Below are 55,962 nucleotides of genomic sequence, written 5' to 3'. Positions count from 1 at the left end.
CCGCCGCAGGAGGCCGTGCTCTATGTGATCGCGCAGATCGCGGGTGGCATCGCCGGCACCATGGCTGCGCATCTGATGTTCGCCCTACCCGTCATCGACTTCTCGATGAAGATGCGTACCGGCGGCGCCCAATGGTTCGCCGAGTTCGTCGCGGCCTTCGGCCTGGTCGCGACCATCCTGGCAGGAATCCGCTTCCAACGCACGGCGGTGCCGTGGCTCGTCGGCCTCTACATCACGGCGGCGTACTGGTTCACCGCCTCGACCTCGTTCGCCAATCCGGCGGTCGCAATCGCGCGTTCGCTGACAAACACGTTCGCGGGAATCCGTCCCGTGGACCTGCCGGGCTTCATTGTCGCCGAACTCTGCGGCGCCTTCGTAGGCATGCTGTTGATGAATTGGCTGCTCGGTAGACCCGAAGTGCGGGGCCCGGTCAAAATTGCGGAGACATCTCGATGAGCGTCACGATCTATCACAATCCAGACTGCGGCACCTCGCGCAACACGCTCGCCATGATCCGCCAGAGCGGCGTCGAACCGACCATCATCGAATATCTTAAGGCGCCTCCCTCGCGTGAACGACTCAAGGAATTGGTAGCCGCCATGAACATCCCGGTCCGCGCCCTGCTGCGCGAGAGGGGTACCCCCTACAAGGAGCTTGGCCTCGACGATCCCAAGTGGACTGACGAACAGCTCATCGACCAAATGCTGGCACATCCGATACTGATCAACCGGCCCATCGTCGTCACGCCGAAAGGCGTCAGACTCTGCCGCCCCTCGGAAGCGGTACTCGACCTCCTGCCGAATCCTCACATCGGACGCTTCGTCAAGGAGGACGGCGAGGTCATTGAGAGCTGATCTAAGGGCGCAATCACAAATCGAACTCGATCGGTGCATTTTGATCGATGTCCGCTATCCCCCGATAGCGATCGAATTCCGCGTCGTAGCTAAATGTCGCGATGGACCAAGAGTTGACATTGCAATCCGCCTCCCATGTTATAAAGTTACATTCGGGACATCCGGGCCTGAGCGCTCCCGGTGAGTGTTGGGCATGAACTGGTTTCGAGAACATCTCAAGCTCGGCTCGCGGTTGGCGCTGTTGGCGCTCCTCCTCCAGTTAGCGCTGTCGTTTGGACATTTCCATGCCTTCGCGGTGCAGGCGGCGCCTGTGCCCCAAGCATCGCCGACCAAAGCCGCCGCGGTTGGCGAGCAACCCGTTCTTGCGCAAGACATGGCCGCGGGGACCGTTGGGAAGCAGCAACCTTCTGATCACGATCGCGACCACCCGACCGGTGCCTGCACCATCTGTGCCGTCATGTCGCTCGCGAGCAGCGCGCTATTTACGGCGACGCCGATACTCTTGCTGCCGCAGCCCAGCGGACTCCTGCATTTTGCGACCGACGCCCGAATTCTCCATCTGCAATCAGCGCACTCAGCATTTCAGTCCCGCGCGCCTCCCTTCTGCTGACATCGATTGATGTGCCTACTGCCGTCGCCGCGCCACACGAAGCGACAGCGGAGGATAGATCGAAATCGAGCCGTCGCTTCGGTCGACGACAGCAGGATCGGGATAATGGGTTCTAATCGCACACGAGCACTCCATATCGGCGGGGCGACCTGGCTACTGCTCGGCGCCGCGACGACACCGGCGCTGCCACAGGAGAAGCCGGCAACCGAACTGCCGGCGGTCACGGTGACGGCGCCCAGTCCCATCGTCCGGAGGCACACGGTGCCCGTACGCACGACCACGCGCGTCGCGCGCGGGGGAACCGCGCGGACTCGCGAACGTGTTACGGAGCAGGCACCTGCCGCACCGGTGCCCGCCGCGCCTCAGCAGGGCGTGCTGCCGGTCGTGACCGACCAGTTCGCCACCGTCACGGTCGTGCCGAGTGAGGAACTGCGCCGCGAGGGCACCGCCACGCTTGGCGACCTCCTGTTCTCAAAACCCGGTATTACCGGTTCGAGCTTCGCCCCCGGCGCCTCCAGCCGGCCGATCATCCGCGGGCTCGACGTCAATCGCGTCGGCATTATCGAGAACGGCACCGGCGGCGGCGGCGCTTCCGATCTCGGCGAAGATCATTTTGTGCCGATCGATCCCCTGGCGACCAACCAGGTCGAGGTGGTGCGCGGTCCGGCCGCGCTGCGCTACGGATCGACCTCGATCGGCGGCGTGGTCAGCGCGACCAACAACCGCATTCCCGATGCACTCCCAGTGTGCCCCGCGGCGCCGTTCCAGAACTACGGCTTGCCGACCAAGGCGCCGCTGGCGGATGCAACATCGGCGCCTTGCGTGACGGCGGAGACGCGAACCGCAGTGAGCTCCGTCGATCGCGGCACCGAAGGCGCCATTCTGCTCGATGCCGGCGTCGGCAATTTTGCCGTGCACGCCGACGCTTTCGGCCGCAGGTCGAGCGACTACAACATCCCAAGCTACCCCTATCTGTTCGTCCCGGGCCAGCCGTTCAACGGACGTCAGCCGAACTCGGCAGCGCAGGCGGATGGCGCATCAATTGGCGGCTCCTACATCTTCCATGGCGGCTTCATCGGCGCGGCGATCACGCAGAATGATTCGCTCTACCGCATACCCGGCGTGGACGGCGCCGATCACCAGACCCGCATCGATGCGCACCAGACCAAGTTCAGTTCCAAGGGGGAGTACCGTCCCGATGCCGCGGCGATCGAGGCGGTGCGCTTCTGGTTCGGCGCAGTCGACTACAGGCACAACGAGATCGGTCTTGCCGACCCCACCGATCCCTTCTCGCTCGGGGTGCGGCAAACGTTCACCAACCGCGAACAGGAAGGCCGACTCGAAGTGCAGTTGATGCCGTTCAACGCGCGCTTTGCGGCGGTTACGACGGCATTCGGCTTGCAGGCCGGTCATCAGGAACTGACCGCCCCAAGCCCGGACGATCCAACCAGTCCGCTCAACGGATTGTGGGATCCCAACAAGAACAACAGGGTCGCCGGCTACGTCTTCAACGAGCTCAAATTCAGCGAAGCCACCAAGGCGCAGATTGCCGGGCGCATCGAACACGTGGATCTTTCCGGCACTACGCCGGCCTTTATTCCCATTGTGTTTGACGTGGCCACCGATCCTGCCAGCATCGGTCCGGCAACACCGCAGAATCTACATTTCACGCCGAAGAGCGCCAGCATCGGCCTGATCCAGAATCTGCCATGGGATCTGGTAGCGAGCGTCACCGCCCAATATGTCGAACGCGCGCCGAAGCCGGCCGAGCTGTTCTCGCGCGGTCCGCACGACGCCACCGCCACGTTCGATATCGGTAATCCTAATCTCGGCATCGAAACTGCGAAATCGATCGAGGTCGGGCTGCGGCGGGCGACCGGACCGCTGCGGTTTGAACTCACCGGCTACTACACCAGGTTCGACGGCTTCATATTCCGCCGCCTGACGGGCAATACGTGCGACGAGAGTGCGTGTCAGCTGGGCCCGGGCCTCGAACTGAATCAGGCATTCTACTCGCAGCGCGACGCCGTATTTCGCGGCGGTGAATTCCAGAGCCAGCTCGATGTCGGCGAGTTCAAGGGCGGCATCTGGGGTATCGAGAACCAGTTCGACGTCGTCCGCGCTACCTTCACCGATGGCAGCAACGTGCCGCGGATTCCGCCGGTGCGCGTCGGCGGCGGCTTCTACTGGCGCGATGCCAACTGGCTGATGCGCGTCAACCTGCTGCACGCCTTCGCGCAGAACGATATCGCCCCGATCGCGGAGACGCCGACGCCGGGCTACAATCTGCTGAAGGCCGAGGTCAGCTACAAGACCAAACTCGATCCGAGCTGGTTCGGCGCCCGCGAGATGACCGTCGGCCTCGTCGGCAACAATCTCCTGAACGAGAACATCCGCAACTCCGTGTCCTACACCAAGGACCAGGTCCTGATGCCGGGTCTCGGCGTGCGCGCCTTCGCAAACCTGAAGTTTTGAGTCGAAAGGCCGAAAGGAGAACTGCCGCTGACAGAAGAGGCCGCAAGATGAGTGGCAGAAGTGGTGCAGTAGTGGCCGGTGGCTCGCACGATATGGGCGCCGACACCATGCCCCGGAGTGCTCTGGAACTTGCGAAATCCGGCTGGCTCGTCGAGGTTCACTTGATCTCAGAAGGTGAGCCTGATCCCAGATTCTTTGTAGTTGGAACACATGAGGCCGGTGACGCGGAAGAAGCGATCCTGCGCTATCCGGGCATCATTCGAGAAGACAAAAGGACCGCGCGGCGACGCCTTTCTGACAAGGAGATCGCATGCCTCAGACTGAGACCGGACGGCGTGAGGCCCTATATTCTGGAATCCGAGTTGTGAATGATCGTCGCAAGCACTGCCGGGATCGAACGTTGCCAAGTCCGGCTCAATAAGTCCGGCGCCGACAGCGAATGCTGAGTAGAAATCCGCTGCAGCATCCCCCACGACCCCGCGATGACGCCAAGGGCGATTGGCGATCAGTCGTCGCGGCCGTAGTAGCTCTTCATGAGCCGGTAATGCCCACCTGTAGAGATGTATTCCTGCCTGAGGCAACTGGTGCCTCTGCAAAACTGCGCCTGCTCATCACAATGCAGGTGCTCGAAATGCAGTCTGATCAGCCGTGATTTGTCGAGATAGGTTGCAAAGTATTGAGCGGCCCTCGCCGCATTTCCGCACATTCGGGTGACGGCTCTCCGCACATCGAGCGGCAAACGATCAATACGTTCCGAATTCCAGGGATCTTCGTGCCCTCCCAGACTGCCGCGCGCGAATGTAGGTGATTGATTGGCAAGTAAGAGCAGCAGAATTCCGGCCGCGATTGGCGAAGCTCGTATGTCACGTATCCACATGCCAGCACCCCATCCAAAGTGGAAGATTTGGCAAATGCAGTCGCGAGCAAAGATTATCAGGAATGGCGAGCGCCAGCACTAGTGACGTACATGTGCGGCGCATTGATTTGATGAGCGTCATTGGTCATCCGCGTCAGCTCTGGGTCATTCGCGACTGGGGCGAACCAACAGCAAATCCGGCCGTATCCGCTATGCCCAGAAAGCGGAAGTAGATTCAGAAGGTTAGCGGCTCCACGGAGCGCCGTAGGGCCATAGATGTGATTCAAGCCCCGAAGCGGCAGCCACGAATCGTGCGCTATGAACTCAGCGACTATGAATAGACCGCGGTCAAACTGATGTTGCCGAACAAGCGATGTAACATTCGGCGTGTAAATGATCGTCGCGTGAGCGACCATGGGCTCTGCCTGGAGCGTTATCCAACAACGTCGACCGTGATCAGTCGGGCCTGGAGCAGATGTCGGCGTTCGCTAGAACGCTGGCTATGGCCCGACCTTGGTGGTCGGGGCCGTCAGCCTCAGGCCGTGTAGTCGAGCGACTTGAAGCTAAGATGCTTCACGCCCTCGGGCGCATCCGCGAGCTTACGGATGTTCGCCCACGTCTGCTTGTAGTTTGGGATGATGAATTCGTTCACGCCGGGTGAGACGACGTTCCCTTGCACGCCGTTTGCTTGCGCGAAGACCATGAATGTCTGTTTTGGCTTCGCTGTCGGCGTCGGGTAGACCATGGCCTGGGTCGAGCCGTTGTCGTTGTAGATCTCGACGAGATCACCCTGCTTGAGCCGCAGCTCGTCCATGTCTTGCGGGTTCATCTGGAGGTACGGATACGGCGACCGATCCGTGACGAACTCGTTGTCCTGGTCGAGATAGGAGCTCTGCCAGGTGATGTTGGCGCGGCCGTTGTTGATCAGGAACGGGAATTTCTTCATCTCGTCTTCTTTGCCGGGCGCCTGCAGGCCGCGCCACTGCGTCTCCATAAATTTGGCCTTGCCGTCCTTGCTGTTGAACTTGCCGTCGGCATAGAGCCGCTTGGTGCCGAGGATCCGCTCGGCGCCTCCCGACGCCGGCGACACCGCCGCTGATGTTGCGGCCCCCTTTTTCTGGACAGGCTCTTTTCCGCGGGCTCCCTCGATGGCCGGTCCCTTCAAGACCTCTCCCGTCGTTGTGCCAGTCGACGTGCCGGCGGCGATAGGGCCGGTGGTCTCAAGCCCGACCGCGGGCTCCTGGAAGCCGTTCGTCCCCATGACGCGCAACCGGGCATAGGTGACGAACTCGCCGCCCTTCTCATGCTGGTGATAGCCGTCCATGAAGGCATCTTCCTCGGTCTTCCAGTCGAAGCCCTTGAAGCGGTCGGCAACCTCGGGCTTGCCCTGTTCGCGCAGCACCCGCTCCATGTGATTGGCGATGCGCGCGGCGATCAAGCAATCCGCCATCGCCTGCCCCGGCGGATCCATGTACTTCTCGGTGAGGCGCATGCGGCGTTCGCCGTTCATCGAGGTGAGGTTCGCCTCCCCCGAGGTCGCGGCGGGCAGCCAAACATGGCAGGCCTCGCCGATCTTGGTCGGCACGATGTCGACGTCGACCGCAAACAGACCTCCTTTCTTGATGGCGTCAGCGATCGCGCTGATCATCGCGGGGCGGTCGCCATAGGGCGCCGTCATCATGGCGTCCTTCACCATGTCGGTGCGCTTCTTGTACGCCTGCTTGAACTTGAATGCGTTCAGCGTGGTCTTGTAGTGGTCGCATCCCCAGATGTGATGGACACCGCCCTTGCCTTCGATCAGGAGCTGGTCGACGTAGGCGGCGGGCCGTCCCACATGCGCATCCGACGGCCGTGAGTAGCCTTCCTGGTGTCCGCCCATGCGGACGCAACCTCCGCCGGGCCGACCAATATTCCCTGTTGCGAGTGCGACGTTCACCAGGGCGCCGTTGGTGCGATAGTTGTCGTTGCCCCAGATCAGGCCCTTTTCGTAGGCGAACATCGCTCGGCGACGAGCATTGCCCGCCTTTGGCTGCGCGATCCATTCGGCGGATTTGCGAATCTGATCGGCCGTAAGACCCGTGATCTTCGCTGCGTCCTCCAGGCTGATCTTGTTGGCTGCCTTCATCTGATCGAAATTGGTCGTCGAGGCGTCAACGAACGCCTTGTCGTCCCATCCGTTGTCCGCAATGTGCGTCATCCACGCATTGAACAACGCGAGATCCGTGCCCGGATTGATGGCCAGATGCATGACGTTGTCTTTGCCAGCTTCGACCTCGCAGGCGTTGACCGTCACCGTTCGACGCGGGTCGACAATGATGACCTTGGCGCGCTCCACCGGTTCGGAGCCGAACTCGGCCTTCTTCTTGTCGAGCGACGTTCCGCGCAGGTTCGGGACCCAATGATTCAGGAAGTAGTTGGTCTGGGTCTCGAGCGCGTTGGTGCCCACAGCAACAAGCGTGTCGGCCAGCTCGGCATCTTCGTAGCAATTGTTGAGCTCGCCCACGCCCATGTCGCGGGTGGCATGGACTTCCGAGTTGTACGCCGGCCGGTTGTGAATCCGGATGTTCTTCACCTTCATGGCGCCGAAGTAGAGCTTGCCGGTGCCCCAGGTGTTCTCATAACCGCCGCCGGCGCCGCCATGGTCGAAGGCCGAGACGAACACGCCATCTTCGCCCATGTCGTTCATCACCGCGACCGTCACTTGTGCGACAAGGTCGAGCGCATCGTCCCAGCTCGTCGGCTGCATCTGCCCATAGCGCCAGACCATGGGGTCCGTAAGGCGCTGCAGTTGCGTATTGCGCTGCTGCGAGTAGCTCATCTCCGCCATACGGGCGCCGCGGACCGAGCCCAGGCCCGAATTCACAACGCAGTCCTTGTCTGGCTTGATGACGATGTGCACGTCCTGCCCGTTCTGGCGAACTATGTTGTACATCGACGGCGAATACCAGGCCGCGGTCTCCGCACCCTGCTGCTTGCTCAGATCCACGCCGAACTTGTTCTGATTGGGCGCCGTGCCGCCCTGTGTACTGGCGGACCAAGTGTAGGCCTTGTAGCCGCATCCAACGATACAATAGTGGCAGGTTACGTTGTATTCCTTGGCGTCCGCGGGGATGATCGGGAGCCGGTCGATTTGACGCTTGTAGGCCATGATCGTTCCTCCCCTAGAGCACGTTGGAAAGGCGGCCGTAGAGCAATTCGTCCACGCCTTCGGCGTAGATGTCACCCTTGTCGTCGACACGGAGCACGTACTGGGGGAGATTTTGCGTCGCCTGGCCCCAGATCTGCTGGCCGCCCGCCTCGCAGTCGAACCGCGAGTAATGGCCGGGACAGTTCATGGTTCGGTCACCAGCGCTGTAATTGAGGGTGAAGCCCTTGTGCGGGCAGATCGTCGTGAAGCCGACAATGTCGCCTTCGGCACCTACCCCGCCCGGCACTTGCCTGCCGAGCTTCAAGAGCACGCCGGGAGCGCTTGCGTCCGGATAGGAAACGTTCAACGGCTCGTTGGGCTTGAGATCCTTGACGTTGGCCAGACGGTTGACCGGATAGTCCACCCTCGCCGCTGCGGGCGCAGCCTGGGCGGAGGAAGGCGTTATTGAGCTGACGGCAACTCCAGCGGCGGCGAAACCCGCCCCGCTCATGAAACGACGGCGGCCGACGTCGACCATACGATCGCAGCGCGACATGGTGATGCTCCTCGGGTTCGCCAGTACGCCTACTGGCGTGTGTTTCCTCGAGATCGGACCGATACGCCTACCGGCCGGAGCGCTCGTTTCTGTCGCATGCCCGTCACATCGATGGGCTACGATGTGTCGAGACGTCTCGACATATTTAATAGTCGAAACGTGCTGGCTTGTCACCTGATCTGTGGGGTAAACATGACGCACCTCGATGACTCGCGCGGAGACTACGGGATGCGGAAATCGATGCTGGCCGTTGCCAGCCACGCCAGCACTCAGCCGGTACAGGGAGAGTTGTCTGAGCCCCACGCGATTTCGGCGCTTGCTGCACTTGCTCAGCCCACGCGATTGGCGATCTTCAGGCTGCTCATTAAGCACGAGCCGGTCGGCATCACCGCGGGCGTGATCGCCGACACCATTGGCGCGCCGCACAACACGCTTTCTACCCATCTGGCCATTTTGGTCCGGGCAGGCCTGCTCCGTAGCACCCGCGAGGGACGCACCATCATCTACCGTTCGAACGTCGAGGGAATGCGGGCGCTGATAGGGTTTCTGGTCAGCGAGTGCTGCGATGGTCATCCGGAGCTCTGCGACTTGGTCGCGGCCGACGCCGCGGCGTGTTGTGGACCGGCGTCGGCGAAGACGCGGCCGACGAAGAAGGCGGTCAAGCGCAAAGCCTGATCGCATGACATGGACGCTGTGGGGACTGGCGGTCCAGACGGTCGCGGGCTTCTTCGGCGCCCACGCCGCAGTGGGCGCGGCCCACGAACACCGGTTCGGCTTCATCGGACACAGCGTCACCGGCCTCGTCGGCGGCGCCCAGGTGCCGCGGCGGGAGCCATTCTCACCTTAGCGGTTGGTTTCTTCGGTGCTGCGCGTTTCGGTCATCCCAAGAAATGAGCATCCGACCTTTGGACTCGATGTGTCGGGCAAGAACAGTGATCTAATCCTACGATCGGAAACAGAGCGCGAAATCAGCGATTTAAGACAGGGGCGGGACGCGAGTTCCGCCCCTTGTCGTTTGACCGTCCGGTATTCAGATTTCGGCGTACAATCGAACGACTATTTACTGCCATGATGGGGGTTGGATCGTGGGTGCGTTGCGCACGGTTGACGCGTCCGGAATGCTCTTAGGGTATCGCAGGCTCCCCACTTCACGCGGCGGAGCCGAAAACATGACGCCTGCGGAATTCTGATTCCGGGGAAGGAGATCGGCTGTGTCGGACCAGGATGCGAAGTACTCGGATTTGGCGCAGATCGCCAAACGGAGTAGGGAGTTCAGCAAGGACTACGGGCGCAACCGCGGAGCCCTGTTGACGGCCTGGCTGGCTCATGTAGCGACCCGTGGTCAACCCGCTGTGCGGCCGGGGTGGCTTATTGCTCTGGCCGGCATCCTCGTCAGTCTGTGGAAGCTGTGGCCCGCTTAACGGGCGCGTACGTCGTCTTCAACGCCGTCGCAACGATCTCGTCTATGGACAGCTCGGTATCCGGAAAGAGGTAGAGCATGTGGACGCAGCCACGGCCGAGGGCCTTTCGGGCGAACTCGATTCCGAAGCCAGCGGTCACCTTGGCCCCAGCACTGTCGTTCGCATAGAGGTCGTTCTGCGCAGTTCGCGAAAACGCCATGGGAAGAGAGTGCGCCTGATTAGAAAGATACTTGTACATGCCGCGGGTAAGCTGGTCTCCCCACTCGAAGGTCAGCATGGCCTCATGCCGCCCCTCAATGTACATGTCATTGCCCTCCAGCAACTTTTTCCGCCGCTTCTCAGGTAACGTCTGAAAGAAGGTGTTCTCCGCCACCATCTTCGTCGCGTACTCCATCTGCTGGTCTTTCAGGTCCGTGTCGAACTTGAATGCAATGGACTTGAGGAAAGAGGTGCGGTTGACCAACTCGTGAAGGATGAATAGCCGCTTGCGGCAGTCCCATTCGTCAGCGGGAATATCCACGTCGCCGATATAGAGCATCACCGAGATGCACTCGATCAATGCCCGGCAAAGGATGGTTATGGATGCATGGTCTAGCCACTGCGCGTTGCCAAATCCGGTCGGAAGTGGGTTGAACGTGTTCTCGATGGTCTTCGACATCACGCAGGCCCGGACGAATAACCATGAGGCATAGCCGCGGATCTCATCCACATCCCGAACGCCGATGGCATTGCCCACTGTCGTCGCATGCTGGACGATTCCTCGGAACTTCGTACATTCGTCGCGGAAGAACTCGGTTTCTGCCGCGTAGTCTGGCTTCTTCTTCATTGGCGAGGATCGCGTCGAAGATGGGAGAGCGGTATCAATCGGCCCAAGTGGTGCTTTCGTCAATTTAGATCTCATTCCTTCTCCCTTCTTCTTGGAGCGAACTGCAGGTGATGTAATTCTCATCCGTTGACCGCGAAAAGTGAACGAACTGCGTGCCGGGCGTCTAGCATCAACGTACCTCTCCAGAACCTCGCCCTAGCTTCGAGGTCGCGGATGCCATCGCAAGCAAAGTACCCTGATCGTCGTGGAGCTGGCCTTATCTACCCAGCATGAGGGCGGCTTTTAAGGAAATCGAGCGGCGGTGGTCCGCGGCAAAAAAGGCTCGAGGAAAAATCTGAAATGGCATGCCCGTTGTGTCGCCAAAGAATTATGGCAGCGCCACAACGGTCAACTCCTGCAGCCTTGCGATAAGCCGGTCCTGGAATTTTGGATCGGTCGCTTGATCAGCCGGCTCCTGCTGCCGGAGGTGATGCCAGTAGCGCCCACTGACCAGCGCAGCAGGATCGTCGCTCACAGCCAGCCAGCTTTGCGTCTTCTGCCCAGTCTCGACATCCACCGGGGCACCCGCGCCGCCCATCTTCGTGCGTGCCCAGCCGGGATCGACCGCGTTGCTCAGGACCCGCGGCCAGCGTCGCGCCAGCGCGGATGCCAGCGCGACGACGTGCAGCTTGCTCTCGGCATAGGCCTTTGCCGAATCCCAAGACCTTTTCGTCCAGTCGAGATCATCAAGCGAGCCTTCCCCGCCGCGATGCAGCCCGCTACTGAGATAGACCAATCTAGCGGGGCGCTCGACCAGTGCCGTCAACATGTACGGCGCAAGGGTGTTGATCGCCAATGTGCTCGCATGGCCTTCCGGAGTAGAACAGCGGCTCCGCTGCGTGTAGACACCGGCGTTGTGGATGACCGCGTCCATGCGCCCGATCGCGTTGACTTGGTCCGCGATGCTCCTCGTCTCGGAGCCGCTCTGGAGGTCCCCGACCACAACTCCTTCAGAGCGCGACGCGAGCTCTCCGAGGGCTGCGGCGCGATCGGCCGAACGCGCGTGCAGCACCACTCGGTGTCCCTGATCGAGGAGCGAATGCGCCGCCGCCCGGCCGAGACCGTCCGTGCTGCCGGTGATGAATACGATCGCCATGCGCTGCTCCTCGGATGTTCCGGAATGCACTCTACAGCGGCTAGGCATCACGTCCGATAGTTTGAGGTGGATCCGATTTCGCGGCATGGGAGACGTACTCTCCGCCGACCAATCGCTTCGATAGGTCACGGAAGGCCGCGAGTTCCTCGGGCGTGCCGAAGGGGAAGCTTCTTTTAGTAGCTTGAGGACGCGTTGGTAGTCGTCATAATGAAACTGGCTCTGAGCAATGACGTTTACGACGTGGCGACCTCGCCCAGAATGTGGTAATCATCGTCGCGCGGCACCCCTCAAAAGTGCCACACAAAAACAGATCGCCGGACCGAAAAACACAATAGAATCAATGTAATATGGGATTGACGCCTCAGTTCAATCCTGTCCGGCAGCACCAGTGTTCCACACATGACAAGGCGTTCTCGCGGCGTGAAGTGCCCGAGTTTTGCTCTATTCCGTGCCCCTCTTCGGTGAAGAGGGCGCAGGGAAGGCCGGGTGCCGGCTGGCACCCATGGTCCGCTGCGCGAAGAATTTGCACACGCAAATGCGCAGGCGGAGAACAGGTGGGCCGGAAAACACCCGGCCTTCCCTGCGCGATGGTTTGACGGCTTATGCCTGCTCTCCCCGGAGCCGAGTTCCTTCTGGCCTCCGTCACCTCGCGAATTGACGATGCGTCGCGACCCGGTTGAGCCTCAAAGCACCTCCGCAAGGCTTGACCGTAGCAACGACGGTCAGGACCACATGGTTTTGCCGTACGCAGCGATCCGGCTTCGCCCATAAGGCTCCGCCGGACACGGGCGCCGTCCGTCCGCACGCAGCACGACCTCACGAGGTTCATCTCGCCCTGGCCCCACCTTCGCGTGCCCGACGCTGCCGCGTCCACCGCACCCCGGTCCACGTTTCCTTACGACGTACGATCGTCCCTCTCCCCGGACCGGGATGGCAGGGAGAATGCCGCAATTCCGAATTTCGGTAAAGTGGAATATTTTTGCGGTGGGGGATTGACGGGATTTTGCGGGAGGCGGGTGTGTTGCCCGACGGTGCAGGTCCTCTGGTCAGCAGGCTTCCGCTTTTGGCACTACGCCAGCGCACCGCCATTGCCACAGTGACTGCGGGACGTTGAGAACTTCATACGGCGCAATCCGGAGCACCCGGCGCGCATCGCGCGTTTATGTCCGCATCTGGTCCCCCCTAACCGACATTTGAACTGCGTCGCACTGTCCGTTTGCCTCCCAAATTCGTGGTGATAGTGTCACAGTCCGCGGTCTGTCCGGGAGGACACAATGGGATGGTTTGACCGGCTGTTTGGAAGGACGTTGGCGCCTGCGACCCCACTCCTTGCGAGATTTAGGCGGAAATCACGGGCAGCGACTGATCCTGATCTTCTGAAGATTGCCAAAGACCGAAAAGGGCATGTCTCGCGGAGAGCCGTGAGAGATGAATATAATCGGCTGCTTCTGGAGAAGTACGCGCACGATAAGTCGTGACGTCTAAAGCGCGATGAGATGAGTGCGTAGCCCGCATCGCAGATAGAGTTTCATCTCGCAGGGGTTTGCTCTTCGCCCACCTGCTGTGCGGCGAAGCGATCGTCGGCACGGCGTAGCCGTCGGCAGAGCTCGCGATTGATGTTCTGCAGGACGATCACATAGGCGTGGATATCGGCCTTGTAGCAAGCGTAGAGCTTTTGGGCGGTCAGCTCGTACAACACGGTCGGACTCTCCGCGACCACAGTGGCGGAGCGATTTTGCATTTCGATCAGCGTCATCTCGCCGAAGAAGTCGCCACGCTCCAGACTGGAAATCGGGATGACGCTCCCCTTATTCGTCCGTTTGCTCACCGAGAGCCGACCGGATTCGACGATGAACATCGAGCGTCCCGGCTCACCCTCCGCCACGACGGTTGCTCCGGAATCGAAGCGGCGCTCGACCAGCATCGAAATCAGGAGATCGAGACCTGGGTCCGGAAGACCGCCGAAGAACGGCGTCGCGAGCAGGAACGCCTTCAGATCGGGAGCGCTGACAGCCATCACGCGAGGATACGCTCCATCGCCATCAGCGGCAAGCAGAGCTCGTAGGATGAGCGGACGCGAAACCCATCAGCCGTTCGATGGCGAAACATGATGGGTGGTTTCGCAACTGCTCTATCCATCCTACGCGCTGCCACTACATGTGTTGCTTGCAGACGCGCATGATCGCGCAGCCCTCCTCACCGGTACCCTCACATGATCCCCCTCTCCATCCTCGACCTCGCGCCCATCCGCCAAGGTGGCGACGCAGCGCAGGCGTTTCGCAATTCGCTCGATCTCGCCCAGCATGCGGAGGCCTGGGGTTACAAGCGGTTCTGGCTGGCCGAGCATCACAACATGACGGGCATCGCGAGCGCGGCGACGTCGGTGGTGATCGCCCATGTCGCGGGCGGGACCAGGACGATCCGGGTCGGCTCCGGCGGGATCATGCTGCCGAACCATTCGCCGCTGGTCATCGCCGAGCAGTTCGGCACGCTGGAATCGCTTTATCCCGGGCGGATCGATCTCGGGCTCGGCCGCGCGCCGGGCACCGACCAGTTCACGGCGCGGGCGTTGCGGCGCGATCTCGCCACGGCTGCCGAGAATTTTCCGCACGACGTGCTGGAATTGCAGGCGCTGCTCGGCGATGTGCAGCCGAACCAGGCGATCCGCGCGGTGCCCGGCATGGGGACAAAGGTGCCGCTGTGGATCCTGGGATCGAGCACGTTTGGCGCGCAGCTTGCCGCGATGCTCGGCCTGCCGTTCGCGTTCGCCTCGCATTTCGCGCCGCAAATGATGATGCCGGCGCTGCGCGAATATCGCGCGCGCTTCGAGTCATCAGTGCAGCTCGACAAGCCCTATGCGATGATCGGCGTCAATGTGTTCGCCGCCGACAGCGATGCGGAGGCGCAGCGGATGTTCTCATCGCTGCAGCAGCAGTTCATCAATCTGCGCCGCGGCACGCCGGGGCCGCTGCCGCCACCGGTCGATGACATGGACGCGCTGTGGTCGCCGGCGGAGAAGGCCGGCGTCGGCCAGGCGCTGTCTTGCTCCGCGGTCGGCTCGCCTGCCGTGGTCGAAGAGAAGCTGAAGGCGCTGATCGCCGAGACCGGTGCGGACGAGCTGATGACCACCGGGCAGATCTACGACCACGCCGCACGGCTGCGCTCGTTCGAGATCGCGGCGGAGGTGCGGGATCGGCTGGCGGCCTCGCTCAATCGCTGAACCGGCGCGCCATCCTGGCTGACAAACAGGCGTGAGATTGCAGGCCCCGCAATGCTGTCCTAAACTCGGACATGGAAGGGTAGCGTAGCGCCGATCCCTCAAGGCCTGATCGTAGGATCGACGATGGATGTGATCCGCAGCCGCGCATTCGAGTTCATCGAGACGGTGCAAGAGCTTTCCGACACGGCGAGTGTCCTGGACGCCATGGGACACATGCTCGGCCAGTACGGCCCCGACCAGTTCTGTTGCGCCTATGTCGCCCCGCTCTCGACCGAAGCCCTGCGCGAGGCCGTTCTCGGTCATCGGCTGCCGCCCGGCTTTCTGGACATGTATTCCACCGAGCAGTTCGTCTGGGACGATCCGGCGCTGCGCCACTGCAAGACGACGCTGCGCCCGTTCCGATGGTTCAGGGAAGCGCCATTCGATCCGGTCCGCGAGCCGCGCGCCGTCGAACTGGTCCACCGCGCCCGCGACTTCGGGCTGCTCGACGGCGTGATGGTCCCGATCGCTTCACCTTCGAACCGCATCGGTCATGTGTTCTTCGGCGGCCGCGAAGTCGATCTGCCGGAGCGTGATTTGCCGGCCCTCCATCTCATGGCGCTTTATGCCTTCGACCGGGCGCTGGCACTGCGCGGCCAGCCCGAGGCACAGACACTCGCGCTGTCCCTGCGCGAGTGCGAGGTGCTGACACTGGCCGCGATCGGACGATCAACCGACGAGATCGCCGACGCGCTGACGATCACGCCGCGCACCGTGAAGGCCCACGTCAAGAGCTGCTGTAAGAAGCTCGGCGCGACCACCCGCACGCAGGCGGTGATGATCGCCATGCGCGACCGGATCATCTCGCCCTGATGCGTCGCGCTACGGCTTGTTGTTTGCGCGTGACCTTTTCGGAAAATCGCTTCGCGCTTTTCCGGATCATGCGCTAATCCGGAAACCCGAACAGCTTTGCCGGATTGTGGACGAGGATTTTTTCCAGCTCCGCCTGGTCGGGCGCGTAGCGGTACATCAGCTCGAGCAGATCGGCATCGTTCGGCGGCTGCTTCACCGAGACCGGGTGCGGCCAGTCGCTGGCCCAGACGCAGCGGTCGGAGGCGGCCTCGATATAGGCGCGCGCGATCGGGATCACGTCGTCGTAGGGAGCCCCAGTCTTCGAGGTCTTCTCGCCAAGTGACAGCATGACCCAGAAATTGCCCTTGCCGAGCAGCTCCAGCATCTTGCGCAAATTCGGATCGTCCTTGCCGGCTGCGGGATCGGGGCGCGCCATGTGGTCGATCAGCACGGGCACGTCGAGATTCTCGTATTTGGCGACGCTGGACATGATGCCATCCTTCTCGGGCTGGATCTTGACGTACCAGCCGAGCTCGCGGATGCGCGCAATCGCGCGGGCGAAATCGGTATCCGACAGCACGGCGCCGAGCTCCTGGCGGAAGCTGAAGCGCGCGCCGCGCACGCCGGCGTCGTGCAGCTTGGCCAGATAAGCATCGCTCGCCTCCGCGAACACCAGCGCGTTGGCGCAGCCGCGATAATTCGGACCCATCGCCGCGAGGCCGTCGAGCACGACGGCATGGTCCGCGCCGTAAGTCGTGGTCTGCACGATGATGCCGCGCTCGATGCCGAGCGCCTTGTGCATGCGCAGCGCCGCCTCCCAGGTCGCGGTCGGCATCCGATAGGCCGCACCGGGGCGCTCCGGATATTTGTCGATCGGCCCGAGCACGTGAAACTGACTGTCCACGGTCTTCGGTGGCGGCGCCTTCACCGGGCGGCGCGGATTGGGATCGAACGGCAGATAGGTCGGCATGCGCAAGACTCCTTCAGTCGATCACGGCGGTGAAGTCGCACTGCACCAGCGCGCCGCCGTCCATGTTGTCCATCGGCAGCGCGTGGCGCGCCGGGCGCGAATGCTCGTCCGGAAACATTTTCAGCCACTCGACATTGACGGGACCGCGCTGCGTGCGGTCCTTCAGCCACACCGTCATCTTGATGATGTCGTCCGTGGTGCCGCCGGCGGCCTCCACCGTCGCCTTCATGTGCGCGAACATGTTGGCGCATTGCGCATCGAGGCTCTCGGGCATGACGCCAGCCGCATCGCGGCCGAGGATGACACCCGACATCACGAGATTGCCGATGCGGCAGGCATTCGGAATCGGGTTGGCATGCTTGAAGCCGCCGATGTGGATGCTCTTGCGCCGCGATTGACCACTCATGATGCGCTCCCTGCTTGTTGTTGGTTCAGACGAACTGGCACGACACCGAGCCGAAGGTGCCGTAATCGGCATGGAAGGTGTCGCCGCGGCGGATGTCGACGGGACGCGTGAACGATCCCGCCAGCACCACCTCGCCGGCGGCGAGATGTTCGTCATGCGGCGCGAGGCGGTTGGCGAGCCAGGCGATGCCATTGGCGGGATGATTGAGCACGCCGGCCGCGAGCCCGGTCTCCTCGACCTCGCCGTTGCGGAACAGGAGCGCGCCGATCCAGCGCAGATCCGCATCGAGAGGGCGGAATGGCCGGCCGCCGAGCACCAGCGCCGCGTTGGCCGCATTGTCCGAGATCGTATCTATCACCTTGCGGGTCTTGCCGGTCTCGGGATCGACGCGGTGCATGCGCGTCTCCAGGATCTCGAGCGCTGGCGTCACATAGTCGGTGGCGTTGAGCACGTCGAAGATGGTGCAATCGGGCCCGCGCAGCGGGGCCTTCAGCACGAAGGCGAGCTCGACCTCGATGCGCGGCGCGTGGAAGCGGTCGAACGGAATCGGCGTGGCGTCGGCATAGAACATGTCGGCGAACAGCACTCCGTAATCGGGCTCATTGATGCCGACCGCGTTCTGCATCGCCTTCGAGGTCAGGCCGATCTTGTGGCCCTTGATGACGCGGCCGCGGCCGAGCTGGAGCTTGGTCCAGGCGCGCTGGACCGCGTAGGCATCCTCGATGCTGAAGTCCGGATATTCTTTCGTGAACATCGGGATCAGCGCCTTGGTGCGCTCGGCTTCATCGAGCCGCGCGGCGAGGCGTTCGATCGTCGCAGCATCCAGCATGATCTATTGCTCCGCGACGACGGTGTTGCGCAGCACGCCGATGCGGCTCGACTCGACCTCGACGACGTCGCCCACCTTCAGCCAGCGCGGCGGATCGAAGCGCGCGCCTGCGCCGGTCGGCGTGCCCGTCACGATCATGTCGCCAGGCTTCAATGTGGCAAAGGTCGAGAGATAGGAGATCAGGAAATCAAACGGGAACCTCAGCCGCTCGGTCGTGTCCTGCTGCCGCACCTCGCCGTTGACGCGCGTGATGATGTCGTGTGGCCCGCGCGGGTCGAGCTCGTCGGCGGTGACGATCCACGGGCCGATGCTGCCGGAACGGTCGAAATTCTTGCCTTGCGTGACGTTGAACTTGCCGTGGCGCAGCCAGTCGCGGATCGTGCCTTCATTGCATAGGGTCATGCCGAAGATGTGGCCCCAGGCCTTCTCGCGCGGGATGTGACGGCCGCCCTGCCCGATCACGATGACGAGCTCGCCTTCATAGTCGAGCTGGTCCGAAATCTTGGGCTTCTCGATCGGCTGGCCGGAGCCTGATATCGAGGTCATGCTGCGCACGAACAGGCTCGGATATTTGGGCAGGTCCGAATTGTCCTTGTATTCGGCGTTGCGCTCGGCGTAGTTGACGCCGATGCACCAGAGCTTTTCCGGCGCCAGCACCGGCGGAAGCAGGACCAGTTTTTCCAGCGCGTAGTCGGGCTGTTGCCCGGCGACCGCCTCCTGCGCATCGGCGAGCGCGTTGGCAGCGATCAGCGCCTTCACGTCGGAGAAATCACGGCCGATCCGCTTGGTCAGATCGACGACGCCGCCTTCGACGGCCGCACCGTAGCGCGGCTCTCCGTCCACGAGATAGCTTACGAGTCGCATCGTCGTTCTCCAATGATGTCGCGGGCGCGGCCGGAGCCAGCGCGCTCAGTCGGTCGATTTGGGCGTCTGGAAGACGGTGTTCAGTGTCACGATCTCGCCGAGCCGGGCGTAACGCGGGCCGCCGATGCGCGCGATCGGGTCGAGCGCCTTTGTCTCGACCTTGCCGTCCTTCACGAGGCCGTCGCGAATGTGGAACATGACGACCTCGCCGACGATGAGCCGGCTGCGGGCCTCGCCGAATTCCAGGCACTGTCGAAAGCGGCATTCCATTGCAACCGGCGCGGCGGCGAGCCGACGCACCTTGATGAGCTCGCAGGGCAGCGTTTCGAGCCCGAGATGCTCGACCTCGCTGATTTCAGGTGGATGCTCGATCGAGCTGTCGTGCACCGCGGACATCAGCGGGGTATCGGCGATGTGGATCACATATTCCTCGGTATCGAGGATGTTGTGCGCGGTGTCCTTGTAATCGGCACCCTTGCGGCCGACGCTGATGGCGAGCATCGGCGGCTTCTGCGAGACGAAGGTGAAGGCGCTGAACGGCGCGAGGTTGAGCACACCGGAGCGCGACAGGCTCGTCACCCAGGCGATCGGGCGCGGCACCACGATGCCGGTCATCAGGCGGTAGATGCGCTCGGCGCCGAGCTCGGTGGGATCGATTCGCATTGATCAATCCGCCCTGATGTTGGCCTTGCGCACCACCGGAATCCACTTGGCATCCTCGCGCGCGAGATAGGCCTTGAACTCATCAGGCGTCATCACTGTAGCTTCCCCGCCGAGCTTCTCGAACTTGTCGACCACGGCCGGATCCTTGAGGATCGCGACCAGCGTCTCGTGCAGCTTGTCGACGATGGGCGCCGGCGTGCCCGCAGGCGCGAACAGGCCGGTGAAGGTCTGGCCGTCAAAATCCTTGCAGCCGAGCTCGGCAAAGGTCGGGACGTCAGGCAGCGACTTCAGGCGGTGCGGGCTGGTGACGGCGAGCGCGCGGAACAGGCCGGCCTTGATGTGCTGGAGGCTGACCGTGAGCTGGTCGAACGCGAACTGCACTTGGCCGCCGAGCAGATCGTTGATCGCCGGCGCGTTGCCGCGATAGTGCGCGGTAACCCATTGCAGGCCGAGGTTGGACTGCATCAGCTCGCTGAGCAGATGGTTGGTGGTGCCAGGCCCCGGCGAGGCCATGGTCAGCTTGCCGGGCTCGCGCTTGGCGAGATCGATGAATTCCTTGAACGTCGTGGCCTGCACGGACGGATGCACCTCGAGCACCAGCGGCGTCATCGAAATGGTCGAGATCGGCAGGAAGTCCTTTTTCCAATTATAGGCCTCGCGCTTGTTGATCTCGGTCGCGAACAGCACCGGGCCATTGGCGCCGACGAACAGCGTGTAGCCGTCGGGCGCGGATTTCGCGAAGGCTTCGCCCGCGATCATGCCGCCGGCGCCGGCCTTGTTCTCGATGATGAAGGGCTGGCCGAGCTTTTCCTGGAGCTTGTCGGCGATGATGCGCGCCGCGCTGTCGACATTGCCGCCGGCCGGATAGGGCACGATCAGCTTGACGTTGCGCGCCGGCCATTCCTGGCTTGATGCGGGGCCTGCCAGCATCGCAACTGCAGCAGCGATGGCAATCCAGATTAATCTCATGTTAACCTCCCGGCGGCGCGTCCAATTCCACGTCGGATGCCGCGACGTTGCGCAAGGCAATTCGAAAGGCATCTCGATCGGAGCGAAATCTCCAGATGCGCGCTTGTCCTGTCGAGTGAATTGTGGCGTTCTTGTCCATATTATGGACAGGACCAGATTGGCCCGCAACGTCGGGGAACCGCGACAGGGCGCGCAGGCAATCCGGCGCGCGCTCGCAGTGCTGCGCATTCTGGCCGCAGGCCGCGAAGACGGTGTGCCATTGGCCGAGGTGATCCGTGCAACCGGGCTCACCCGCCCGACCGTGCATCGCATCGTCCACGTGCTGATCGAGGAAGGCATCGTCGAGCGACACGAGCGGACCGGCCGCTATGCGATCGGCAACCAGGTGCCGGAGCTGGCGCTCGCGCGGCCGCGGCCGTCACGGCTCTTGATCGCCGCCAATCCCTCGCTGCAACGCGCCTCCGCCGAGATCGGCGACACGCTGTTCCTGACGGTGCGCACCGGCAACGACACGCTGTGCGTCGATCGCAGGATCGGCGTCTATCCGATTCAGGTGCTGTCGATCGAGGTCGGCGCGCGCCGGCCGCTCGGCGTCTCCAGCGCCGGCGTCGCCATCCTCGCCGCCATGCCGGCGCAGGACGCGCGCAAAATCGTCGCGGCCAACGAGAAGAGGTTCGAGGCCTACCAGACCGACGTCGCAACCGTGATGGGCGAGATCACCGCGGCGCGGCGGCGCGGCTACTACATGCGGGAGATTGGCCTCGTACAGGGCACGAAATCGATCTCGACCTGGATCAAGAGCCCGGACGGACAGCCGGCTGCTGCGATGACGGTCTCCGCCGTGCGGACGAGGCTCGGTCCCCGTCGCGAGCAGGAGGTCGCGGAGATTCTGCTGCGCGAGACTGGGATCATCGAGCAGGCCATTCGCGGCTAAGGCGCGGGCGGCGCGACTTCGCCTCTCCCCGTAAGAACGGGGCGAGGGAGCGCACTGCCGTCGCGGCCGCGGCTCGCATCACGTGTCGTCGCTGCATGCAGGCAACCATCACTGTCAATGGGCTGACGCCGCGCTTCGTTTTGTGGCACAAGAGCCGCCTCCGCCGATCGACCAACGAGGCCACGCATGCCCGCGCCGAAACCGCCTGCCTTCGAGACCCTGAGCCTGCATGCGGGCCAGCATCCGGATCCCGTAACCGGCGCCCGCGCCGTGCCGATCTACCAGACCACGTCCTACGTGTTCCAGGATTCCGACCATGCCGCCGCGCTGTTCAACCTGGAGCGCGCCGGCCACATCTACACCCGCATCTCCAATCCGACCACCGGCGTGCTGGAGGAGCGGCTGGCGGCGCTCGAAGGCGGCGTCGGCGCGATCTGCACCGCCAGCGGCATGGCCGCGCTGCATCTGGCCATCGCGACGCTTTTGAACGCCGGCGACCACATCGTGGCGTCGAGCTCGCTCTATGGCGGCACCATCAACCTGCTGGCACACACGCTGCCACGCTTCGGCATCACCACCACCTTCGTCAAGCCGCGCGATCTCGACGCGTTCCGCGCTGCGATCAAGCCGAACACGAAGCTCGTGATCGGCGAGACCATCGGCAATCCCGGGCTGGAAGTGCTCGACATCCCTGAGGTCGCGGCGATCGCACATGATGCGAAAATTCCGCTGCTGATCGACAACACCTTCGCCACGCCCTATCTCAGCCGCCCGATCGAGCTCGGGGCCGACATCGTCATGCATTCGGCGACCAAGTGGATCGGCGGCCACGGCATCGCGATCGGCGGCGCCATCGTCGACGGCGGCCGCTTCGACTGGCGAGGCTCGGGCAAGTTCGGCGTGCTGACCGAGCCCTATGGCGGCTATCACGGCATCGTCTTCGACGAGCAGTTCGGCACCGCCGCCTTCATCATGCGCGCGCGCACCGAGGGCCTGCGCGATTTCGGCGCCTGCCTGTCTCCGACCAACGCGTTCCAGCTATTGCAGGGCGTGGAAACGCTCGGCGTGCGCATGGACCGGCATATGCAGAACACGCACCTCGTGCTGGATGCGCTGAAGGCCAGCAAGGCGGTCGACTGGGTGCTGCATCCCTCGCTGGAGGACCACCCGGACTATCAGCTTGCAAAGACGCTGCTGCCGCGCGGCGCCGGCTCCATCGTCTCCTTCGGCATCAAGGGCGGGCGGCCCGCCGGGCGCAAGTTCATCGAATCCCTGCGCCTGATCAGCCATCTCGCCAATGTCGGCGACGCCAAGACCTTGGTGATCCACCCCGCCTCGACCACGCATCAGCAGATGGACGCCGAACAGCTCAAGGCCGCCGGCATCGGCGAGGAGCTGGTGCGGATCTCGGTCGGCATCGAGACGGCAAGCGACATCATCGACGATCTCAATCAAGCGCTGCGCATTTCGCAAAAGGTCTGACGCCATGAAGCTCTCCGTCAACGGCACTGATGTGTTTGTCGCAACCGGCGGCCGCGACTTCGACAAGTCGCTGCCAGCGGTCGTCTTCATCCACGGCGCCGGCTTCGACCATTCGACCTGGGCGCTGCACACGCGCTGGTTCGCCCATCACGGCTTTTCAGTGCTGGCGCCTGACCTGCCCGGCCACGGCCGCTCGGCCGGGCCGTCGCTGTCGACCATCGCCGAGATGGCCGACTGGACGGCGGCGCTGCTGGATGCGGCAGGTGCCGCGAAGGCGCACCTGATCGGCCATTCCATGGGCTCGCTGATCTCGCTGGAGACGGCGGCGCGGCATCCGGACAAGGTCTCCGCGCTGAGCCTGATCGGCACCGCCGCGACCATGACGGTCGGCCCGGATCTGCTCAGGGCCGCCGAAGCCAACGACCAGGATGCCGTCGACATGGTCTCGATCTGGGGCCTCGGCTTCAAGGCCGAGCTCGGCGGCAGCCTGGCGCCGGGCCTTTGGATGCATGGCGGCGCACAGGCCGTGTTGAAGCATTGCGAGCCGGGCGTGCTGTTCAGGGATCTGTCGGCCTGCAATGCCTATGCGAATGCTCTTCAAGCCGCCGCGAGCGTGAAGGTGCCGACCACGCTCATTCTCGGCGAGCGGGACATGATGACTCCGGCTAAAGCCGGCAAGGCGCTGGCGGCGGCGATCCCGCAGGCGAAGACCGTCATCGTGCCGGGCGCAGGACACATGATCATGGCCGAGCGTCCAGATGAATTGCTGGCGGCGCTGAGGAACTGAAAAAGGATCAATCGGCGGCCTTGCGCGTTGCATCCCTGTGATTTCAAAGGGAACTCGACCCATGCCAAGACAGGAAATCATCCGCAAAGCCAAGCAGGACAAGCGCGCCGGCAAATCGGCAAGCACGCAGGCCGGCGAATTCGTCAAGGACGAAATCGACAAGATCAGGAAAGGCAAGCATGGCGCGCGGTCGACAAAGCAAGCCATCGCCATCGGCCTGTCCGAGGCGCGCCGCGCCGGCGTCGATCTGCCGCCGCCGCGCAAGGGGCGTACCAAGAAGTCGACGCGCCGCAGCGCCAAATATGCCTATGAGGCCGGTCAGGGCAAACGCACCCCGAAGCGCCGGCCGCGCGTATCGCGCGCCGTCGAGAACGTCCTGAAGAAGGAGCCGCGCTCCACAGCGTCGCGCAGCGCGCTGTCGAAGCAGGCCAAGCGCGCCGCGAGCGGGCGAACCGCGGCGTCGCGTTCGGCCGCTGCGCGGAAAGCGAGCCGCACCAAGGGCGCCAAGGCCCGCTCCGCTGCCGCCAAGAAGGCGGCACGCACCAGGACGCGCCGGCGCTGATCAGCTCAGACGCCGGCTCCGCTCGGAGAGCACCGCGTGGGCGGCGCGCTCGGCCTCGCGCGCCGAACGGAACTGACGGCCTTCGAGACTGTCGAACAGGCGCTCCGAGGAGAAGAAGCGGAAGCCACGCGCGTCTCTGGTGATGATCCCGGCGGCGCGGTCTTGGATCTCGATGATGTAGGCGTTCGACTGGGTTTGGGACATGACTGCTCGTTCGCCGAGTTTTCGGCGTTCCTGTCTTGAGATTTGCGGGATGCTGCTAAGAGTCGGTCAGCAACAACAACAGGCGCCGGTGGCCGCCGAGAAACAGCGACGCGTCATGCAAGCGTGCATGTCGCCTGGATTTCGCTGGTGATCGGTTCTCATATCGCAGCTTCGGCTCGAGGAGCAGTTTCGATGCTGCGAATATCGAGCGGTTGCCGCGATTGGTCAATGAAATGGCTATCCATATTTGATAGCGGCACGCCGGGGCGCTTCTCCCGCAGGAAGCGCTGGCAGGCGGATTCATCTCGCGATGAGTTCAACACCCGCGCGCGGCCGGCATGATACGCTCCCAGCAACCGCAAAGCAGACGATTTGGGAGATCCGGAGATGGCGGATGATCTGAAGGGGCGCACGGCGCTCGTCACCGGCGGCTCGCGCGGAATTGGCGCCGCCGTATGTCGCGCGTTAGCTGAAGCAGGCGCCGCGGTGGCGATCAACTGCCGCGAGCAGATCGGCCAGGCCGAGCAGCTCGCAGGTGAGATCGGCAAGCAGGGCGGCCGCGCGATCGTGATCGCCGCCGACGTCTCGCAGCGCGAGGCCGTAGCCGGAATGGTCGAGCGTGTCACTGGTGGGCTCGGGCCGATCGACATTCTCGTCAACAATGCCGGCATCGCCATCACGCGCGGCGTCGATGATCTCACCGAAGACGATTTCGACCGCACCATCCTGGTCAACCTGAAATCCGTCTTCCTGTGTACGCAGGCGGTGCTGCCGTCGATGCGCGCGAGGAAGTGGGGGCGCATCGTCAACATCTCCTCGGGCGCTGCGCGCGGTGCCGGCGCCATCGGGCCGCATTACAATGCATCCAAGGCCGGTCTGGAAGGCCTGACGCGAGGTTATGCGGCGCGCCTCGTGAAGGAAGGCATCACGGTCAATGCGGTGGCGCCGTCATTGATCGCGACCGACATGATGAGCGGCCAGCAACAGCTCGTCAGCCGCATTCCGCTCGGCCGCTTCGGCACCGCGGATGAGGTGGCGAAGGCGGTGATGCTGCTGGTCGACAACGCCTACATGACCGGGCAGACCATCGCGCTGAGCGGCGGCATGGCGTTTAATTAGGGGGCGCCCTCTTCACCTCGCCCCACTTGCGGGGAGAGGTCGGATTGCATCGAAGATGCAATCCGGGTGAGGGGGTACAGGTCTATCGACGATCTCATACGCGGAGAGAGCCCCTCACCCCGCCCTCTCCCCGCAAGAGCGGGGCGAGGGAGACGAGAGAGAACGGAGACTCACCACATCGTCGCGGCGGCGCGCGCGGGCCAGGCGCGATCGTATTCGTCGCCGCCGACCTTGTTCTCGCTCATCTCGGCCAGGATCTGGCCGGGCGTCGGCAGGGTTTTCGGATCGACGCGCTTGTCTGGATTCCAGAGATCGGAGCGGACGATGGCGCGGGCGCACTGGAAATAGATCTCGTCCACGCTCATCACCATGACGCTGCGCGGTGCCTTGCCTTCGACCTTGAACGAGGCCAGCAGCTCGGGATCAATCGAGAGATGGGCGCGGCCGTTGGCACGAACCGCATTGCCGGAGCCGGGAATCAGGAACATCAGCGACACCCTGGGATCGCGCACGATGTTGCGCAGGGAATCGATCCGGTTGTTGCCGCGGCGATCCGGCAGCATCAGCGTCTTGGGGTCATGGATGCGGACGAAGCCGGGCAGGTCGCCGCGCGGCGAGCAGTCGATACCCTCCGGTCCAATGGTGGCGAGCGCCGCGAACGGCGCCTTTTCGATGTAGATGCGATAGAGCGGCGTGACATGGTCGGCGACTTTGACGGTCGAGGCATCGTTGGTGACGCCATAGATGGCCTCCAGCTGTTCGACCGTTTCGATCACCGACATTCCACTCTCCTGGTTGCGCTGGTTATTCCTGCCAGCCTTCGTTCCTGATCACCCGCAGGAGCTGACGGCCATGATAATCCGCGCTGCCGGCGTTGAGGATGGTGACATCGGCCTGCGCCTGCGCATGATCGACGCTGCGCGACAGCCGTTCCGCGATGTTGCCGTCGCTATGTCGCGCCCGCGCGGCAAGCCGTTGCGCCAGCACGTCCGGCGGCGCCGTGATCGCGACCACCACGACATTTGCATAGGTTTGGCGCAACGCGCCGATCACGGTGCGCGAGACGTTGACGACGACCGTGCGTCCGGCACGGATATCGTCGTTGATCTCGAGCGGCAGCGCGTAGGAATGTCCGTGTGCCTCCCAGTGTACGGCGAAATCGCCATGCTGCTGCGCGCGGCGGAATTCGTCAGGGCCGAGCGCGACATTGTCTTCGTGACCGGAGGATTCCCGCGTCACGACGCGGCGTGGAAAGACGATATCGTGATCCTCACTACACGCTGCCTGCGCCAAGCGCAGCAGCGTATCCTTACCGGCGCCGCTGGGACCAACCACGAGCACCAGCCGCCCGGGACCAGTCCCGCCTGCCAAGCCCTGCGCCATGGCCGCGGTTTCGCTCATGCGACACGGCTCCCTTCGCGCCAGACGCTGCGGACGACGGGAACGCTGCCGGCAACATGCACGCGGATCAGGTCGGCGCGCTTGCCGATCGCGACCTCGCCGCGATCGGTGAGTCCAACCGCATCGGCAGGCGCCTTGGTCACGGTGCGGATCGCCGACGGCAGATCGATCGCAGGCACATGCTCGGGCAGCTGCAGCGCACCCATCAGCAGGCTCGACGGGATGTAATCCGACGACAGGATATCGAGCAGGCCTTCACGCGCGAGATCGACCGCGGCGATGTTGCCGGAGTGCGAGCCGCCGCGCACGACGTTAGGCGCGCCCATCAGGATGTCGATGCCGGCCTGGTGCAGGCCGCGCGCGGCCTCCAGCGTGGTGGGAAATTCCGCCACGGCGACGCCGTCGCGCACGGCGTCCGCGACGTTCTCCTCGGTGGTGTCGTCATGGCTCGCCAGCGCAATCTTGTACTGATGCGCCAGCGCCACGATCTCGCGCATGTTGGTCGCGGCATATTGCTTCTGGTACTCGAAGCGCTTTGCGAACAGCTCGTCGAGCTCGGCGTCGGTCTTGCCGCCGCCCTTGCCGCGATAATAGTCGCGCAGCTTGACCTCGTCGCGAAACTGGCGCTGGCCAGGCGTGTGATCCATCAGCGACATCAGCTTGACGTCGGGACGGTCGATCAGCTCCTTGGCCTCCTCGACCACGCTCGGCATCGGGATTTCGCAGCGCAGATGCAGGAAGTGATCGGCACGCAACAGGCTGGCATCGCGCGCGGTCGTGATTGCTGCGGCGAGCACGCCGGCGCGGCCGTCGACTTCCTCCGCGCCTTCCTCGCGCCAGACCCGGAGCGAATCGAACACCGTGGTGATGCCTGATGTGGCGAGCTGGCCGTCATAGGAGATAACGGCGGCCACCGGATTCCAGAACACTTTTGGCCGCGGCACATAGTGGGCTTCCAGATGGTCGGTGTGAAGCTCGATCAGGCCGGGCATGATGAGGTCGCCGCCGGCATCCTCGGCGCCGGCGGGCGCCCTGCCCTCGCCGATCTCGGCGATGCGTCCGCCCGCGAGAGCAAGCCAGCCCTGTTCGATCACCTGGTCGGCCAGCACGATCCTGGCGTTGGCGATGACGGTGTCCTTGGCGTTCATATCCATTCCCTTCAGGCCGCGGCGGCGAAGCTGGTGACATCGACGATGCGGTCGGCAATCAGATGACGTATTTCGTCGTCATGGACAATGGCGACCATGGCGACACCCTGGCGCTTCTTTTCAGTGACCAGCTCGACCACGACGGCGCGGTTGGCGGCATCGAGCGAGGCGGTCGGCTCGTCCAGCAGCAGGATCGGCAAATCCGAGATGAAGCCGCGCGCGATGTTGACGCGCTGCTGCTCGCCGCCGGAAAAGGTCGCAGGCGGAAGCTGCCAGAGCCGCTCGGGGATGTTGAGGCGATGCAGCAGGCTGCCTGCGCGCTGCTGTGCATCGGATCTGGCCACGCCGTTCACGATCAGCGGCTCGGCCACGACGTCGATAGTGGCAACCCGCGGCACCGCCCGCAGGAACTGGCTGACATAGCCGATGCTGGAACGGCGAACGTTGAGCACTTGCCGCGGCTCGGCACTGGCGAGATCGATCAGCGCGCCGCGATGGCGGATGCCGATGCGGCCGGAGTCGCACCGGTAATTGCCAAAAATCATCTTCAGGATCGACGATTTGCCGGCGCCTGATGGCCCTGACAGCACAACGCACTCGCCCGGATTGACGTGGAAGGTCACGCCGCGCACGACAGGCAGCTCGATCCCGCCTTGCAGGTGCATCGTAAAGGTCTTTTGGGCATCGGCAACGTCGATCATTGCGGTCATCGAAAAGCTCATGGCGGGAGAATCGAGGAGACGAGCAGTTGGGTATAGGGCTCACGGGGATCGTCGAGCACCTGGTCGGTGAGACCGGTCTCGATAACGCGGCCGCCCTTCATCACCATCACGCGGTGCGACAACAGCCGCGCCACCGCAAGATCGTGGGTCACGATGATGACGGCGAGGTGCAGCTCGGCGACCAGGCTGCGCAGGAGGTCGAGCAGGCGGGCCTGCACGGAGACGTCGAGACCGCCGGTCGGCTCGTCCATGAACACCAGCCGCGGCCCGGTGACGAGGTTGCGCGCGATCTGGAGGCGCTGGCGCATGCCGCCGGAATAAGTGCGCGGCGCATCGTCGATGCGGGCGACGTCGATCTCGACCCGCGTCAGCCAGTCCAACGCGGTGTCGCGGATGCGGCCGTAATGATCCCACCCGACCGCCATCAGCCGCTCGCCGACATTGGCGCCGGCCGAGACCGCCATGCGCAGGCCCTGCGCGGGATCCTGGTGCACATAGCCCCAGTCGGTGCGGAACAGGAATCGCCGCTCGGCTTCGCCCAGCGTGGTGAGATCGCGAGTGACGCCGTCGCGCATCCGATAGGAGACCTGGCCGGCGCTCGGCGCGAGCTGGCCCGACAGCATTTGCAGCAGCGTCGACTTGCCCGAGCCGGACTCGCCGACGATCGCCAGCACTTCGCCGGGGTAGAGCGCGAAGGAAACGTCGCGGCAGGCGGCGATGCGGCCGAAGGACTTGCTGAGCGACTCCGCAACCAGCAACGGCTGGTCGTTTTCGAGCGTATCGAGATCAGCCATGTCTTGGTCAACCATGTGAGCCCGCCTTCTCTTTGTACGGCGCGGCGCTCAGGCTGCCGTGATGGCCGGCGGCCTGCCGTCCCTCGCAATAATCGGTATCCGAGCAGACGAACATGCGTCCGCCCCTGTCGTCCGTGACGATCTCGTCGAGATAGGAATTTTCGGCGCCACACAGCGCGCAGGGCGCGTTGAAGCGGTAAGGCTCGAACGGGTGGTCCTCGAAATCGAGCGATACCACCTGCGTATAAGGCGGGATCGCATAGATGCGCTTCTCGCGGCCGGCGCCGAACAATTGCAGCGCCGGGCAATTGTCCATCTTGGGATTGTCGAATTTCGGCGTCGGCGAGGGATCCATCACGTAACGCGCGTTCACCTTCACCGGATAGGCATAGGCGGTCGCGATGTGGCCGAAGCGGGCGATGTCCTCATAGAGTTTTACATGCATCAGGCCATATTCGGCGAGCGCATGCATGCGCCGCGTCTCGGTCTCGCGCGGCTCGAGGAAGCGCAGCGGCTCCGGGATTGGTACCTGATAGACCAGCACTTGGTTTTCATTCAGCGCCGTCTCCGGAATGCGGTGACGGGTCTGGATCACGGTCGCATTCATCGTCGCCGTCGTCGTGGCGACGTCCGCGGTCTTGGCGAAGAACTTGCGGATCGAGATCGCGTTGGTGGTGTCGTCGGAGCCCTGATCGATCACCTTCAGCACGTCCTGGGGACCGAGGATCGCGGCGGTGACCTGCACGCCGCCGGTGCCCCAGCCATAGGGCATCGGCATTTCGCGGCTGGCGAACGGCACCTGATAGCCGGGGATCGCGATCGCCTTGAGGATCGCACGGCGGATCATCCGCTTGGTCTGCTCGTCGAGGTAGGCGAAATTGTAGGCGGGCGCGTTCATTCCGCGGCCTCCTTCATGGGCTCAGCATTGGCCTCGGCAAATTCTTGGCGCAGCTTGCGGAGCAGGCCGAGCTCGGACTGGAAGTCGACATAGTGCGGCAGCTTGAGATGCTCGACGAAGCCGGTCGCCTGGACGTTGTCCGAATGCGACAGCACGAATTCTTCATCTTGCGCCGGGGCGAGCGCCTCCTCGCCGAGCTCGCGGGCACGCAGCGCGCGGTCGACCAGCGCCATCGACATGGTCTTGCGCTCGCTCTGGCCGAAGGCGAGGCCATAGCCACGGGTGAAGCACGGCGCTTCCGTCGCCGATCCCTTGAACTGGTTGACCATCTGGCACTCCGTGAGCTCGATCGAGCCGAGCGGCACGGCGAAGCCGACGTCTTCAGCGAAGAATTCGACCTCGACCTCACCGAAGCGGATCTCGCCGGCGAAGGGATGGTTGCGGCCATAGCCGCGCTGGGTGGAATAGCCCATCGCCAGCAGAAAGCCTTCGTCGCCACGCGCCAGATTTTGCAGGCGCAGGTCGCGGTCCGCCGGAAAATTCAGCGGCTCGCGGGTGAGATCGCCGACGCCGGCGCCGTCGTCGGCCTGCGGCGAAGATTCGATCAGCCCGTCCCGGCCGAGAATATCCGTCACGCGCGGCGTCGCCGCGGCCGAGGCTTCGGCTGTCGCCGGCGCCTCCGGCACAAAGCCTTCGGCGAGCGAGGGATCGAGCAGGCGGTGGGTATAGTCGAAGGTCGGCCCGAGGATCTGGCCGCCCGGAATGTCCTTGAAGGTCGAGGACACCCGCCGCTGCACGCGCATGGCGCCGGTGTCGACCGGCTCGCTCGCGCCATAGCGCGGCAGCGTGGCACGGAAGGCGCGGACCAGGAAGATCGCCTCGATCAGATCGCCGCGCGCCTGCTTGATCGCAAGCGCCGCGAGCTCGCGGTCGTAGAGCGAGCCTTCGCTCATGACGCGGTCGACGGCGAGGCCGAGCTGCTCCGAGATCTGGTCGAGCGTGACTTCCGGAACGCCTTGGTCGCCGCGCCGTGCATTGGCGAGCAGGCGATGAGCGTTCTCGATGGCGCATTCGCCGCCTTTGACTGCGACATACATGCTTCAGCTTCCCTTGTTCGCGACGCGCGTGGTGCGGGGAATCGCGACCACGGCATCATCGGCGACCAGCACCACATCGAGGCCGCGCGGAAACAGCGGCTCGTTGAACCGCAGGCGCTCGAACAGGTCGAAAGGCTTGATCGACGCCTGGAGCGTCGCGGCGCCGTCAATGCCGGGACCGCGCAGCTCGAAGCTGCGTCCCGCGCCCAGGCTATCGACCTGGAGGATCAATGTGGTCGAGCGATCCGGATATTCGCTGGTGCCGAGCGCGAAGCGCTCGAGCGGCGGAAGCAGTGCGCCATCGCCGATCAGCGCGAAGCTCGCAATCGAGGTGTCCTGCACCACCGGCGCGCCGGTGTGGAACCTGAGCCACTTCACCACGTCGGAATTTTGCGCCATGCACGCATCGAGCCAGAGTGGCGTGTCGTGATCGAACAGCGTCAGCGCGATCGCGGCGGTGCCGCGCATCATCGTATGGGGCGTTCCGGCTGTCGGCACGATACGCTGGACCGAGCCCGGCCGCGCCATCGCGTCCATCACCGAGCGGAAGGTCGATTGCGCCGACAACACCTTATCGGCGAACCCCGGCGGCAGTTCCGCAATCGTGGTCATGACCTCACCCCTCACCGCGCACCATGGTGTAGAAATCAACCTTCGTTGCGGCAGTCTTCGCCGCCACCTGCTGGCGCCTCGTCATAAGCTGCTCGCGCAACGGCGCGATAACGTCGCGCTCGACGGCTGCGCCGAAATCGCAGGACTGCACCAGCGCGTCGCACAGCGCGATCAGCCGCGCCTTCTCACCATCGCGGCCAAGGGTGTAGCCGAAGCCGACCTCGCCGCTGGCAAGCCGCACCGCCGCGCGCGACACCGTGGCTTCGCCGAGGTTGAACGGCGCACCGTCGCCGCCGACCCGGCCGCGCAGCATGACCAGACCGTTTTCGCCTTCGCGCAGATCCTGATGGGCCGGCAGGGCTAAGTTGCGGAGGCGAGCGGCGATCTCGCCCGCCTCCGCGTGCGCCAGCACGGCCATCGCGGCCTTGCGCTGGGCTTGCTGGCTGTTGTGCTGCGTCACCTGGTCCACCGAACTTGCCGCATTGAAGTTGTCTATGATAATAGACAACTTCATACGGACGCGCCATGACTGTTTCGTGACAAAGGCGTGATTTCTGGGCTAGGCTGACCGGCGATATGAGCATGCAAGACACTGCATCGTCGGGCGTCGCGCTGTGGCGCCTCGTCGCCGACGGCATCGAGCGCGGCATCGCCGACGGCCGCTTTGCGGCCGGTGACAAGCTGCCGGGCGAGATGGAGATCGCGGAAACCTACCGCGTGAATCGCCACACCGTGCGGCGCGCGCTGGCCGCGCTTGCCGAGCGCGGCCTCGTGCGCGCCGAGCGCGGCAGCGGGACCTATGTCGAGGCGCAGAAGCTCGCCTATCCGCTGCGCTCGCGCACGCGCTTCTCCGAGATCGTCGGCGCCGGCGGCCGCGAGCCGCGTGGCCAACTGATCGAAGCTTCCGATGACGTCGCGACCCGGGAGCTGGCGCGCGAACTGGGTTTGAAGACCGGTGCGCCGCTGGTGCGGATCGAGGCGATCCGCCTCGCCGACCGCACGCCGATCTGCGTCTCCACCACCTGGCTGTCGGCGGAATTGTTTCCGGGCGCAGGCGCCGTGTTCGCCGCGACACGCTCGATGACGAAGTTGCTCGAGCACTACGGCATTCGCGACTACCGCCGCGGCGCAACCCGGATCACCGCCGGCATCGTCGACGCGACCGACGCCGCCCGGCTCGATCTTGCGCTGGGACGTCCGATCCTGGTGGTCGATGCGACCGACCACGCTCTTGACGGCAAGCCGCTGGTGACGAAGCATTCGCGGTTCGCGGCGGAGCGGGTGGAGTTTCTGGTGGAGTCGTAGCAGCGGAGCTCTCTCCGCGAAACCGGAGCCGTAGGGTGGGCAAAGGCGCACTTGCGCCGTGCCCACCATCTTTCCAAGATTCGCGAGAAGCGGTGGGCACGCTTCGCTTTGCCCACCCTACGGCAGCGGTGATTAAGCGACAGCCCTTCGCCCGATAATCGCAAAGCGCAGCTTGCCCGAGATGAAATCGATCGCAGCAACCGCAATCAAAATCATCAGGATCAGGAACGACACCTTCTGCCATTCCAGCACGCGGATCTGCTCGGCGAGCTGGAGGCCGATGCCGCCGGCACCGACGATGCCGATGATGGTGGCCGAGCGCGTGTTGGATTCGATGAAGTAGAGCACCTGGCCGGCGATCACGGGCAACACCTGCGGCAGCAGCCCGAAGCGGATCTCGTGCAGCGCGCTGCCGCCGGAGGCGCGGATACCTTCGACCTGCCTCTGGTCGGCGCCCTCGATCGCCTCCGAGAACAGTTTTCCAAAGGCGCCGAAATCCGACACGGCGATGGCAAGCACGCCGGCGAACGGGCCGAGCCCGACCACATTGATCCACACCAGCGCCCAGATCAGCGTGTCGACGCCGCGGATCGAATCCAGGAAGCGGCGAACCGGGAAGCGCAGGATGATTGACGGCACCACGTTGCGCGCGGCCAGCAGGCTGACCGGCAGCGCGAACAGGGCGGCGAGCGTCGTGCCCAGCAGCGCGATCGACAGCGTCTCGCCCAGCGCTTTCAGATAGACCGGCAGCGAGGAGCCGGGATCTGGCGGGATCATCATCAGGCTGATCCAGCCGAGCTGGCTGAGGCCGGCGAGGAACCGCGACGGCGAGAAGTCGAGATCGACCAGGCCGTAAGTGAGGATCGCAAACGCCGCGACGATCATCGCGGGCGTTGCAAGCCGCGCCGAGGCCGGCCGGTCGAACACATCGGGGTAGCGCGCGCGGATCTCTCGCGTGTCGACCTCGTGCGGCTTCGTCACGTCCGCGCCTCCTTGCCGAACAGGCGGCCACGCAGCCAGCCGGTGGTGATGTCGATGATGAAGACGGTGACGATGATGGTGAGCAGGATCGCGCTGACGTCCGAGTAATAGAACTTGCGGATAGCGACCACGAGTTCCTGGCCGATGCCGCCGGCGCCGACAAAACCCATCACAGAGGCTTCGCGGACGTTGATCTCGAAGCGCAACAGCGCGTAGCTGGCATAGCCCGCGGTGACCTGCGGCACCACGGCGAAGCGCATACAGGAGAGCCAGCTCGCGCCGGTGGAGCGGATGCCCTCGACCGGCTTCATGTCGGCATTCTCGACGATCTCCGAGAACAGCTTGCCGAGCGCGCCGGTGGAATGGATCGCGATCGCGAGCACGCCGGCCATGGGTCCGAGTCCGAAGGCGATGACGAACACCAGCGCGAACACGATGCCGGGAACGGTGCGGGCGAATTCGAGCAGGCGACGCACGACAAAGCGCAGCCAGGGCGCGGGCGAGGTATTCTCCGCCGCGAAGAAATTCAGGGCAAAGGCGAAGGTCGCGCCAATCAGCGTGCCGACATAGGAGATCAGCAGGGTCTCGCCCAGCATCCTCAGCCATTTGCGCCAGCCCCACAGCCACTCGCCGACATCGGTCCAGACCCGTTGGCCGCTGTCGAGCGTGAGGATGCGGTCGAAATAGCTGATGAAGTTGCCGAAATAGGTGAACAGCGTGCGCAAATTCACTTCGGCGCCGATCGCGGCGAGAACCAGCGCTGCGGCAAAGATACCGGCTCCCAACAGGAGACGCCATCGCCTGCGCGCGACCGCCTGGCGATAGGCGGCGTTGAGCACGGCAAGCTGCTGCTCGGGGAGGATCGAAACCGCGGCGGTCATCTTGTCAGGGGGAGTGGCCTGTAAGAGAGAATGGCCTGTAGAAAGAGAAAGAGCCGGGTCCGTCGACCCGGCTCGAGTAGATCAGGACGCCTTCTTCTTACGCAGCGCATCGACGAACTTGATCAGCTCGATCGTGCCATCCCAGTCCTTGGTGGTGGCGGGATGAAAGCCCTTCTTCTGGCCGTCGGAGAGACGGTCGAATGCCGCCTTGTCCTTGCTCGGCGCGTCGAAGAACGCCTTGGCGATGGCGGCCTTGGCATTTTCCGGGAGATCCGAGTTGTAGGCGTAGGGGCCGTTGATGATCGGCGCCGACTTGTGGATGATGCGGAAATCATCCTTTTTCATCGCCGAGCCGTCGGCATTCTTCAGCATGCCCTTGGTCAGCATCTGCGCCAGCGTCGAATCGTCATCGCTGGTCCACTGGTTGGCGGCAACGTCGACCGTGCCCTGCGCCAGCGCCAGCATCGCGTTCTCGTGGCTGCCGGTGAAGACGACCTTGCTGAAATAGCTGTCGGCATCGTGGATGCCCATCTTGTCGAGCTCGAAGCGCGGCACGTTGTTGCCGGAGGTCGAGTTCGGATCGACGAGGCCGAGATTCTTGCCCTTGAGGTCATCGACCTTCTTGTAGGCGCTGCTCGCCTTGACGAAGAACACCGAATAATAGCCGGTCGAACCGTCGGCGTTGATGTCGTTGGCGAAGGCATCGGTCTTGACGCCGGTCAGGCGTGCGCGCGCGAACGAGGCCGAGCCGTAGCTCGCGATATGGATGTTGCCGGCGCGCTGGCCTTCGATGACGGCGGCATAGTCGTTGGCGATGCGCAGCGTGACCTTCACGCCCAATTCCTTGGAGAGATAGGTCATGAACGGCGCCCAGCGCTCGGTGACGCCGGAGGCGTTCTCCGCCGGCACGACCGCGAAGGTCAATTCGGGATATTTGGTTTTCCAGTCGTCCGCGGAGGCGGAGGTCGTGAACGCGAGCGCCGCGGCGCCGGCGAGGATTAATCTGCGAGTGATCATGTTACCCTCTTCATCGGTTGAGGTCGGTTGACGCAAAGACTTGAACTAAATAGGCGAGGCTCAGGCCGCTGCGGCCGTCCCGAGCGCCGGAACGCCCTCGGGCGCCGGCACGGGTATGCCGCCCATGACGTCGGCGGCTTCGAGATCGTAGAGCTCGCGCGCCACGCGATCGGTCAGCGCGGACGGCGCGCCGTCGAACACCACGCGGCCCGCGGCCATGCCGATCAGGCGGTCGCAATAGCTGCGCGCCAGATCGAGCGAATGCAGATTGCAGAGCACCGTAATGCCGAAATGCTTGTTGATGCGCAGCAGCGCATCCATCACGATCTTGGTGTTGCGCGGATCGAGCGAGGCGATCGGCTCGTCGGCGAGGATGATATCGGGCTGCTGCACCAGCGCGCGGGCGATCGCCACGCGCTGCTGCTGGCCGCCGGAGAGCTGGTCGGCGCGTTGGGCGGCGAGCGCGGCGATATCGAACTGCTCCAGCGCAGACATCGCCAGAGCCTTGTCCTGCTCGGGCCAGAGCTGCGACAGCGAGCGCCAGGCCGGCATCGTCGCGAGGCGGCCCATCAGGACGTTGGTGAGAACATCGAGCCGGCCGACCAGGTTGAACTGCTGGAAGATCATCGCCGAACGCGCCCGCCACTGCCGCAACTCCTTACCGCGCAGCGCGGTGACGTCGACGCCGTCGAACAGGATGCGCCCCTCAGTCGGCGTCACCAGGCGGTTGATGGTCCGCAGCAGGGTCGACTTGCCGGCGCCGGACCGTCCGATCACACCGACGAAGCCGCCGGGGGAGACTTGAAACGAAGCGTCGTCCACCGCGGCTTTTGCGCCGAAGCGACACGTCAGACCTTCCACCACCAGCATGCAGCGCTCCAGATTAACTGGAGCCCACCGCTAACGCCGGCGCTTAACACTTGTGTGACATCCGCGTTGCGGTGCGGCGATCCAACACACGTCATCCCCTGTCATCGCCGCGTCATGACATTGTCATCAAGCCGCTCGAAGAGGAACGCCCCGCCCTCGCGCTTCGGATACGACATGGCCGCCAAAGCTCTTTCGATTCAGCCGACCATCGATCCCTCGGCCAAGCTGCACGAGGCCAGGCTCGGCGCCTACACCGAGGTCGGCGCGCGCACGATCCTGCATGAAGTGACGATGGGCGATTACTCCTATGTCGTCAACGACGCCCAGATCACCTACACGACCATCGGAAAATTCTGCTCGATCGCGGCGATGACACGGATCAATCCGGGCAATCATCCGATGCACCGCGCGACCCAGGCGCACTTCACTTATCGGTCGAGCGCCTACTTCGAAGGCGAGAGCGACGATGTCGAGTTCTTCGAGTGGCGGCGCCAGCATCACGTCCATATCGGTCACGACGTCTGGATCGGCCATGGCGCGATCGTGCTGCCGGGCCGCAACATCGGCACCGGCGCGGTGATCGCGGCCGGCGCGATCGTCACCAAGGACGTGCCGGCCTACACCATCGTCGCCGGCAACCCGGCCCGCATCGTGCGGCGACGGTTCTCGGAGGAGATCGCCGGACGGCTCGCCAAGCTCGCCTGGTGGGACTGGGATCACGACAAATTGCGTGAAGCGCTGCCCGATTTCCGCAGGCTCGGGATTGAAGATTTCCTCGCGACATACGAAGCACGGGCGAGCTCTTTCACCGGTTCTCCTGCCAGCAAACGAAGCGCGGTCGCGTGACAGACATTTTCCTTGAAGGCGGCCGGGCCCTGATCGGCGCCGAGTTCGTCGAGACCTCTCTGCTCGTGTCCGGAACTGATATCGCGCAGGTCGATGCCTCTCGCGGCCGTGCGCGGCTGGCGATCGACGCCCGCAACCTGCTGGTACTGCCTGGCATCGTCGATCTGCATGGCGATGCCTTCGAGCGCCAGATGATGCCGCGCGCCGGCGTCGATTTTCCGATCGACGTCGCGCTCGCCGACAGCGACCGCCAGGCGATCAGCAACGGCATTACCACGGTGTTCCACGCCACGACCTGTTCGTGGGAGCCGGGCCTGCGCAGCGTCGACAATGCGCGCGGCCTGATGGAGGCGATCGAGAGGCAGCGTCCGCAATTCGCCGCCGACACCCGCTTCCACCTGCGACACGAGACCTACAATCTCGATGCCGAGGCCGAGATCGCCCAGTGGCTCGCGGAAGGCCGCGTCGACCTGTTCGCCTTCAATGACCACATGGACGGCACCGTTGCCGACATGGCCAAGCCTCGCAAGCGCAACCGGATGGTGGAGCGCACCGGGCTATCGAGCGAGGAGTTTGACCGGCTGGTCGAACGTGTGGTGGCGCGCGCCGCCGACGTTCCAGCCTCCGTGTCGCGGCTCGCCGCTACGGCCCGCGCTGCCGGGGTGCGGATGCTCTCGCATGACGACGCGACGCCGGCGATGCGCCACGAGTTTCGCGAGCTCGGTGCGATGATTGCCGAGTTTCCGATCAACGTGGAGACGGCGCGAGCGGCAGCAAGCCACGGCGATGCCATCGTCTATGGCGCGCCGAACGTCGTGCGCGGCGGCAGCCACACCGGCTGGACCAGGGCGTCGGACATGATCGCCAAGGGCCTCTGCTCGGTGCTGGCGTCGGACTATTACTATCCGGCACAGCTGCTGGCCGCATTCCGGCTCGCCGCCGACGGCGTGCTGCCGCTGGAGAAGGCCTGGGATTTGGTCTCTGCCGGGCCTGCCCGTGCAACCGGCCTTACCGATCGCGGCATCCTCGCGGAAGGACGCCGCGCCGACATTCTTTTGGTCGACGATAGCGTGCAGCTGCGGCCGCGGCTGATCGCCGTGATATCAGGCGGCAAGCTCGTGCATCTCACCGATGCGACGCGGCTGCTCACAGCGGCGGCGATGCCACGCGAGACTGTCGTTGCGGCATGAATTGGCTATGCTGAGGCAATGACAGGTTTTCCCCGCTACGCGATCTATTTTGCCGCCGGCGCCGACAGCGCCCTCTCCCGCTTTGGCGCCGAGCTGCTCGGCTACGATGCCTACACCGGCGACGAGGTGCCGTTTCCGCGCGAGGCACTGCATGTCGCGGCCGACTGGCGCGACGTCACCGCCGATCCCCGCAAATACGGCTTCCACGGCACGCTGAAGGCGCCGATGACGCTGGCGGCCGGCAGGACCGAGGCTGAGCTCGCGGCGGCCTGTGCGGCATTCGCCAGCAAGCCGCGGCCGATCCCGGCGATCCGACCGGTCGTCGATTCCATCAGCGGCTTCATTGCCGTCATTCCGGCTGAGCCTGTCCACACGCTCCAGCAGTTCGCCGCCGATTGCGCTCGCGAGTTCGACTCGTTCCGCGCCGCGATGACGGCGGAAGATCGCGCACGTCGCAGGCCTGAGAAGCTGAGCGAGCGGCAGCGCGACTATCTCGACCGCTGGGGTTACCCTTACGTCATGGAAGAATTCCGCCTCCACATGACGCTGACGGGACGGCTGGACGCCGAGCGCCGCGGGCCGATTCTGGAGATGCTGCGGAGGAGGTTTGCGACGTTGAAGCTTGATGCGCTGACGATAGATCGGATCGCGCTTTTCAAGCAGGATGATCCCAAGGCTCGCTTCCGCATCGTCGGCGAGTGGACTTTGGCGCGATAAAGCTTGATGGGATGAGGCATTGATCGTTGCAACGAGCGAGGTGCACTCCCTCTCCCGCTTGCGGGAGAGGGTTGGGGAGAGGGTGTCTCCGCGATGGGACAATCCCCAAGAGGAGAAAGCCCTCACCCGGCGCTTCGCGCCGACCTCTCCCGCAAGCGGGAGAGGTGAACCACCCGCGGCAATCGATTCAACCTAAGGCCATTCCGCTTTAGTCACTGCCGGCTCGACAGATTGAAGGCGAGCGCCACGACGCCAACCACGATGAGGCTGGCCGCCCAGATCAGATCCAGATTGAACCAGCTTCGCGAGACAAACCTCAATCCGAGATAGCGGTAGACCAGCCACGCCAGACATCCGCCCGCGCCGATCATGGCGGCAACGTGCACCAGTGACACCAGCACCGCCATCCCGAGACTTGCCTTCATTAGCGCGCCGGCGGCCTCATGGCCGGCATCGAGTTCGAAGGCCTGGCAGAGACCGAGATAGATCGGCACCAGCATCAAGGCGGCGCCGTGAGCAATGGCAACAGCAAATGACCAGAGCGCCAATTGCGTTGGCGGAATTCGGGCCAGCGCGCGCGGATGACGCCGCTCGATCAGCCGATAGACGCCAAAGCCGATGACGAGAAGGCTCGCACCGATCTGGATCGAGCGCTGCCACTCGGCCAGCACGAGCAGCAGCGCGAATGGCAGCAGAACGAGAAGCGTTGCCAGGAGATGTCCGGCCGCCAGAGCCAACAATGCACGGAGGAGCGCGCGCGGGCTCTTGTCCAGGAGCCCGGCCGAAACGGCGAGCGGCCATCCCATCCCCGGATTGATCCCGTGATAGAGACCGCTCGCAACAAGCGCGAGCCAGAGCCAGCCAAGCGCCGGGCTCGCGTGTCCCCAATCTAGGCCGACGGGTAGCAAAAGGAGTCCGTCGAACAATCGCCGCCCTCCAGCCTGATCTGGTGCGCACGATATCCGTCGGGGAAGCTCACGAAGTAATCCTTGTCGAGCTCGAGGCCGCCGTCGCGACCGACATTGGCCATGACCTCCACGCCCGGAACCCCGTCGGGATAGAACTGGTCATCCCAGGTGGAATAAAGCGAGTTGGTCCAGTACACGCGCCTGCCGTCGCGGCTGATCTCGACCATCTGCGGGCCAGCCGCGAATGCCTTGCCGTTGGGATGGGGGGTGCGACGCGCGATGCCGCCGATGTGGACCGAGCCTGCATGCTTTGGCTTGCGCGGATCACTGACGTCGTACTGGCGCATTTCACCCGTTCCCCAGCACGAGACATAGAGAAAGCGATCGTCCATCGACAGGTCGATATCGGTCACCAGCGGCGGCACGGCGCCAAAGCCTTGCAGCAGCGGCGGGAGCTTCTCCTTTGGCGCAGGCTCGGGCGGGATCGTCGCCGTCTTCTCCACGTGGAATGTCCCGCCGTCTCGCCACCAGGTCCAGATCGATGCTTCGAGATTCGTGGTGTCGACCACGACGCCGACGAAACCGTACTCGCGAACCGGATCATGCGCCGGTCGTACTTCCAGCGCCATCTGATGATTGGCGCCGAGGTCGATGGTCTGGACGTTGCGACGGGCACGAAGATCCCAGAAGTGGAGACGATGGCCATATTTATTCGCAAGCAGATCTTCCGGGACGATCCCGTTCTCGAACTGCGGCGGCAACGCCCATTCACTCGTCACCATGTAGTCGCGCGGCAGGTTCCACCAGAAATCATAGTGCAGCGTCTGCGGACCACGGTCGATCTCCCATCGTCCCAGGACCTCGAACGTCTCGCAATCCATGATGAAAACGCCTGGAGGACCGTTGGTGCCGTCTTTGCCGCCACCGCCCAGCGTGCTCACATAGATGCCGTCCGGCCCGCAATGGATGGTATGCGGCCGCGAGTAACCGGTCTTCTTGAAGACTTCCTCGGGCTCGATGATCTTGTGGATCTTGGCTTTGGTCGGATCCGGCTTGGTGTCGATGATGTAGATCCGCGACGAGCGCAGTCCGGGGATGATGAGATAGCGCCGCTCGATGAAGGCATGTCCGGCGAGTGGCGACAAGGCGGAGGAGCAGGCATTCCAGCCGAAGTGATGAAACTCATCGCCCTTGTTGGGCATCGTCACGGTATGGACGATTTGGCTGTAGGTCGGCGATCCCGGCTTGACGTCGATGACCGCGAGAGCATCGGGTTTTGAGAAATCTGGACTGAGCAGCAACGTGTAGGCAAAGTTCTCCGCTGGTGCTTCCATCGCAAGCTTGGGCGATGCGTGAAAGGTGGGATCCGGCCTCATCGTCATGGCACTGCCTCCCTGTTTCGTTGGCTCGCTCCAACCTGGCCCGGGATAACGGCATAATGAAGAGGTGTTACGCGATGTCTCGGGGTTGCTCCGCAGGGCCCTGGTTGGCGAACGTATAATATGTCATCGCCGGGCTGCGGGAAACGGGCGGAATCGCGTTAATTCGACGCCATCCGGCGAGATGGGCAGCCCCCCGTCATTGCGAGCGAAGCGAAGCAATCCAGGCTGCCTCCGCGGATACATTTGCAATGACGAGGGCCAAGAGAGTGCCCCTACTTCCCCCACCGCAGCGCCAGCGCATCGCGCTCCTTGGCCAGCTCCAGCAGCCCCGCGCGCGTCGCCGGATGCAGCGGTTGGAGCGGATGGCGCACGGTGTCCGACTTGATCACCCCGCCGGCCTGCATCATCACCTTGCAGGCGATCAGGCCGCATTGGCGGTTCTCGTAATTGATGAGCGGCAGCCAGCGCTCATAGGCGGCTTTCGCCTCTTCGCGCTTGCCGGCGAAATAGGGATCGATGATCTGGCGGATGCCGTCGGGATAGCCGCCGCCGGTCATCGCGCCAGTGGCGCCGGCATCGAGATCGGCCAGCAGCGTGATCGCCTCCTCGCCGTCCCAGGGGCCCTCGATGTCCTTGCCGCCCGCCTCGATCAGGCTGCGCAGCTTGGCGGCGGCGAAGGGCACCTCGATCTTGAAATAGCGGATGTTGGCGAGCTCGCGTGCCAGCCGCGCGAGCAGATCGACGGAGAGCGGCGTGCCGGCCACCGGCGCATCCTGGATCATGATGGGAATGTTGATCGCGTCCGAGAGTACCTTGAAGAATTCGACGATGCCTTTCTCGGGCACGCGGAAGGTCGCGCCGTGATAGGGCGGCATGACCATCACCATGGCAGCGCCGGCCGCCTCGGCCTGCCGGCTGCGCGCGGCGCAGACGGCCGAGCTGAAATGCGTGGTGGTGACGATCACGGGAACCCGGCCCGCCACATGTTCCAGCACCGTATGCATCACCGTTTCGCGCTCGGCATCGGTGAGCACGAACTGCTCGGAGAAATTGGCGAGGATGCAGAGGCCGTTCGAGCCGGCATCGATCATGAAATCGATGCAGCGACGCTGGCCCTCGAGGTCGAGCTCGCCGCGCTCGTCGAAGATGGTGGGCGCGACCGGGAACACGCCGCGATAGGGGCGCTGGACCTTGTGTTGTGGCGTGACCGGCATCGAACTCTCCATCCCTGATGTCTCTTACGTCTGTCTCAAGCGCTCGCGGAGCGAGGCGGCACAGATGTACCCGCCGCGCGGACCGGCGGCAATGCCCGCGCGCCGTTGGATGGAAGAACTGAGAGGGACTACGAGGCGACTACGCGGTCTTTACGGCGCCCAAGAAGCCCTCGACCGCGACGCGGAGACGATCGGCGTCGGCCGACATCTTCTTGACGGAATCCGACAACACCGTGCCGGCGTTGCCGGTCTCCTGGTTCAGCCTGGCGACGCTGCCGATGGTGTCGGTGACCTCACGGGTGCCTTGTGCGGCCTGCTGGAAGTTGCGCGAGATCTCGGTGGTCGCCGCGCGCTGCTGCTCGACGGCGGCGGCAATCGCCGTCATCTTCTCGTCGATGCCGCTGATGGCGCCGCCGATCGAACGGATGGCGGCCACGGCCTGGCCGGTGGCGCCCTGGATTTCCTCGACCTGGCGCGAGATCTCTTCGGTCGCGGTCGCGGTCTGCGCCGCGAGGCTCTTGACCTCGCCGGCGACCACGGCAAAGCCGCGGCCGGCCTCGCCCGCGCGCGCCGCTTCGATGGTGGCGTTCAAGGCCAAGAGGTTGGTCTGGCCGGCAATGGCGTTGATCATCTTCACGACCTCGCCGATGCGGCTTGCGGTCTGGTCGAGGATCTCCACCGTCGCATTGGTCTGCTCGGCCTGCGCAACGGCCTCGCGGGCCTCGCGGGCGCTGGACTGCACCTGTGCGGAGATCTCGCCGACGGATGCGGAGAGTTCCTCGGTCGCGGCCGCGATGGTCTCGAGATTGTTGGTGGCCTGCTCGGCCGCGGAGGAGACCGCCGCGGTCTGGCTGCCCGATTCCGAAACCAGCGAGCGCACGTCAGTCGCAGTGGCATCGAGCTCCTTCGTCGACACTACGACGCTCTGGATGACCGCCTGCACCGTATCGCCGAAGCTGCGGCAGGCCGCATCGACGGTGCCGGAGCGGGCGAGCTGGAGCGCCTGCTGCGAGTCGCGTTCCTGGCCCAGGCGTTCGGCGGTCGCCGCGCTTTCGCGCAGGCTTTCGAGCGCGGCGGCCATGGTGCCGAACTCGTCGGGATACCGGGATTGCGGCACCGGAGTCGCATAGTCGCGCGCGCTGATGCGGGCGATGGCATCGAGAATGGCGCGCACCGGGCGCATGAGGCGATTGCGCACGACGAACACGCCGGCCAGGGTCACGGCCAGCGCCAGCAGGAAGGCGAGCGACTGCACGATCAGATTGGTGAGGGCTTTCTGCTGAACCGTCTCCGCGCGTGCGATCGACTGGTCGAGGGCCTTGTTGGCGATGGCGACAATGGACGCGAACGGCGACTGGCACAGCGCGTTCCATTCCGCGGCGGGCATCGCAGGACGGCCGCTGCCGTCGAAGCCTTTGGTCAGCTCGCCGATCCGCTTGAGGACACCGTCGGTCTTGGCGCGCGCCTCCTTGGCCGCGTTGGCGAGATCCGCGGTCACATCGGGCGCAGCCAGCAACTCGTCCATGCCGGTCCAGCCGGCGGTGACGATGCCGTTCCAGCCGGCCACGGTCTGCCTCTGGGTCTCGTCCAGCGGCTTGGAGCTGTTGACGTTCGGGCGCAGGGTCGAGCACTGGATGCCGTAGCGGTCGCGCACCTGCCAGGCGAGGCGGCGGGCCTGGATCATGCGGGCGATGAAAGGATCGTTCATCCAGGCGCGGTTCGACACCGCGGTGGACGCGAGATTGGCGGTCTCGATCACCTTGGTGACGGCATCGTACCAGGCGGCGGTGCGCTCCACCTTGCGCTCGCCGCGCGGCTGCTTGGCCTCGTCGTAGAACAGCTGGAATTTCGGCGCGGCCTCGCTCCAACGCTGCTTCAACGTGCTCGCAAGCTCGTCCCGGCGGGCGAATTCGATGGTGGAGAGCGCGGCCATGATGGCGTCAAAGCCGGCCTGCTCTGCCTTCTCGGCGGCGCCCAGCTTGGCGCGCGGATCGTCCTCGCCAAGCAGCGCGCTCTGAGCATCGCCGCGATTGTTGCGCAAGGACAGCACGCCATGGAAGATCGCCTTGTCGGCGTTCGCGAGCCGTTCCGTTTCCAGACTGTCGCTGTAGCGGCCGAAGGCCCCGAACATCTGGATCGCCGTGCTGGTCAGCGCACCGACCGCCAGCAGCGCCATCAACACCAGGAGAAGCGTGCTTACCGATTTCTTAAACATTGCCATGGGTCGGGGCCTACTCGTCACGAATAGGCCACCTTGCATCGCGACATGCCAAGGTTTGGTTAAGGCTTTAATCAAATACCCTGTGCCTGCGGTAGGCCGCGTTCCTTCACCCAACCTTGGTGAAGTCAGGCGGACGGCGCTCCGCAAAGGCGGTGAATGCCTCGCGCGCTTCGGCGGTGCGCAGGCGCTGCGCGAACTGCTCGCCCTCCGCGTTCATCTGCGCGACCAGCGCCTCGCCATTGCGCATCAGCTTCTTGGTGGCGATGAGCGCGCCGGCCGGCTGACGGGCCAGACGCTGGGCGAGTGCGAGCGCCTCGGTATCGAGCCGGTCGAGCGGCACCACCCGGTTGGCGAGACCCCATTCCAGCGCGGCCTGCGCCGGCACCGTCTCGCCAAGCGCAAACATCTCGTAGGCCCGGGCATAGCCGATGCGCGCCGGCATCAACAGGCTGGAGGCGGCTTCCGGTACCAGCGCCAGGCTGACGAACGGCGTCGACAATTGCGCATTGTCGGCGAGCACGACGAGATCGCAATGCAACAGCATCGTGGTGCCGACACCGACGGCGCGGCCCTGCACGGCCGCAACCAGCGGCCGGGTGCATCGTGCCAGCGACTGGATGAAGCGCACGACGTTGCGGCTGCCTTCCGACTTGCCCGCAGCGACCGCCGCGAATTCGCCGACGTCGTTGCCGGCGGTGAACATGTCGCCCTCGCCGCGGATCAGGATCACGCGGGCCGACGGATCGAACTCGGCGGATTCGATGCTGTCGGCGAGCTTGCCGTACATCGCGTCCGTGAGCGCGTTCTTCTTGTCGGGGCGCGCCAATGTCAGCGTGAGAATTCCGCCGTTGCTCTCGATCCGGACGTGCTCGGTCATTCGTCTGCTCCTACTATTCGTCTGAACTTCTTGGAAACTTGTCCTGGATGCTCGTCAGCCAGCGCGCGACGATGTCGATCTCCGCACTGGTGAATCCCTCCGTCAGCGCCGCATTGATCTCCGCGGCGCCTGCTTTCGCCTGCGCCAGCGCGGTGCGCCCCTTCGGCGTCAGCCAGATCCGCCAGGCGCGTCCGTCCTCGCGGTCGGCCCGCCGCTCGATCAGTTTGGCGGCCGCGGTGCGGTCGACGAGGCCGGAAATGCCAGCCGGGCCAAGATCGAGCGCCGCGCCCGCCTCGCCCATCAGGACGCCGTCTTGTCGGCCGAGGATGAAGAGCAGCCCGGCCTGCGCCGGCGTCACTTCGCTCTCGGGTCGAGCCGCCATCCAGCGCTGCAACCGGCGTTGCGCGACGCTCAGGAGGTAGATCAGCCGATGGTGGCTCGCACCGGCTCCTTTATTTCGCATGCGAAATATATAGCTGAGCGCGAGGCGGTTGTCAAACGAGCGGTTTCGCTACGGCGCGCAGGTAAAGCTCGACGCCTCCGTCAACGGGCCGCTCTTGTAGTGCGGCCAGGCTGGCCAGCGGCACAGCGGCAGCGCGCGGGTCACCGCAAACGACGGCGCCTCGACCTTCTGCTCGGTGACTTCGAGATCGCCGGGCGCCTTGCCGTTCTCGACCCAGTCGACCAGCGCGCTCAGCACGTCGACATTAGCCGGCGCGCCGGAGCCGACATGGTCGACACCGGGGGCGGTGTAGAGCCGCGCAAACTCGGCCGTCTCGGCCTTGCCGAGCTTGCGCTCGACGCTCTCGAAATAGCGGATGCCCGCATAAGGGCTCTGCGCGTAATCGGCCATGTGCTCGAGCATGATCAGCCGGCCGCCGCGCATCCGGAAGCGGCTGAGATCGGGATCGGTCGAATCCATCAGCTTGGAGACTTCGAGCAGCCGTGCCTTGTGCTCCTCCAGCTTGTAGGTGGTGACGTCGAGCTTGGGATCGCGCGCGAACACATATTGAATGCCGCCGGCACCGTAAATCCAGGCGATGCCGTTGTTGGGCGCAGGCGGCTGCGCGGGCGGCGCGGTGCCGAGCCACCAGGCCACCCAGCCGCCGGTCGGGCCGATTGCCGGCGTGTCCTCGCCGGAGATGCCCCAACCCGGATAGTCGTCGAGACCGTTGGCGAGCGCGAACGGGAATTTGTAGGTGCCGTGCAGCGTGTTCACGGCCTTGATCTGCGCCTCGGTGAGGCACTGATCGCCGCTCTGGCCCGCCGCGCAGCGCAGCGTCTCGACCTTGAACGCCGCCTTGCAGGCGACCGGATCCTGCACCAGCGCATCGTCGGAGCCATCGGCCTTGTCGCAGGCCGCGCGCACGGCATCGCCGACGAGCTTGACCTGCGCCGGATTGATCCAGCCCTCGCCCATGGTCGCGAGACCAGAGCGGGTGCCGGCATGCTGCAAGCCGACCCAGTTGATGACGGGCACGCGGGCGAAGATACCGTCGAAATCGTCGGGGTAGCGCTGGGCCATGGTGAGGCCTTCGCGGCCACCCTCGGACGAGCCCATGAAATACATCTTGTCCGGCTTCCTGCCGTAGGCGCGCTGCATCAGCGCGACGGCTGCATCGCGCACCTTCTTGTAGGCGCGATGAGCGAAGTTCTCGAACGCTTCGTCGTTGAGCGCGAACAGCTGCGGTGGCTCGCCCTGCTTGGTCTCGTGGCCGGAATCGGTGCCATAGGTGACGAAGCCGCGCGCCAGCGGCGACGGCTTGTCGAACGGATAGGCAGGCGGCAGCGCAAGTCCCGTGATCAGCACGCCATTAAAACCGCCGCCGCCATATTGCAGCGAGCGCCCGTTCCATTCGACGGGAAGATTGACCTGGAATTTGATCGGCGGCGCCTTGGGATCGGTGGGATCGATATGGCCGAGCACCTTGCAGAAGCGCGGATTGGCCGGCGTGATGCGGCCCGACGGCGTCGGCCCGCGCTCGGCGACCGCGAGCTGCGACGGCGCCTGCAGGGTCGCGGAATCAATCTTCACGGCGTCAGTGCCGCCGACGAGCGCCGTGCAGACGGCATCTGCATCTTCCGCCAGCGTCGCCGCCGACACGCTGCCCGCAGTCAACGCAGCCGCGGTCCCTACGAGCAAAACACAGAGCTTCGCACGCATTTGCGCCATCGTTCCCCCCGATTTCTTGTTCTCGTTCGATCCGTCAGGAAGCCGCATTGAAGGCGACCTCCGGCCGGGCGTCAATGACGCGCTAGTGTTCGAACACCAGTCGCGCGCCGACCGTGCCATCGAGGGCGCGGATCTGCTGGAGCAGCGCGGCTGAATCCTGACCGCCGAGGTCGGCATCGAGCACGACATAGCCGAGGTCGCCGGCGGTCTCCAGATATTGCGCGGCGATGTTGATGTCGCGCTGGAGGAAGACTTCGTTGAGCCGGCGCAGCATGCCGGGCACGTTGCGATGGACGTGGCTGAAGCGCGCGCCGGAGGGGCGTAAGTGCAGCTGCACCTCCGGAAAGTTCACCGCGCCCATGGTCGATCCCGTGATGAAATAGTCGATCAGCTTGCGCGCGACTTCGCCGCCGATGCGCTCCTGCGCCTCCTCGGTCGAGCCGCCGATATGCGGCGTGAGGATGACGTTCTCGAGGCCCTGCACCGGACTCTTGAACCGGTCCGCGTTCGAGGAGGGCTCGACCGGAAACACGTCGACGGCCGCGCCGGCGAGATGTCCATCGCGCAAGGCGCGCGCGAGCGCATCGAGATCGACCACGGTGCCGCGGCTGTTATTGATCAGGAACGAGCCTGATTTCATCGCCCGCAGCTCCTTCTCGCCGATCATGCCCGCAGTCTCCGGCGTCTCCGGCACGTGCAGGCTGACGATGTCGCTCTGCGCCAGCAGCTCTTCCAGTTTCTCGACCGGCTCGGTGTTGCCGTGCCGGAGCTTGTCGGTGCGGTCGAAATAGATCACACGCATGCCCATGGCTTCGGCGAGCGTCGAAAGCTGCGAGCCGATATTGCCGTAGCCGACGATGCCGAGCGTGCGGCCGCGCACCTCGCGGCTGCCGGTCGCCGACTTGTCCCAGCCGCCCCCATGCGCCGACACCGAGCGCGGAAAGATCCGCCGCAGCAGCATCACGATCTCGCCGATCACGAGCTCGGCAACGCTGCGCGTGTTGGAGAACGGTGCGTTGAAGACGGGAATGCCGCGCTTACGCGCCGCGGTGAGATCGACCTGGTTGGTTCCGACGCTGAAGCAGCCGACCGCGAGGAGCTGGTCGGCGGCGCCAAGCACCTCGTCGGTGATCTGGGTGCGCGAGCGGATGCCGAGCAGCGTCACGCCCTCGAGCGCCCGCCGCAGATCTTCGCCGTCCAGCGCCTTGGTCAGGCGCTCGACATTGGTAAAGCCCGCGCTTTTGAACAGGTCGACAGCGCTATCATTGACGCCTTCGAGCAGCAGCGCCTTCGCATTCCGCTCGGGGCTTTGGCCGGGGGCTGGCATGGTGTCTCCGTAAGTAGCAGCTTTGCCGCAGCTCATAGACCGCGGACGGTGCGCGGCACAATAGGGATTGGATACGGGGAGAAGATGGCGGCGGCCGGTAAGCAGGGAGGCACCGCTCTCAGCTTCAAAGTTGTCCTGGCGAAAGCCAGGACCCATTATCCCAGGATCCCAGGCGCCTGGTGTCCGGCAATCTGGGGCCACGAGATCCCCAGACAACACGGGGCGGTGATAATGGGTTCTGGATCAGCGCTCGCTATCGGACAACGCTACGCGTTGCCAAGCGCTCGCTTGTCCAGGATGACGAAGAAGATTTGTTGCGCGGCAACAGAGTCAAATCACATAAAACCCGTGCGTTCCATCCCGGCGGAGCTGCTCGACGAGACCATATTCCCAATCCAGATAGGCCTGCATCGCGGCTTGCGCGACGTCGGTGCCTTCATAGGGCCGGCGGTAGCGATGCGCCGGGTCGGGCTTGGGCAGCAGGCGCGGCGGACCAACTTCGAGCGCACCGTCATAGCCGCCTTCGAGCACATAGACCTCCCAGCCCATCTGCGCCAGCCAGGACGCCGTCATGTCGGCACGTACGGCCTTGTCGTCGGTCAGCAGGATACGCGCTCCGCGCACCGGCGCGGCCATGTCGGTCTCCTGGACCAACTGGCCACCGGGATAATGACGGAAACCCGGCAGATGGCCCGCGACATATTCCTCCGCGTCGCGCACGTCGAAGCGATAGAGCGTGCGATCGGTCTGCACGACAAGCGCCGCCGCCTCGCTCGCGCCGATATGACGAACGCCGGCGCGATAGGCGACGTCGCGGGCATTGGCTGGACCGCCTTCGAACGGCCCGATCGCGCCGCGCCTGTCGGCACCGTGATCGAGCGTGTGGCGCGACAGCGTCCAGCCGATGGTGCCGTTGCGCAGCGCGCGCACCTTGTTGGGCACGCCGGCATTGATCAGCGACTGGGTGCCGATGATCGAGCGCGTGCGGCCGGCGCAGTTGACGATGATGGTGGTTTCAGGATCGGGCGCGGCCTGCCCGGCCCGCAGCACCAGCTCCGCGCCGGGCACGCTGACCGAGCCCGGAATGTTCATGGTGGCATATTCGTCGAAGCGGCGGACATCGAGGATGGCGATGTTGGCCTTGTCGGCAATGAGTTTCGCTACCTCGTCGGCGCTGAGCGAAGGCGTGTGGCGGCGCGCCTCGACCAGCTCACCAAATGCTTTTGAATAGGAATTGACGTCCTCGAACACTTCATAGCCCGCTGCGCGCCAAGCCTTTAGCCCGCCTTCGAGCACGCGGATGTTGCTGTAGCCGAGCGCGGCCAGCCGTTCGGCCCCGGTTGCGACCAGCCCCTCGCCGTCATCATAGAGCACGATCGCCACGTCCTTACGCGGCAGCCTGACCTCGGCTTCGACCGCGATCCGGTCGGCAGCCATGTTGGCGGCGAACAGCGGATGACCGGTCGCGAACGCTGACTCATATCTGAGATCGAGCAACGCGATTTCTTCGCGCAGAAGCAGGGCGCGGCGGATCTCGGCGGGAGTGACGGTGGGAAGCTTCATGGCGTGAACCCTGACGAGAGAGCCAGAAGCTTTTGAACCATTGCGGCGCTGTTGGCTAGCCATATCGGAGAACAGGACGAAAGCAAGTTCGCCGCGCAGAGATCAGACTAGTCGCATTCGTATGTGGCAACGGCTTTCGAGAAGTCACGTCGAGCAAGAGCATCCCGATCAATCCAAAAATGAAGCACACCACCGACATTGGAGTGCCAATCGAAAAACGCGAGATCTCCTTGTATCTGGAGCAACAACATGTCCTCCAGATGCTCCTCGGTCGCATCTTGCGGGCCGCTGCCATATCCCAGCATCTGATGAAGCGCTGTTCTGAAGTGGCGCCGCCGCCCGTCGTCCACGGTCGGGGTTTTCCAATGATTCTGCCGCGCGAGATTCGTAACGTAGCTGAAAGGGGCGTCTTCGGAAGCATCGACATCCTCGGTCGCCATGCAACGGATCGTGTGATTGATGGCATTACCTAGGTCCGCCGCGAATTCGCTGATGTATGTGCGTACCTGCCCGTCCATTTTCTCGTAGGTCTTCACCACCTCCAACCACCAGCTCCTGAAGGACACCTTTGTGTCAGGATCGACGTCATCCATTGGGGTGAGCGTCCGACAGCGCTCGAGCCACGCGATCGCGCCAGCGCGAACACGATTCAATTCCACAGTTGCTACGTCGGTGAGCGGCTTGCCATAGTATCCAAGCTTCAGATCGCGCTGAATGTGCGACAACACCGACCGAACCACGCAAACGATCAGGAGCCAATTGAAGGGCCAATCCTCGTCTTTCTCGTATTTGGCCGCGCTTCGGAATTGAAGCAGATCATACCCCTGCGGCTCGCCCGGACCCAGCGCCCTGCATAATTCTTCGACCATAAGCTCGCCGCCGACGGCATCGTCCCGGAAGTGGAAGTCGCGGAACAGCCGGAAGGAGACAGGATATTTGAACTCGATCTTGGAATGAAAATCGAGGTTCGGATCGAGCCATTTGACCTGATAATCACCGTCGGTGCCTCCTAGCGGCATCAGATCCGGCGGTGGTGGACGGTCAGGATACGCGTCGCCGCCGGCAGCGCTATAGAGGACGCGGCAAGCTGGATGTCTTTCGCCAACGAACACCGAACTGCAGAAGAAATAGAGTGTGCCTCGCTTCGGAAGCGGCGACCAGCCGGAGCCAGGCACGTCGGCCAGGTCAATTTGAGCCACGAATGTGAGCGCAACCGTTTCCAACGTCTCGTTCGCCCTGACATCTGCCGTCGGCCACTCAAGCTGCGGGGGCAACTTGGGGAGTCCACCGAAAAAGCTCCGCGCCGGATGCGTGAGCGGCACGGGCAGGTCACTGCGTCTGACAAGCACGGCGGGCAGCGCCCTTTCTTCAAGCTCATCTCGTTCGGATAGCGCCATCAGGATCGCCCCACGACATCTGCGTGCACCTTGCGGATCGAACCATTTCGTGAAACCGCAGACAAGTGATTCTTGTCTGCCGCCTCACATGGGCGTGCTGCGATGGGCTTTGAGCGGTCGACTGAGTCCCAGTGCTCACTCGCCGGGAACGAGCCGCCCCAGCGGCGGCTGCGCCGGGCGCCGCAGCTTGCGGCGTGACAGATAGAGCAGAATGCCGGTGACGGCGAACAGCGGCATCAAGGCCGCGGCAATCATGAAGGCGAGCTTACCGGGCCAGCCCAGGACCGCGCCACGGTGGATGTCGTAAATGGCCGCGATGACCTTCTCGCCGAACGTCTTGTCGGAATAGCGCTCCGCGGAAGCCAACTGACCGGTGACCGCGTCGATACGAAACTCGTCGCGCGTGGCCTCGAGCGTCATGTCCTTCCCCCACGACCGGATCCGGATCACCGTGCCGGGGCTCGCTGGCAGCGTCAGCAAAGCCCTGGCGAAGCGGCCGCCCTCCTCGCGCTGGAACGTCGTCCATGCCTGATCGAAGCCGATCGGCTGCGCCGGCTCGGGACGGCCGGCCGCGCGCGGCGGGTTTGCGGGCATCATCTTCGCCGCCGGGCCTTGCGGCCGCGACAACAGCCACACGACGCCATCCTTGTACCAGTCGAACGAGTACCAGAGCCCGGTAAGCGTCATCACCAGATAGATCGGCAGAACCCAGGTGCCGATGACGGCGTGCAGCGACCGGTGCAGGCCGCGACCGCTAAGCGAGAGATTCGGCTTCAGCCACATCTTCACGCTACCGGCACGACGCGGCCAGCGCAGCACGAGGCCAGAGACCAGCATCACGATCAGGCCGAGCGCGGCCACGCCGGTGATCTGACGCCCCCAGCCCTTGGCGTCGCCAGGGATGAGCAGCCAGCGATGCAGCCTGCGCACGGTTGTGAAAAATTCTTCGCCGCGCGGCGAGCCCAGCACGCGTGCGTCATAGGGGTCGACATAGAGCGAGGCCGGCCTCCCACCCTGCTCGTCGCGCCCGAAGCGGACACGCACCGCCGCGGACGGATCGCTCGACAGCATGACGGCCGAGACTTTGCCGACGCCGTGCGCTGCCTTCAGCCGTGCAACCAGTTCGTCCGGCATCAGCGCCGGCGCGGGGCGCGGCGCCACCTGCATGATGCCCGCGTCGAGATGATCGACGACCTCGTCCTCAAAACTCATGATCGCGCCGGTCAGCGCGATCAAGGCGAGCAGCAGCGCGAGCACCAGGCCCGCGATGGAATGGACCTGAAGCAGGATGGACTTGAAGGCGCGCCAGGACTCACGCATCGGCACCGACCCCTCTGGTCAGGACGATCCGCAAATCGGCTTCGGCGCGCTGCGGCCCCATCACTAGAACTTCACCGTCGCCGACAGCGAGTAGCGACGCGCGTCGCCAGCAGCACGGCCGCTCCGATGAGAAGACCTGCGCGACTCTTGCCGGCGTGGGGTCGACGGCCGTTCACGCGCAGGCCGTCCAGATGAGCAGGCACGTTCGATTCACTTCCAAGTCAGACACAGCATTGAAGCTGGCGCGTCTGACAGCCACGGTGCGCGAAGAGAACCGTCGGCGGAGTTGAATCGCTCTAGTGTTGAATGGTTCTAAGAACGGAGCGGCAGCGGACGGCATTCTCCAATTGCCGTCGTGCCCAACCGCGACACGTCGTGCGCGCGTTCGCGGCGACGTGTTACGATTTTGTGCGGTCTCACGCGATCGCGGGAGCCGTCAACTCGTCGAGCTTCCGCTTGAACGCAGTGCCGTCGGACAAGGCGCGAAGCGGCGGACGCACACGCAGCCAGCCGGCATCACCCGTCTGCGCCGCGAGGATGGCCTTCAGCGTCGCAACCAGCGATGGCGTCTTCACCACGACGTCGATCGCCGCCTGCATGCGCGCTTCGGCGTCTTTGCCGTCAACCATGCCCTTGACCAGTTCGGGCACGACATTGGCCATGCCGCAGATGGTGCCGGCGCCGCCGGCGGCGATCGCACGGGCGATGTCGGCTTCGTTGCCGACGGTGATGGCGAGTTCGGGCGCGGCTTTGCGGAACGCCTGGAATTGCTTGAAATCGCCACTGGAGTCCTTCAGGCCGGCGATAATCTTGCCGTAGCGCTTGCGCAGGCTTGCGGCGACTGTCGTCGGGATCGCGACGCCCGAGACCTGCGGGATGTGATAGAGATAGGCGCGAAGGCGATCGTCGGCGACGCCGTCGATGATGGCGGCGAAGGCATCCTCGATGCCTTCGGGCGTGACGCTGCGATCGAAGTAAGGCGGCAGCAACAGGACGTGACGCAGGCCGAGGCCAAGCACGGCGCGCGTCAATGCGATGCTGTCGGTAATAGCGGGGAAGCCGCCGCCGATGCCGATACGCTCCGGCGCGATGCCGGCCTTGAGCATGGCTTCGATGGTCGCAACACGCTCAGGGACATTGAAGGAGGTGCCCTCGCCGGTGGTGCCGAACAGCACGACACCGTCGACGCCCTTACTGAAGAGTTGCTTGGCATGCGCCGCGAGCTTTGCGGAGTCCACGCTGCCGTCCGTCGCCAGCGGCGTCGCCGACGCCACCCAGAACCCGCGAATTGCCTCCGTCATCTCACTACCCTTTAGCTGCGACCTCGGACCAAGCCTCAGATCTCCTGATGGACCTTGAGAGGGCTTTCCGAGTCTTGTTTTTGCTTTACTTTCTGTCTTG

General features: G+C 64.3%; 56 protein-coding genes (1 of these 56 cut by a window edge). 18 read left to right on the top strand and 38 right to left on the bottom strand.

Translation table 11 applies throughout. From position 1 onward, the window contains the following. The 5 genes from LRP30_RS02855 to LRP30_RS02835 all read left to right on the top strand — a co-directional run. Window positions 1-456, top strand: the 3' portion of a protein-coding gene (locus LRP30_RS02855; protein WP_249759281.1) for an MIP/aquaporin family protein. The gene continues 246 nt to the left of window position 1, outside the view; the window shows 456 of its 702 coding nt (coding positions 247-702); its start codon lies off the left edge, out of view; its stop codon occupies window positions 454-456. Beyond that, a complete protein-coding gene (gene arsC, locus LRP30_RS02850) occupies window positions 453-854 on the top strand; it encodes an arsenate reductase (glutaredoxin) (RefSeq protein ID WP_249759280.1) in 402 nt (133 codons plus the stop codon). The genes LRP30_RS02855 and arsC overlap by 4 nt, the downstream gene beginning before the upstream one ends. A gap of 193 nt (window positions 855-1,047) precedes the next feature. Then, entirely contained in the window at window positions 1,048-1,464 is a 417-nt protein-coding gene (locus LRP30_RS02845) for a hypothetical protein (protein ID WP_249759279.1), read from the top strand. Between the two features lie 105 nt (window positions 1,465-1,569). After that, window positions 1,570-3,939: a TonB-dependent receptor gene (locus LRP30_RS02840; RefSeq protein WP_249759278.1), complete on the top strand. Its 2,370-nt coding sequence runs from the start codon at window positions 1,570-1,572 to the stop codon at window positions 3,937-3,939. 47 nt (window positions 3,940-3,986) lie between these two features. Next, window positions 3,987-4,307 (top strand): hypothetical protein, encoded by a 321-nt coding sequence (locus LRP30_RS02835; protein ID WP_249759277.1) that lies wholly within the window; start codon window positions 3,987-3,989, stop codon window positions 4,305-4,307. Between the two features lie 137 nt (window positions 4,308-4,444). Here the strand turns inward: LRP30_RS02835 and LRP30_RS02830 are convergent, their stop codons facing one another. The 3 genes from LRP30_RS02830 to LRP30_RS02820 form a co-directional block, all read right to left on the bottom strand. After that, on the bottom strand, window positions 4,445-4,816 hold the full coding sequence (locus LRP30_RS02830) for a hypothetical protein (protein WP_249759276.1): 372 nt from the start codon (window positions 4,814-4,816) through the stop codon (window positions 4,445-4,447). Window positions 4,817-5,330: 514 nt separating this feature from the next. Next, window positions 5,331-7,943, bottom strand: coding sequence for an arsenate reductase (azurin) large subunit (locus tag LRP30_RS02825; protein ID WP_249759275.1), 2,613 nt, complete (start codon window positions 7,941-7,943; stop codon window positions 5,331-5,333). Window positions 7,944-7,956: 13 nt separating this feature from the next. After that, the gene (locus LRP30_RS02820; protein ID WP_249759274.1) at window positions 7,957-8,478 is read right to left on the bottom strand and encodes an arsenate reductase (azurin) small subunit; all 522 of its coding nucleotides are present in this window, start codon (window positions 8,476-8,478) and stop codon (window positions 7,957-7,959) included. Window positions 8,479-8,706: 228 nt separating this feature from the next. On the opposite strand from LRP30_RS02820, the gene LRP30_RS02815 reads away from it, so the two are divergent. Then, window positions 8,707-9,153: a metalloregulator ArsR/SmtB family transcription factor gene (locus LRP30_RS02815; protein ID WP_249761685.1), complete on the top strand. Its 447-nt coding sequence runs from the start codon at window positions 8,707-8,709 to the stop codon at window positions 9,151-9,153. Window positions 9,154-9,157: 4 nt separating this feature from the next. Further along, window positions 9,158-9,325 (top strand): hypothetical protein, encoded by a 168-nt coding sequence (locus LRP30_RS02810; protein WP_249759273.1) that lies wholly within the window; start codon window positions 9,158-9,160, stop codon window positions 9,323-9,325. 545 nt (window positions 9,326-9,870) lie between these two features. Here LRP30_RS02810 and LRP30_RS02805 read toward each other — a convergent pair. The 3 genes from LRP30_RS02805 to LRP30_RS02795 all read right to left on the bottom strand — a co-directional run bounded on the left by LRP30_RS02805 (window position 9,871) and on the right by LRP30_RS02795 (window position 13,877). Then, window positions 9,871-10,725: a hypothetical protein gene (locus LRP30_RS02805; protein ID WP_249759272.1), complete on the bottom strand. Its 855-nt coding sequence runs from the start codon at window positions 10,723-10,725 to the stop codon at window positions 9,871-9,873. Between the two features lie 367 nt (window positions 10,726-11,092). Beyond that, window positions 11,093-11,860 (bottom strand): SDR family NAD(P)-dependent oxidoreductase, encoded by a 768-nt coding sequence (locus LRP30_RS02800; RefSeq protein ID WP_249759271.1) that lies wholly within the window; start codon window positions 11,858-11,860, stop codon window positions 11,093-11,095. Window positions 11,861-13,388: 1,528 nt separating this feature from the next. After that, window positions 13,389-13,877: a cyclic nucleotide-binding domain-containing protein gene (locus LRP30_RS02795; protein ID WP_249761684.1), complete on the bottom strand. Its 489-nt coding sequence runs from the start codon at window positions 13,875-13,877 to the stop codon at window positions 13,389-13,391. A gap of 195 nt (window positions 13,878-14,072) precedes the next feature. Between LRP30_RS02795 and LRP30_RS02790 the strand changes: the two genes are divergently transcribed. Continuing rightward, window positions 14,073-15,080, top strand: coding sequence for an LLM class flavin-dependent oxidoreductase (locus tag LRP30_RS02790; RefSeq protein WP_249759270.1), 1,008 nt, complete (start codon window positions 14,073-14,075; stop codon window positions 15,078-15,080). 123 nt (window positions 15,081-15,203) lie between these two features. Then, on the top strand, window positions 15,204-15,932 hold the full coding sequence (locus LRP30_RS02785; RefSeq protein ID WP_249759269.1) for a LuxR family transcriptional regulator: 729 nt from the start codon (window positions 15,204-15,206) through the stop codon (window positions 15,930-15,932). 73 nt (window positions 15,933-16,005) lie between these two features. On the opposite strand, the gene LRP30_RS02780 is transcribed toward LRP30_RS02785, so the two are convergent. The 6 genes from LRP30_RS02780 to LRP30_RS02755 are packed head-to-tail and all read right to left on the bottom strand — an operon-like array spanning window position 16,006 to window position 20,612. Continuing rightward, on the bottom strand, window positions 16,006-16,881 hold the full coding sequence (locus LRP30_RS02780; protein ID WP_249759268.1) for an amidohydrolase family protein: 876 nt from the start codon (window positions 16,879-16,881) through the stop codon (window positions 16,006-16,008). 13 nt (window positions 16,882-16,894) lie between these two features. Further along, window positions 16,895-17,287, bottom strand: a complete 393-nt coding sequence (locus LRP30_RS02775) for a RidA family protein (protein WP_128942877.1) — start codon at window positions 17,285-17,287, stop codon at window positions 16,895-16,897. Window positions 17,288-17,312: 25 nt separating this feature from the next. Further along, window positions 17,313-18,116 carry a 2-oxo-hept-4-ene-1,7-dioate hydratase gene (gene hpaH / locus LRP30_RS02770; protein WP_249759267.1) on the bottom strand — a complete coding sequence of 268 codons (804 nt, stop codon included), beginning with the start codon at window positions 18,114-18,116 and terminating at the stop codon, window positions 17,313-17,315. A gap of 3 nt (window positions 18,117-18,119) precedes the next feature. After that, entirely contained in the window at window positions 18,120-18,980 is an 861-nt protein-coding gene (locus LRP30_RS02765) for a fumarylacetoacetate hydrolase family protein (RefSeq protein ID WP_249759266.1), read from the bottom strand. Between the two features lie 45 nt (window positions 18,981-19,025). Beyond that, window positions 19,026-19,643 carry a flavin reductase family protein gene (locus LRP30_RS02760; RefSeq protein WP_128931105.1) on the bottom strand — a complete coding sequence of 206 codons (618 nt, stop codon included), beginning with the start codon at window positions 19,641-19,643 and terminating at the stop codon, window positions 19,026-19,028. 3 nt (window positions 19,644-19,646) lie between these two features. Further along, window positions 19,647-20,612: a tripartite tricarboxylate transporter substrate binding protein gene (locus LRP30_RS02755; RefSeq protein ID WP_249759265.1), complete on the bottom strand. Its 966-nt coding sequence runs from the start codon at window positions 20,610-20,612 to the stop codon at window positions 19,647-19,649. 142 nt (window positions 20,613-20,754) lie between these two features. Here LRP30_RS02755 and LRP30_RS02750 point away from each other — a divergent pair, with 142 nt between their 5' ends. From LRP30_RS02750 to LRP30_RS02735, 4 genes are all read left to right on the top strand, one after another. Next, entirely contained in the window at window positions 20,755-21,546 is a 792-nt protein-coding gene (locus tag LRP30_RS02750; protein ID WP_249759264.1) for an IclR family transcriptional regulator, read from the top strand. A gap of 186 nt (window positions 21,547-21,732) precedes the next feature. Beyond that, window positions 21,733-23,028 carry an O-acetylhomoserine aminocarboxypropyltransferase gene (locus LRP30_RS02745; RefSeq protein ID WP_249759263.1) on the top strand — a complete coding sequence of 432 codons (1,296 nt, stop codon included), beginning with the start codon at window positions 21,733-21,735 and terminating at the stop codon, window positions 23,026-23,028. A gap of 4 nt (window positions 23,029-23,032) precedes the next feature. Further along, the gene (locus tag LRP30_RS02740) at window positions 23,033-23,815 is read left to right on the top strand and encodes an alpha/beta hydrolase (protein ID WP_249759262.1); all 783 of its coding nucleotides are present in this window, start codon (window positions 23,033-23,035) and stop codon (window positions 23,813-23,815) included. A gap of 61 nt (window positions 23,816-23,876) precedes the next feature. Then, window positions 23,877-24,377 (top strand): DUF6496 domain-containing protein, encoded by a 501-nt coding sequence (locus LRP30_RS02735; protein WP_128931101.1) that lies wholly within the window; start codon window positions 23,877-23,879, stop codon window positions 24,375-24,377. On the opposite strand, the gene LRP30_RS02730 is transcribed toward LRP30_RS02735, so the two are convergent. Then, entirely contained in the window at window positions 24,378-24,581 is a 204-nt protein-coding gene (locus LRP30_RS02730) for a hypothetical protein (RefSeq protein ID WP_128942870.1), read from the bottom strand. Window positions 24,582-24,968: 387 nt separating this feature from the next. Here LRP30_RS02730 and LRP30_RS02725 point away from each other — a divergent pair, with 387 nt between their 5' ends. Continuing rightward, complete coding sequence (locus LRP30_RS02725) at window positions 24,969-25,700, top strand: SDR family NAD(P)-dependent oxidoreductase (RefSeq protein WP_249759261.1); 732 nt, start codon at window positions 24,969-24,971, stop codon at window positions 25,698-25,700. Between the two features lie 170 nt (window positions 25,701-25,870). Here LRP30_RS02725 and LRP30_RS02720 read toward each other — a convergent pair whose 3' ends face one another. Genes LRP30_RS02720 through phnG form a run of 9 tightly spaced genes read right to left on the bottom strand, consistent with a single transcriptional unit; the run spans window position 25,871 to window position 32,841 of the window. Then, on the bottom strand, window positions 25,871-26,482 hold the full coding sequence (locus LRP30_RS02720; protein WP_249759260.1) for a pyridoxamine 5'-phosphate oxidase family protein: 612 nt from the start codon (window positions 26,480-26,482) through the stop codon (window positions 25,871-25,873). A gap of 22 nt (window positions 26,483-26,504) precedes the next feature. Beyond that, window positions 26,505-27,101 (bottom strand): phosphonate metabolism protein/1,5-bisphosphokinase (PRPP-forming) PhnN, encoded by a 597-nt coding sequence (phnN, locus tag LRP30_RS02715; RefSeq protein WP_249759259.1) that lies wholly within the window; start codon window positions 27,099-27,101, stop codon window positions 26,505-26,507. Next, complete coding sequence (locus LRP30_RS02710; protein WP_249759258.1) at window positions 27,098-28,255, bottom strand: alpha-D-ribose 1-methylphosphonate 5-triphosphate diphosphatase; 1,158 nt, start codon at window positions 28,253-28,255, stop codon at window positions 27,098-27,100. Before LRP30_RS02710 ends, phnN begins: the two co-directional genes overlap by 4 nt. A gap of 5 nt (window positions 28,256-28,260) precedes the next feature. After that, complete coding sequence (phnL, locus tag LRP30_RS02705; protein WP_249759257.1) at window positions 28,261-28,959, bottom strand: phosphonate C-P lyase system protein PhnL; 699 nt, start codon at window positions 28,957-28,959, stop codon at window positions 28,261-28,263. Between the two features lie 8 nt (window positions 28,960-28,967). After that, a complete protein-coding gene (gene phnK, locus LRP30_RS02700; protein WP_249761683.1) occupies window positions 28,968-29,765 on the bottom strand; it encodes a phosphonate C-P lyase system protein PhnK in 798 nt (265 codons plus the stop codon). A 7-nt stretch (window positions 29,766-29,772) separates the two neighbouring features. Beyond that, window positions 29,773-30,663, bottom strand: a complete 891-nt coding sequence (locus LRP30_RS02695) for an alpha-D-ribose 1-methylphosphonate 5-phosphate C-P-lyase PhnJ (RefSeq protein ID WP_249759256.1) — start codon at window positions 30,661-30,663, stop codon at window positions 29,773-29,775. Continuing rightward, entirely contained in the window at window positions 30,660-31,760 is a 1,101-nt protein-coding gene (locus LRP30_RS02690) for a carbon-phosphorus lyase complex subunit PhnI (RefSeq protein ID WP_249759255.1), read from the bottom strand. The genes LRP30_RS02695 and LRP30_RS02690 overlap by 4 nt, the downstream gene beginning before the upstream one ends. A 3-nt stretch (window positions 31,761-31,763) precedes the next feature. Further along, complete coding sequence (gene phnH / locus LRP30_RS02685) at window positions 31,764-32,372, bottom strand: phosphonate C-P lyase system protein PhnH (RefSeq protein WP_249759254.1); 609 nt, start codon at window positions 32,370-32,372, stop codon at window positions 31,764-31,766. A gap of 4 nt (window positions 32,373-32,376) precedes the next feature. Further along, entirely contained in the window at window positions 32,377-32,841 is a 465-nt protein-coding gene (phnG, locus tag LRP30_RS02680; protein WP_249759253.1) for a phosphonate C-P lyase system protein PhnG, read from the bottom strand. Between the two features lie 107 nt (window positions 32,842-32,948). Here phnG and phnF point away from each other — a divergent pair, with 107 nt between their 5' ends. Beyond that, window positions 32,949-33,677, top strand: a complete 729-nt coding sequence (gene phnF, locus LRP30_RS02675; RefSeq protein ID WP_091898545.1) for a phosphonate metabolism transcriptional regulator PhnF — start codon at window positions 32,949-32,951, stop codon at window positions 33,675-33,677. A gap of 132 nt (window positions 33,678-33,809) precedes the next feature. Here phnF and phnE (LRP30_RS02670) read toward each other — a convergent pair whose 3' ends face one another. The 4 genes from phnE (LRP30_RS02670) to phnC all read right to left on the bottom strand — a co-directional run bounded on the left by phnE (LRP30_RS02670) (window position 33,810) and on the right by phnC (window position 37,426). Then, window positions 33,810-34,658: a phosphonate ABC transporter, permease protein PhnE gene (phnE, locus tag LRP30_RS02670; RefSeq protein ID WP_249759252.1), complete on the bottom strand. Its 849-nt coding sequence runs from the start codon at window positions 34,656-34,658 to the stop codon at window positions 33,810-33,812. Further along, window positions 34,655-35,539, bottom strand: a complete 885-nt coding sequence (gene phnE / locus LRP30_RS02665; protein ID WP_249759251.1) for a phosphonate ABC transporter, permease protein PhnE — start codon at window positions 35,537-35,539, stop codon at window positions 34,655-34,657. Before phnE (LRP30_RS02665) ends, phnE (LRP30_RS02670) begins: the two co-directional genes overlap by 4 nt. Before the next feature lie 81 nt (window positions 35,540-35,620). Continuing rightward, on the bottom strand, window positions 35,621-36,556 hold the full coding sequence (gene phnD / locus LRP30_RS02660; RefSeq protein WP_249759250.1) for a phosphonate ABC transporter substrate-binding protein: 936 nt from the start codon (window positions 36,554-36,556) through the stop codon (window positions 35,621-35,623). A gap of 60 nt (window positions 36,557-36,616) precedes the next feature. Continuing rightward, window positions 36,617-37,426, bottom strand: a complete 810-nt coding sequence (gene phnC, locus LRP30_RS02655; protein ID WP_249759249.1) for a phosphonate ABC transporter ATP-binding protein — start codon at window positions 37,424-37,426, stop codon at window positions 36,617-36,619. A 174-nt stretch (window positions 37,427-37,600) separates the two neighbouring features. Here phnC and LRP30_RS02650 point away from each other — a divergent pair, with 174 nt between their 5' ends. Genes LRP30_RS02650 through LRP30_RS02640 form a run of 3 tightly spaced genes read left to right on the top strand, consistent with a single transcriptional unit; the run spans window position 37,601 to window position 40,179 of the window. Next, window positions 37,601-38,272, top strand: a complete 672-nt coding sequence (locus LRP30_RS02650) for a chloramphenicol acetyltransferase (RefSeq protein ID WP_249759248.1) — start codon at window positions 37,601-37,603, stop codon at window positions 38,270-38,272. Then, window positions 38,269-39,462 (top strand): alpha-D-ribose 1-methylphosphonate 5-triphosphate diphosphatase, encoded by a 1,194-nt coding sequence (locus LRP30_RS02645; protein ID WP_249759247.1) that lies wholly within the window; start codon window positions 38,269-38,271, stop codon window positions 39,460-39,462. Before LRP30_RS02650 ends, LRP30_RS02645 begins: the two co-directional genes overlap by 4 nt. Before the next feature lie 18 nt (window positions 39,463-39,480). After that, the gene (locus tag LRP30_RS02640) at window positions 39,481-40,179 is read left to right on the top strand and encodes a DUF1045 domain-containing protein (RefSeq protein ID WP_249759246.1); all 699 of its coding nucleotides are present in this window, start codon (window positions 39,481-39,483) and stop codon (window positions 40,177-40,179) included. 212 nt (window positions 40,180-40,391) lie between these two features. On the opposite strand, the gene LRP30_RS02635 is transcribed toward LRP30_RS02640, so the two are convergent. From LRP30_RS02635 to LRP30_RS02580, 12 genes are all read right to left on the bottom strand, one after another. Then, window positions 40,392-40,985: a hypothetical protein gene (locus LRP30_RS02635; protein WP_128940965.1), complete on the bottom strand. Its 594-nt coding sequence runs from the start codon at window positions 40,983-40,985 to the stop codon at window positions 40,392-40,394. A gap of 83 nt (window positions 40,986-41,068) precedes the next feature. Further along, a complete protein-coding gene (locus tag LRP30_RS02630) occupies window positions 41,069-42,469 on the bottom strand; it encodes a selenium-binding protein SBP56-related protein (RefSeq protein ID WP_128940811.1) in 1,401 nt (466 codons plus the stop codon). Window positions 42,470-42,741: 272 nt separating this feature from the next. Beyond that, window positions 42,742-43,683 (bottom strand): dihydrodipicolinate synthase family protein, encoded by a 942-nt coding sequence (locus LRP30_RS02625; RefSeq protein WP_249759245.1) that lies wholly within the window; start codon window positions 43,681-43,683, stop codon window positions 42,742-42,744. A 139-nt stretch (window positions 43,684-43,822) separates the two neighbouring features. Further along, complete coding sequence (locus tag LRP30_RS02620; protein WP_249759244.1) at window positions 43,823-45,904, bottom strand: methyl-accepting chemotaxis protein; 2,082 nt, start codon at window positions 45,902-45,904, stop codon at window positions 43,823-43,825. 106 nt (window positions 45,905-46,010) lie between these two features. Further along, on the bottom strand, window positions 46,011-46,781 hold the full coding sequence (locus LRP30_RS02615) for an enoyl-CoA hydratase (RefSeq protein WP_249759243.1): 771 nt from the start codon (window positions 46,779-46,781) through the stop codon (window positions 46,011-46,013). Window positions 46,782-46,794: 13 nt separating this feature from the next. Beyond that, a complete protein-coding gene (locus tag LRP30_RS02610) occupies window positions 46,795-47,244 on the bottom strand; it encodes a MarR family winged helix-turn-helix transcriptional regulator (protein WP_128931079.1) in 450 nt (149 codons plus the stop codon). 48 nt (window positions 47,245-47,292) lie between these two features. Continuing rightward, window positions 47,293-48,954 carry a tannase/feruloyl esterase family alpha/beta hydrolase gene (locus LRP30_RS02605; RefSeq protein ID WP_249761682.1) on the bottom strand — a complete coding sequence of 554 codons (1,662 nt, stop codon included), beginning with the start codon at window positions 48,952-48,954 and terminating at the stop codon, window positions 47,293-47,295. 82 nt (window positions 48,955-49,036) lie between these two features. Continuing rightward, a complete protein-coding gene (gene serA / locus LRP30_RS02600; protein ID WP_249759242.1) occupies window positions 49,037-50,281 on the bottom strand; it encodes a phosphoglycerate dehydrogenase in 1,245 nt (414 codons plus the stop codon). Window positions 50,282-50,611: 330 nt separating this feature from the next. Beyond that, entirely contained in the window at window positions 50,612-51,844 is a 1,233-nt protein-coding gene (locus LRP30_RS02595) for a rhodanese-like domain-containing protein (protein WP_249759241.1), read from the bottom strand. 107 nt (window positions 51,845-51,951) lie between these two features. Then, entirely contained in the window at window positions 51,952-53,241 is a 1,290-nt protein-coding gene (locus LRP30_RS02590; RefSeq protein ID WP_249759240.1) for a DUF1963 domain-containing protein, read from the bottom strand. 135 nt (window positions 53,242-53,376) lie between these two features. Continuing rightward, the gene (locus LRP30_RS02585; RefSeq protein WP_249759239.1) at window positions 53,377-54,561 is read right to left on the bottom strand and encodes a PepSY-associated TM helix domain-containing protein; all 1,185 of its coding nucleotides are present in this window, start codon (window positions 54,559-54,561) and stop codon (window positions 53,377-53,379) included. A 416-nt stretch (window positions 54,562-54,977) separates the two neighbouring features. Next, a complete protein-coding gene (locus LRP30_RS02580; protein ID WP_249759238.1) occupies window positions 54,978-55,862 on the bottom strand; it encodes a dihydrodipicolinate synthase family protein in 885 nt (294 codons plus the stop codon). Window positions 55,863-55,962 lie beyond the last annotated feature (100 nt).

The organism is Bradyrhizobium sp. C-145 (assembly GCF_023375135.1).
GTDB classification, from domain to species: Bacteria; Pseudomonadota; Alphaproteobacteria; order Rhizobiales; family Xanthobacteraceae; genus Bradyrhizobium; species Bradyrhizobium zhanjiangense.
This window is presented reverse-complemented; position numbering and strand designations above follow the sequence as displayed.

Bases quoted from the DNA above. Each gene is read 5' to 3' on its own strand.
- arsC (WP_249759280.1), top strand. From the start codon at position 453: ATGAGCGTCACGATCTATCACAATCCAGACTGCGGCACCTCGCGCAAC.
- LRP30_RS02845 (WP_249759279.1), top strand. From the start codon at position 1,048: ATGAACTGGTTTCGAGAACATCTCAAGCTCGGCTCGCGGTTGGCGCTG.
- LRP30_RS02840 (WP_249759278.1), top strand. From the start codon at position 1,570: ATGGGTTCTAATCGCACACGAGCACTCCATATCGGCGGGGCGACCTGG.
- LRP30_RS02835 (WP_249759277.1), top strand. From the start codon at position 3,987: ATGAGTGGCAGAAGTGGTGCAGTAGTGGCCGGTGGCTCGCACGATATG.
- LRP30_RS02830 (WP_249759276.1), bottom strand. From the start codon at position 4,816: ATGTGGATACGTGACATACGAGCTTCGCCAATCGCGGCCGGAATTCTG.
- LRP30_RS02825 (WP_249759275.1), bottom strand. From the start codon at position 7,943: ATGGCCTACAAGCGTCAAATCGACCGGCTCCCGATCATCCCCGCGGAC.
- LRP30_RS02820 (WP_249759274.1), bottom strand. From the start codon at position 8,478: ATGTCGCGCTGCGATCGTATGGTCGACGTCGGCCGCCGTCGTTTCATG.
- LRP30_RS02815 (WP_249761685.1), top strand. From the start codon at position 8,707: ATGCGGAAATCGATGCTGGCCGTTGCCAGCCACGCCAGCACTCAGCCG.
- LRP30_RS02810 (WP_249759273.1), top strand. From the start codon at position 9,158: ATGACATGGACGCTGTGGGGACTGGCGGTCCAGACGGTCGCGGGCTTC.
- LRP30_RS02805 (WP_249759272.1), bottom strand. From the start codon at position 10,725: ATGAAGAAGAAGCCAGACTACGCGGCAGAAACCGAGTTCTTCCGCGAC.
- LRP30_RS02800 (WP_249759271.1), bottom strand. From the start codon at position 11,860: ATGGCGATCGTATTCATCACCGGCAGCACGGACGGTCTCGGCCGGGCG.
- LRP30_RS02795 (WP_249761684.1), bottom strand. From the start codon at position 13,877: ATGGCTGTCAGCGCTCCCGATCTGAAGGCGTTCCTGCTCGCGACGCCG.
- LRP30_RS02790 (WP_249759270.1), top strand. From the start codon at position 14,073: ATGATCCCCCTCTCCATCCTCGACCTCGCGCCCATCCGCCAAGGTGGC.
- LRP30_RS02785 (WP_249759269.1), top strand. From the start codon at position 15,204: ATGGATGTGATCCGCAGCCGCGCATTCGAGTTCATCGAGACGGTGCAA.
- LRP30_RS02780 (WP_249759268.1), bottom strand. From the start codon at position 16,881: ATGCCGACCTATCTGCCGTTCGATCCCAATCCGCGCCGCCCGGTGAAG.
- LRP30_RS02775 (WP_128942877.1), bottom strand. From the start codon at position 17,287: ATGAGTGGTCAATCGCGGCGCAAGAGCATCCACATCGGCGGCTTCAAG.
- hpaH (WP_249759267.1), bottom strand. From the start codon at position 18,116: ATGCTGGATGCTGCGACGATCGAACGCCTCGCCGCGCGGCTCGATGAA.
- LRP30_RS02765 (WP_249759266.1), bottom strand. From the start codon at position 18,980: ATGCGACTCGTAAGCTATCTCGTGGACGGAGAGCCGCGCTACGGTGCG.
- LRP30_RS02760 (WP_128931105.1), bottom strand. From the start codon at position 19,643: ATGCGAATCGATCCCACCGAGCTCGGCGCCGAGCGCATCTACCGCCTG.
- LRP30_RS02755 (WP_249759265.1), bottom strand. From the start codon at position 20,612: ATGAGATTAATCTGGATTGCCATCGCTGCTGCAGTTGCGATGCTGGCA.
- LRP30_RS02750 (WP_249759264.1), top strand. From the start codon at position 20,755: ATGGACAGGACCAGATTGGCCCGCAACGTCGGGGAACCGCGACAGGGC.
- LRP30_RS02745 (WP_249759263.1), top strand. From the start codon at position 21,733: ATGCCCGCGCCGAAACCGCCTGCCTTCGAGACCCTGAGCCTGCATGCG.
- LRP30_RS02740 (WP_249759262.1), top strand. From the start codon at position 23,033: ATGAAGCTCTCCGTCAACGGCACTGATGTGTTTGTCGCAACCGGCGGC.
- LRP30_RS02735 (WP_128931101.1), top strand. From the start codon at position 23,877: ATGCCAAGACAGGAAATCATCCGCAAAGCCAAGCAGGACAAGCGCGCC.
- LRP30_RS02730 (WP_128942870.1), bottom strand. From the start codon at position 24,581: ATGTCCCAAACCCAGTCGAACGCCTACATCATCGAGATCCAAGACCGC.
- LRP30_RS02725 (WP_249759261.1), top strand. From the start codon at position 24,969: ATGGCGGATGATCTGAAGGGGCGCACGGCGCTCGTCACCGGCGGCTCG.
- LRP30_RS02720 (WP_249759260.1), bottom strand. From the start codon at position 26,482: ATGTCGGTGATCGAAACGGTCGAACAGCTGGAGGCCATCTATGGCGTC.
- phnN (WP_249759259.1), bottom strand. From the start codon at position 27,101: ATGAGCGAAACCGCGGCCATGGCGCAGGGCTTGGCAGGCGGGACTGGT.
- LRP30_RS02710 (WP_249759258.1), bottom strand. From the start codon at position 28,255: ATGGATATGAACGCCAAGGACACCGTCATCGCCAACGCCAGGATCGTG.
- phnL (WP_249759257.1), bottom strand. From the start codon at position 28,959: ATGACCGCAATGATCGACGTTGCCGATGCCCAAAAGACCTTTACGATG.
- phnK (WP_249761683.1), bottom strand. From the start codon at position 29,765: ATGGCTGATCTCGATACGCTCGAAAACGACCAGCCGTTGCTGGTTGCG.
- LRP30_RS02695 (WP_249759256.1), bottom strand. From the start codon at position 30,663: ATGAACGCGCCCGCCTACAATTTCGCCTACCTCGACGAGCAGACCAAG.
- LRP30_RS02690 (WP_249759255.1), bottom strand. From the start codon at position 31,760: ATGTATGTCGCAGTCAAAGGCGGCGAATGCGCCATCGAGAACGCTCAT.
- phnH (WP_249759254.1), bottom strand. From the start codon at position 32,372: ATGACCACGATTGCGGAACTGCCGCCGGGGTTCGCCGATAAGGTGTTG.
- phnF (WP_091898545.1), top strand. From the start codon at position 32,949: ATGAGCATGCAAGACACTGCATCGTCGGGCGTCGCGCTGTGGCGCCTC.
- phnE (WP_249759251.1), bottom strand. From the start codon at position 35,539: ATGACCGCCGCGGTTTCGATCCTCCCCGAGCAGCAGCTTGCCGTGCTC.
- phnD (WP_249759250.1), bottom strand. From the start codon at position 36,556: ATGATCACTCGCAGATTAATCCTCGCCGGCGCCGCGGCGCTCGCGTTC.
- phnC (WP_249759249.1), bottom strand. From the start codon at position 37,426: ATGCTGGTGGTGGAAGGTCTGACGTGTCGCTTCGGCGCAAAAGCCGCG.
- LRP30_RS02650 (WP_249759248.1), top strand. From the start codon at position 37,601: ATGGCCGCCAAAGCTCTTTCGATTCAGCCGACCATCGATCCCTCGGCC.
- LRP30_RS02640 (WP_249759246.1), top strand. From the start codon at position 39,481: ATGACAGGTTTTCCCCGCTACGCGATCTATTTTGCCGCCGGCGCCGAC.
- LRP30_RS02635 (WP_128940965.1), bottom strand. From the start codon at position 40,985: ATGGGATGGCCGCTCGCCGTTTCGGCCGGGCTCCTGGACAAGAGCCCG.
- LRP30_RS02630 (WP_128940811.1), bottom strand. From the start codon at position 42,469: ATGACGATGAGGCCGGATCCCACCTTTCACGCATCGCCCAAGCTTGCG.
- LRP30_RS02625 (WP_249759245.1), bottom strand. From the start codon at position 43,683: ATGCCGGTCACGCCACAACACAAGGTCCAGCGCCCCTATCGCGGCGTG.
- LRP30_RS02620 (WP_249759244.1), bottom strand. From the start codon at position 45,904: ATGGCAATGTTTAAGAAATCGGTAAGCACGCTTCTCCTGGTGTTGATG.
- LRP30_RS02615 (WP_249759243.1), bottom strand. From the start codon at position 46,781: ATGACCGAGCACGTCCGGATCGAGAGCAACGGCGGAATTCTCACGCTG.
- LRP30_RS02610 (WP_128931079.1), bottom strand. From the start codon at position 47,244: ATGCGAAATAAAGGAGCCGGTGCGAGCCACCATCGGCTGATCTACCTC.
- LRP30_RS02605 (WP_249761682.1), bottom strand. From the start codon at position 48,954: ATGGCGCAAATGCGTGCGAAGCTCTGTGTTTTGCTCGTAGGGACCGCG.
- serA (WP_249759242.1), bottom strand. From the start codon at position 50,281: ATGCCAGCCCCCGGCCAAAGCCCCGAGCGGAATGCGAAGGCGCTGCTG.
- LRP30_RS02595 (WP_249759241.1), bottom strand. From the start codon at position 51,844: ATGAAGCTTCCCACCGTCACTCCCGCCGAGATCCGCCGCGCCCTGCTT.
- LRP30_RS02590 (WP_249759240.1), bottom strand. From the start codon at position 53,241: ATGGCGCTATCCGAACGAGATGAGCTTGAAGAAAGGGCGCTGCCCGCC.
- LRP30_RS02585 (WP_249759239.1), bottom strand. From the start codon at position 54,561: ATGCGTGAGTCCTGGCGCGCCTTCAAGTCCATCCTGCTTCAGGTCCAT.
- LRP30_RS02580 (WP_249759238.1), bottom strand. From the start codon at position 55,862: ATGACGGAGGCAATTCGCGGGTTCTGGGTGGCGTCGGCGACGCCGCTG.